The 57671-nt window shown below is 70.1% G+C and carries 46 protein-coding genes and 1 pseudogene (1 of these 47 running past the window's edge); 26 read left to right on the top strand and 21 right to left on the bottom strand.

All coding sequences use genetic code 11. The annotated features are described in order from the left end of the window. Positions 1 to 1048 carry the 3' portion of a cysteine--1-D-myo-inosityl 2-amino-2-deoxy-alpha-D-glucopyranoside ligase gene (gene mshC, locus ACFVXA_RS33955; RefSeq protein WP_383743023.1) on the top strand. The gene continues 182 nt to the left of window position 1, outside the view, so the window shows 1048 of its 1230 coding nt (coding positions 183-1230); the start codon falls outside the window, past its left edge; its stop codon occupies positions 1046 to 1048. A gap of 63 nt (positions 1049 to 1111) precedes the next feature. Here the strand turns inward: mshC and ACFVXA_RS33950 are convergent, their stop codons facing one another. The 13 genes and pseudogenes from ACFVXA_RS33950 to ACFVXA_RS33890 form a co-directional block, all read right to left on the bottom strand. After that, positions 1112 to 1627, bottom strand: coding sequence for a hypothetical protein (locus tag ACFVXA_RS33950; RefSeq protein ID WP_390028190.1), 516 nt, complete (start codon positions 1625 to 1627; stop codon positions 1112 to 1114). A gap of 94 nt (positions 1628 to 1721) precedes the next feature. Further along, positions 1722 to 3500, bottom strand: a complete 1779-nt coding sequence (locus ACFVXA_RS33945) for a S8 family peptidase (protein WP_390028188.1) — start codon at positions 3498 to 3500, stop codon at positions 1722 to 1724. Positions 3501 to 3947: 447 nt separating this feature from the next. Then, entirely contained in the window at positions 3948 to 5030 is a 1083-nt protein-coding gene (locus ACFVXA_RS33940; protein ID WP_384401634.1) for a PAC2 family protein, read from the bottom strand. Between the two features lie 229 nt (positions 5031 to 5259). Further along, positions 5260 to 5931, bottom strand: coding sequence for a FadR/GntR family transcriptional regulator (locus ACFVXA_RS33935; RefSeq protein ID WP_384401631.1), 672 nt, complete (start codon positions 5929 to 5931; stop codon positions 5260 to 5262). A 101-nt stretch (positions 5932 to 6032) separates the two neighbouring features. After that, positions 6033 to 7334: an amidohydrolase gene (locus tag ACFVXA_RS33930; RefSeq protein ID WP_390028186.1), complete on the bottom strand. Its 1302-nt coding sequence runs from the start codon at positions 7332 to 7334 to the stop codon at positions 6033 to 6035. After that, on the bottom strand, positions 7331 to 8104 hold the full coding sequence (locus ACFVXA_RS33925) for a nucleoside phosphorylase (RefSeq protein ID WP_383907852.1): 774 nt from the start codon (positions 8102 to 8104) through the stop codon (positions 7331 to 7333). Before ACFVXA_RS33925 ends, ACFVXA_RS33930 begins: the two co-directional genes overlap by 4 nt. Next, positions 8101 to 8686 (bottom strand): annotated as a pseudogene (locus ACFVXA_RS33920) (ABC transporter permease); the annotation flags it as partial. The gene ACFVXA_RS33925 and the pseudogene ACFVXA_RS33920, both read right to left, overlap by 4 nt. A 231-nt stretch (positions 8687 to 8917) precedes the next feature. Then, on the bottom strand, positions 8918 to 9976 hold the full coding sequence (locus ACFVXA_RS33915; protein WP_390028184.1) for an LLM class flavin-dependent oxidoreductase: 1059 nt from the start codon (positions 9974 to 9976) through the stop codon (positions 8918 to 8920). 135 nt (positions 9977 to 10111) lie between these two features. Continuing rightward, positions 10112 to 11230, bottom strand: a complete 1119-nt coding sequence (locus tag ACFVXA_RS33910) for an LLM class flavin-dependent oxidoreductase (RefSeq protein ID WP_390028182.1) — start codon at positions 11228 to 11230, stop codon at positions 10112 to 10114. Between the two features lie 213 nt (positions 11231 to 11443). After that, positions 11444 to 13060: a glycerol-3-phosphate dehydrogenase/oxidase gene (locus ACFVXA_RS33905; protein ID WP_362020605.1), complete on the bottom strand. Its 1617-nt coding sequence runs from the start codon at positions 13058 to 13060 to the stop codon at positions 11444 to 11446. Between the two features lie 7 nt (positions 13061 to 13067). Beyond that, positions 13068 to 14606, bottom strand: coding sequence for a glycerol kinase GlpK (gene glpK / locus ACFVXA_RS33900; RefSeq protein WP_383743045.1), 1539 nt, complete (start codon positions 14604 to 14606; stop codon positions 13068 to 13070). 81 nt (positions 14607 to 14687) lie between these two features. After that, positions 14688 to 15482 (bottom strand): MIP/aquaporin family protein, encoded by a 795-nt coding sequence (locus tag ACFVXA_RS33895; protein ID WP_362020611.1) that lies wholly within the window; start codon positions 15480 to 15482, stop codon positions 14688 to 14690. 449 nt (positions 15483 to 15931) lie between these two features. Further along, a complete protein-coding gene (locus ACFVXA_RS33890; protein WP_383907857.1) occupies positions 15932 to 16696 on the bottom strand; it encodes an IclR family transcriptional regulator in 765 nt (254 codons plus the stop codon). A 270-nt stretch (positions 16697 to 16966) separates the two neighbouring features. Here ACFVXA_RS33890 and metH point away from each other — a divergent pair, with 270 nt between their 5' ends. The 4 genes from metH (at position 16967) to ACFVXA_RS33870 (ending at position 25041) form a co-directional block, all read left to right on the top strand. Further along, positions 16967 to 20494, top strand: a complete 3528-nt coding sequence (metH, locus tag ACFVXA_RS33885; protein ID WP_362020618.1) for a methionine synthase — start codon at positions 16967 to 16969, stop codon at positions 20492 to 20494. Between the two features lie 148 nt (positions 20495 to 20642). Then, positions 20643 to 21344, top strand: coding sequence for an HAD-IA family hydrolase (locus ACFVXA_RS33880; RefSeq protein WP_362020621.1), 702 nt, complete (start codon positions 20643 to 20645; stop codon positions 21342 to 21344). A 444-nt stretch (positions 21345 to 21788) separates the two neighbouring features. After that, positions 21789 to 23393 (top strand): ABC transporter substrate-binding protein, encoded by a 1605-nt coding sequence (locus ACFVXA_RS33875; protein ID WP_362020624.1) that lies wholly within the window; start codon positions 21789 to 21791, stop codon positions 23391 to 23393. A gap of 64 nt (positions 23394 to 23457) precedes the next feature. Further along, positions 23458 to 25041, top strand: coding sequence for an ABC transporter substrate-binding protein (locus ACFVXA_RS33870; RefSeq protein WP_362020627.1), 1584 nt, complete (start codon positions 23458 to 23460; stop codon positions 25039 to 25041). A gap of 67 nt (positions 25042 to 25108) precedes the next feature. Here the strand turns inward: ACFVXA_RS33870 and ACFVXA_RS33865 are convergent, their stop codons facing one another. Continuing rightward, positions 25109 to 25780 carry a response regulator transcription factor gene (locus ACFVXA_RS33865; protein ID WP_099500063.1) on the bottom strand — a complete coding sequence of 224 codons (672 nt, stop codon included), beginning with the start codon at positions 25778 to 25780 and terminating at the stop codon, positions 25109 to 25111. Positions 25781 to 25794: 14 nt separating this feature from the next. Next, positions 25795 to 26784 carry a RecB family exonuclease gene (locus ACFVXA_RS33860; RefSeq protein ID WP_383907860.1) on the bottom strand — a complete coding sequence of 330 codons (990 nt, stop codon included), beginning with the start codon at positions 26782 to 26784 and terminating at the stop codon, positions 25795 to 25797. A gap of 174 nt (positions 26785 to 26958) precedes the next feature. On the opposite strand from ACFVXA_RS33860, the gene ACFVXA_RS33855 reads away from it, so the two are divergent. From ACFVXA_RS33855 to ACFVXA_RS33845, 3 genes are all read left to right on the top strand, one after another. Beyond that, positions 26959 to 28602 (top strand): site-2 protease family protein, encoded by a 1644-nt coding sequence (locus ACFVXA_RS33855; RefSeq protein ID WP_390028179.1) that lies wholly within the window; start codon positions 26959 to 26961, stop codon positions 28600 to 28602. Between the two features lie 38 nt (positions 28603 to 28640). Further along, positions 28641 to 29543: a tRNA (adenine-N1)-methyltransferase gene (locus ACFVXA_RS33850; protein WP_383743059.1), complete on the top strand. Its 903-nt coding sequence runs from the start codon at positions 28641 to 28643 to the stop codon at positions 29541 to 29543. A 202-nt stretch (positions 29544 to 29745) separates the two neighbouring features. Further along, entirely contained in the window at positions 29746 to 30318 is a 573-nt protein-coding gene (locus tag ACFVXA_RS33845) for a hypothetical protein (RefSeq protein WP_362020639.1), read from the top strand. A gap of 93 nt (positions 30319 to 30411) precedes the next feature. Here the strand turns inward: ACFVXA_RS33845 and ACFVXA_RS33840 are convergent, their stop codons facing one another. Further along, the gene (locus tag ACFVXA_RS33840; protein WP_362020642.1) at positions 30412 to 30717 is read right to left on the bottom strand and encodes a ferredoxin; all 306 of its coding nucleotides are present in this window, start codon (positions 30715 to 30717) and stop codon (positions 30412 to 30414) included. Positions 30718 to 30970: 253 nt separating this feature from the next. On the opposite strand from ACFVXA_RS33840, the gene arc reads away from it, so the two are divergent. The 6 genes from arc to prcA all read left to right on the top strand — a co-directional run bounded on the left by arc (position 30971) and on the right by prcA (position 37084). Further along, positions 30971 to 32737 (top strand): proteasome ATPase, encoded by a 1767-nt coding sequence (gene arc / locus ACFVXA_RS33835; RefSeq protein ID WP_362020645.1) that lies wholly within the window; start codon positions 30971 to 30973, stop codon positions 32735 to 32737. 232 nt (positions 32738 to 32969) lie between these two features. Beyond that, positions 32970 to 34481 carry a depupylase/deamidase Dop gene (dop, locus tag ACFVXA_RS33830; protein ID WP_383907866.1) on the top strand — a complete coding sequence of 504 codons (1512 nt, stop codon included), beginning with the start codon at positions 32970 to 32972 and terminating at the stop codon, positions 34479 to 34481. A gap of 155 nt (positions 34482 to 34636) precedes the next feature. After that, entirely contained in the window at positions 34637 to 34855 is a 219-nt protein-coding gene (locus ACFVXA_RS33825; RefSeq protein ID WP_028801616.1) for a ubiquitin-like protein Pup, read from the top strand. Positions 34856 to 34889: 34 nt separating this feature from the next. Continuing rightward, the gene (locus ACFVXA_RS33820; protein WP_390028194.1) at positions 34890 to 35483 is read left to right on the top strand and encodes an endonuclease VII domain-containing protein; all 594 of its coding nucleotides are present in this window, start codon (positions 34890 to 34892) and stop codon (positions 35481 to 35483) included. Next, positions 35435 to 36280, top strand: coding sequence for a proteasome subunit beta (gene prcB / locus ACFVXA_RS33815; RefSeq protein WP_362020653.1), 846 nt, complete (start codon positions 35435 to 35437; stop codon positions 36278 to 36280). The genes ACFVXA_RS33820 and prcB overlap by 49 nt, the downstream gene beginning before the upstream one ends. A gap of 57 nt (positions 36281 to 36337) precedes the next feature. After that, positions 36338 to 37084 carry a proteasome subunit alpha gene (prcA, locus tag ACFVXA_RS33810; protein ID WP_362020655.1) on the top strand — a complete coding sequence of 249 codons (747 nt, stop codon included), beginning with the start codon at positions 36338 to 36340 and terminating at the stop codon, positions 37082 to 37084. A 325-nt stretch (positions 37085 to 37409) separates the two neighbouring features. On the opposite strand, the gene ACFVXA_RS33805 is transcribed toward prcA, so the two are convergent. Further along, complete coding sequence (locus tag ACFVXA_RS33805; RefSeq protein WP_389748112.1) at positions 37410 to 38420, bottom strand: LacI family DNA-binding transcriptional regulator; 1011 nt, start codon at positions 38418 to 38420, stop codon at positions 37410 to 37412. Between the two features lie 108 nt (positions 38421 to 38528). Here ACFVXA_RS33805 and ACFVXA_RS33800 point away from each other — a divergent pair, with 108 nt between their 5' ends. The 12 genes from ACFVXA_RS33800 (at position 38529) to ACFVXA_RS33745 (ending at position 50964) form a co-directional block, all read left to right on the top strand. Next, complete coding sequence (locus tag ACFVXA_RS33800; protein ID WP_384401615.1) at positions 38529 to 39788, top strand: MFS transporter; 1260 nt, start codon at positions 38529 to 38531, stop codon at positions 39786 to 39788. A 9-nt stretch (positions 39789 to 39797) separates the two neighbouring features. Next, a complete protein-coding gene (gene pafA, locus ACFVXA_RS33795) occupies positions 39798 to 41159 on the top strand; it encodes a Pup--protein ligase (RefSeq protein WP_007499792.1) in 1362 nt (453 codons plus the stop codon). Between the two features lie 129 nt (positions 41160 to 41288). Then, complete coding sequence (locus ACFVXA_RS33790; RefSeq protein WP_362020665.1) at positions 41289 to 42296, top strand: FKBP-type peptidyl-prolyl cis-trans isomerase; 1008 nt, start codon at positions 41289 to 41291, stop codon at positions 42294 to 42296. A gap of 69 nt (positions 42297 to 42365) precedes the next feature. Next, complete coding sequence (locus ACFVXA_RS33785; protein WP_362020668.1) at positions 42366 to 42737, top strand: FKBP-type peptidyl-prolyl cis-trans isomerase; 372 nt, start codon at positions 42366 to 42368, stop codon at positions 42735 to 42737. A 199-nt stretch (positions 42738 to 42936) separates the two neighbouring features. Next, a complete protein-coding gene (locus ACFVXA_RS33780) occupies positions 42937 to 43914 on the top strand; it encodes a WYL domain-containing protein (RefSeq protein WP_362020671.1) in 978 nt (325 codons plus the stop codon). A 16-nt stretch (positions 43915 to 43930) separates the two neighbouring features. Then, on the top strand, positions 43931 to 44965 hold the full coding sequence (locus ACFVXA_RS33775) for a WYL domain-containing protein (RefSeq protein WP_362020674.1): 1035 nt from the start codon (positions 43931 to 43933) through the stop codon (positions 44963 to 44965). A gap of 185 nt (positions 44966 to 45150) precedes the next feature. Next, positions 45151 to 45411 (top strand): hypothetical protein, encoded by a 261-nt coding sequence (locus ACFVXA_RS33770; protein WP_362021102.1) that lies wholly within the window; start codon positions 45151 to 45153, stop codon positions 45409 to 45411. A gap of 16 nt (positions 45412 to 45427) precedes the next feature. Further along, positions 45428 to 45622, top strand: a complete 195-nt coding sequence (locus tag ACFVXA_RS33765) for a hypothetical protein (protein WP_362020677.1) — start codon at positions 45428 to 45430, stop codon at positions 45620 to 45622. Positions 45623 to 45860: 238 nt separating this feature from the next. Next, positions 45861 to 46145 carry a Sec-independent protein translocase subunit TatA gene (gene tatA / locus ACFVXA_RS33760; protein WP_362020680.1) on the top strand — a complete coding sequence of 95 codons (285 nt, stop codon included), beginning with the start codon at positions 45861 to 45863 and terminating at the stop codon, positions 46143 to 46145. Positions 46146 to 46192: 47 nt separating this feature from the next. Next, positions 46193 to 47140 carry a twin-arginine translocase subunit TatC gene (gene tatC / locus ACFVXA_RS33755; RefSeq protein WP_383743082.1) on the top strand — a complete coding sequence of 316 codons (948 nt, stop codon included), beginning with the start codon at positions 46193 to 46195 and terminating at the stop codon, positions 47138 to 47140. 31 nt (positions 47141 to 47171) lie between these two features. Then, entirely contained in the window at positions 47172 to 48062 is an 891-nt protein-coding gene (locus ACFVXA_RS33750) for a diacylglycerol kinase (protein WP_383743086.1), read from the top strand. Positions 48063 to 48102: 40 nt separating this feature from the next. Further along, on the top strand, positions 48103 to 50964 hold the full coding sequence (locus ACFVXA_RS33745; protein WP_362020689.1) for a DEAD/DEAH box helicase: 2862 nt from the start codon (positions 48103 to 48105) through the stop codon (positions 50962 to 50964). A gap of 210 nt (positions 50965 to 51174) precedes the next feature. On the opposite strand, the gene atzF is transcribed toward ACFVXA_RS33745, so the two are convergent. From atzF to ACFVXA_RS33725, 4 genes are all read right to left on the bottom strand, one after another. Further along, positions 51175 to 52833, bottom strand: a complete 1659-nt coding sequence (gene atzF / locus ACFVXA_RS33740) for an allophanate hydrolase (RefSeq protein WP_390028177.1) — start codon at positions 52831 to 52833, stop codon at positions 51175 to 51177. Positions 52834 to 52985: 152 nt separating this feature from the next. After that, a complete protein-coding gene (locus ACFVXA_RS33735; protein ID WP_390028175.1) occupies positions 52986 to 56513 on the bottom strand; it encodes a 5-oxoprolinase/urea amidolyase family protein in 3528 nt (1175 codons plus the stop codon). After that, positions 56510 to 57193, bottom strand: a complete 684-nt coding sequence (locus ACFVXA_RS33730) for an urea amidolyase associated protein UAAP2 (protein ID WP_389470137.1) — start codon at positions 57191 to 57193, stop codon at positions 56510 to 56512. The genes ACFVXA_RS33735 and ACFVXA_RS33730 overlap by 4 nt, the downstream gene beginning before the upstream one ends. A 23-nt stretch (positions 57194 to 57216) precedes the next feature. Beyond that, on the bottom strand, positions 57217 to 57671 hold a 455-nt coding region (locus tag ACFVXA_RS33725; RefSeq protein WP_389470134.1), incomplete at its 5' end, for a DUF1989 domain-containing protein.

Raw genomic sequence — 57671 nt, 5'->3', positions numbered from 1 at the left:
GTTCGACCTCGTTCAGCGCGTGTGGCTCGACACCAAGCGGCAGGTTCACTACGTCCAGAACGTGACCGACGTCGACGACCCGCTCCTGGAGCGGGCGAAGCGCGACGGCGTCGACTGGGTGGGACTCGCCGAGAAGGAGACCACCCTCTTCCGTGAGGACATGACCGCCCTGCGGATGCTGCCGCCGCAGCACTACATCGGCGCCGTCGAGGCGATACCCGGCATCGTCCCGCTCGTCGAGCGACTGCGGGACGCGGGAGCGGCGTACGAACTCGAAGGGGATGTGTACTTCTCCGTCGAGTCCGACCCGCACTTCGGGCAGGTGTCCAACCTGGACGCCGCCGCCATGCGACTGCTCTCCGCCGAGCGCGGCGGCGACCCGGACCGTCCGGGCAAGAAGAACGCGCTGGACCCGATGCTCTGGATGGCCGCCAGGGAGGGCGAACCCAGTTGGGACGGGGGCTCGCTCGGGCGCGGCCGGCCCGGCTGGCACATCGAGTGCGTGGCCATCGCCCTCGACCACCTGGGCATGGGCTTCGACGTCCAGGGCGGCGGCTCCGACCTCGCCTTCCCGCACCACGAGATGGGCGCCTCGCACGCCCAGGTGCTGACCGGCGAGTTCCCGATGGCCAAGGCGTACGTCCACGCCGGCATGGTCGCCCTCAACGGCGAGAAGATGTCGAAGTCCAAGGGCAATCTCGTCTTCGTGTCCGCGCTCCGGCGCGACGGCGTCGACCCGGCCGCCATACGGCTCGCGCTGCTCGCCCACCACTACCGGGCCGACTGGGAGTGGACGGACTCCGTCCTTCAGGACGCGGTCGCGCGCCTGGCGGACTGGCGGGCGGCGGTGTCGCGGCCCGACGGCCCGTCCGCCGACGCGCTCGTCGAGGAGATCCGCGACGCTCTCGCCGACGACCTGGACGCGCCGGCGGCGCTGGCCGCGGTCGACCGCTGGGCGGCGCTCCAGCACGGGACGGGCGGGACGGACGAGGGCGCCCCCGGCGTCGTCTCGCGTGCCGTGGACGCCCTCCTGGGCGTGGCCCTGTAGTACTTCCCCGCACGTGAGGGCGCCGGGCGGTCTGCCGCCCGGCGCCCCTTCGCTCTCAGAGCGTCACTTGTTCACGATGACGGCCTGCACGGCGTTGCTGTTGGCGTCGTAGACGCCGATGACCTGCTGCCCGTAGGCGAAGGCCTGCTGGACCTCGTCGTGGGTCAGCTGGTTGGGGTTCACCAGGGGCCGCCAGGCGTTGTCGATGAACAGGTAGAGGATCGACGGCTGGCCCGGGAGGGGGGTGACCACGTCCCAGAAGTGCTGGGCGATCCCGCTCGTCAGGGCCTGCGCCTGCTGCTGTTGCTGCTGCCCGCCGAGCTGCTGGAGCAGCTGCTGGAACGGCTGCTGCTGGCCCATCTGCTGGAGCTGCTGCTGCAGGTGCTGGGGAATCTGCTGCTGCGGCATCTGCATCTGCTGCTGCGGCACCTGCTGCTGGCCGAACGGCTGGGGCATCTGCTGCTGCCCGAACGGCTGCTGCATCTGCTGCCCGAACTGCTGGGGCGGTGCCGTGCTCGGACCCTGCTGATGCCCGTGCTGGTTGCCTTGCTGCTGACTCATCTGCGGGGTGGTGCTCATACGGGTGCCACCTTCCGTGAATCATCGAGTCGTTGACTCTTCGGGTACGTCCTCGGACAGGTCTCGGGCAGCTCTCGGGCAGGTCTCGGACACGTCAGCCCGTGACCACCAGGCCGACGATCTCGTCGTCCGAGAAGCAGACACGTACGTCGGGCCGTCCTCCGGCGAAGGCGGAGTGCACCGCCTGGCGGATCTCGGGGGACGGGTGGTTGAGGTTGCGCCAGGCGCCGGCCACGTACAGCCGGAGCCTGGGCGGGAGTTCGCGCGGATACGGCAGCAGCTCGTCCCAGTACCGTTCGGCCTGGCCCGAGCCGACCGCCTCCGGCAGCAGCCGGGTGACCGCCGCCTTGATGTCCGGCCGGTTGCCGATCCGCTGGGAGGCGGGCCGGCCCGGCGCGTCCTGCTGCGGGGAACCCGTGGCCCGCAGCACCGCGCGGGCACGCTCCGGGGACATCGGTTCCTGGGCCGCCGCCTTGAGCATGCCTTGCAGCGCGGCCAGGGCGCCGACCACCACCGGGGAGGCGGAGGAGGTCCCGGAGAACGTGTCCGTGTACCAGCCGATCTCCTCGGCACCGCCCTGCAGGTCGCCGGGCCGGTCCCAGAAGCCACCGGTGGTCGTCACCTCGCGTCCCCAGCCCTGCGCGTCCACGCGCGCCCCGTAGTTGGAGAACGCGAGCCGTGAACGGTCCGGACCGTGGTCGCGGCCGTGCGTGCCGGGCGGCGGTGCGCCCGCGCCGACCAGGACCGCGCCGGAGGACTGGTTGGAGGGGTTGAAGGGGTTGCGCCACCACTCGGGGAACTCGGCGGGGCGGCGCTCGTACACCGCGTCGTCGAGTGACTCGGCGCCGTTGCCCGCGGCCGCCACGACGATGATCCCCTTGGTGGTCGCGTACCGGATGGCCGCGAAGTTGTCCGGCCACCACTCGATGGCGATGTAGCCCTGCTGGTCGTCGCGCTGTTCGAAGTCGAACCGCGGCCCTGGAGCGTGCAGTTCGATCAGGAGGATGTCACCGGGGCCGAGCCGGTCGGCCGCCGCGTGGATCGCGGCCGCCGTGCCGATGCCCTGGAAGGAGGCGGCCGCGGTGACGGCGTCCGGCACGATGCCGGTGATGCCGCACTCGTCGCGGTCGCCGCCGATCACCCCGATGACGGCGGTACCGTGATTGCGCCAGGCGAGGTCCGTCAGCGGGGTGCCCACGACCACGCCCGCGAGTTTCGCGGCGAGGTCCTCGTGCCCGAGCTGCCAGGCCCCCTCCACATCGATCACCGTCACGCCCTGGCCCGCGCCGCCCGGCCGCTGCCAGGCCCAGTACGCGTCGATGCCCTCGGGCGCCGGGCGCAGATAGCCCTGGCGGCTGGTGAAGTCGGGGGTGACGGGCGCCCCTTCCTTGAGCCGCCGGTTGTCGTCCGAGCTCTCCGCGCTGTCCGAGGTGCGCCCGACCGACCCCACCGAGGCGGGGACGGCGCCGGGCTTCACGTACGCCGTGTCGATCTCGGGCAGCGCGGCGATCCGTGAGCGCAGTTCCTGGGCGCGGCTCTCGATGCCGCGCACCCGGTAGAAGAGCGCGAGGTCGGGGCCGCTCTCGGTGCCCGCGGCCGCGGACTGGTGCGCCTGCCGCGACTGCTGGAGTCGCTCCTCGCTGCCGAACAGCGGTTCCAGGGCGAGCTGTTCGTCGCTGAGGAACATGTTGAGGGCCGAGACGTCGGCGCCCACCGCCGAGCGGACGCCGTCGGCACGGGCGCGCAGCCGCGCCTCGGGGCGTGCGACGACGATCAGCTCCTGCTCGGCTCCTCGATAGGTGAATCCCGCTCCGTCGGGGCCAGGCCCGGACGTTCCCGGGCCGTGCGCCGGCTGCTGTGCCTGGTCGGTCATCGCGTGCCGCTCCCTTCGGTCCGTGCGGGGGCGCGGTGCGGTCCGTCGGTTCAGTCCGCTCGTACGGTCCGTCAGTTCGGTCCGTCAGTTCGGTCCGTCAGTTCGGTCCGTCAGTTCGGTCCGTCCGTACGGTCCGTCAGGTCCGTACCCACGGTCCGTTCGTGGGCTCCGCCGCGCCGTCGGGGCACAACCTGGCACGCGTACGCCGAGTCGTCCACCCCGTCTTCGCCAACTCGGTTTGAAAACAAGTTGAATGGGGAAACCTGTGCAATCCGACGTGAAACAGATGTCACGCACGAATCCGGCCAAAGCCTTCTGAGGCGCGTGTCATGTGCCGGTGTGGCAGCGGCGGTCGGTACGGGTGACCACGGCTGTGGGCGCACACGACCGAGGGGCGGTGCGCGTGTGCGCACCGCCCCTGCTGACGTCAGTCCTTCGCGGTCGTTCTCAGTCCTCCGACGAGTCCTGCGAAGGGTCCTCCGTCGCGTCCTGCGACGAGTCGTCGGACGAGTCCTCCGGGGTGTCCGCCGGCCCCTCGGTGTCGTCGGCGGCATCCGACTCCGGCCGCTGCGGCATCGGCGGACGGGTCCGCCCGCCCGGGCTGTCGCGGAGATACGGGGCGGAGTCACCGCTCTCCGTCGCGTGACCGCCGGCCGCCGGCCCCTGCCCGGGGCCCGTCGCCGGACCGCTGCCGTCCCGTCGCCGCAGATAGCGCTCGAACTCGCGGGCGATCGCCTCGCCCGACGCCTCCGGCAGCTCGGCGGTGTCCCGGGCCTCCTCCAGCGTCTGCACGTACTCGGCGACCTCGCTGTCCTCGGCGGCCAGCTGGTCCACGCCCAGCTGCCAGGCCCGCGCGTCCTCGGGCAGCTCGCCCAGCGGGATGCGCAGGTCGATGAGGTCCTCCAGGCGGTTGAGGAGGGCCAGCGTCGCCTTCGGGTTCGGCGGCTGCGACACGTAGTGCGGTACGGCCGCCCACAGGGACACGGCCGGTACGCCGGCGTGTGTGCACGCCTCCTGGAGGATGCCGACGATGCCCGTGGGGCCCTCGTACTTGGTCTCCTCCAGGTCCATGGTGCGGGCCAGGTCCGGGTCGGACGTGACCCCGCTGACCGGCACCGGACGGGTGTGCGGGGTGTCACCGAGCAGGGCGCCCAGGATCACCACCAGCTCGACCCCCAGCTCGTGCGCGAAGCCGAGCAGCTCGTTGCAGAACGAGCGCCAGCGCATCGACGGCTCGATGCCCCTGACCAGCACCAGGTCGCGCGGCTTCTCGCCGCCGACCCGGACCACCGACAGCCGGGTGGTCGGCCAGGTGATCTTGCGTACGCCGCCGTCCAGCCACACGGTGGGGCGGTTCACCTGGAAGTCGTAGTAGTCCTCGGCGTCCAGCGCCGCGAACACCTCGCCCTTCCATTCCCTGTCCAGATGCGCGACCGCGGTGGAGGCGGCGTCGCCGGCGTCGTTCCAGCCCTCGAACGCGGCCACCATGACTGGGTCGATCAGCTCGGGAACCCCCTCCAGCTCGATCACCCAGCGCCTCCTTCCGACGTGCCCTCGCGTACGTCCCAACCTTACGGCGTGCCGAGGGGGCCTCCGCAGCCCCCTTGCACGGGGGAGTGAACGGATCACTGCCCCGCCGAGAGGCCGGAAACACTCGTGACCGCCACCCTGACCCACCCCCCCAGCCATCCGAGCTGTCCGGCGAGGGGCACGCGGGAACGAGACCGTCACCGGAACCCGGGTCCCGCAGCGGCGAGTCCTACAGCGTCGAGCGCAGCCACTGCTCGACGCTCGCGATGTGCACGGTGGCCCAGGACCGGGCCGCCTCCGCGTCGCGGTCGCGCAGGGCGGAGAGGATCGCGCGGTGCTCGTGCAGGGTGCGGCTGACCGCGTCCTCCTGGGTCAGACCGCGCCAGATCCGGGCCCGGGTGGTGGGCCCGGAGAGACCGTCGAGCAGGGAGCAGAGCACGGAGTTCCCGGATGACCGCACGATGCCCCGGTGGAACTCCAGGTCGCCGGCGACGAGTTCCTCCACCGAGGGCGCGGCACCGAGCGCGTCCAACTGGGCGGTCAGCGCGTCCAGTTGCTGCTCGCTGATCCGCGAGGCCGCCATCGCCGTGGCGGCGGGCTCCAGGATCCGGCGCACCGCGAGGAATTCCAGCACCGTGTCGTCGCGGTGGAAGTCGACGACGAAGCTCAGTGCCTCCAGCAGGAGTTGGGGATCCAGACTGGTGACGTACGTGCCGTCGCCCTGGCGCACGTCCAGGATGCGGATGAGCGACAAGGCCCGCACGGCCTCGCGCAGGGAGTTCCGGGAGAGCCCGAGTTCGGAGGCGAGCTCGCTCTCCTTGGGCAGCCGGTCGCCGGGGCGCAGTGAGCCGGAGACGATCATTCCCTTGATCTTCTCGATCGCCTCGTCGGTGACTGCCATGGCGGGGCCTCCCTGTCGCTCGGACTGTCGCTCAGACATCCGATCTCTCAGCCCATTATGAGGGGCGGCGGGCTGAGCAGGGCACGGAATCCGATCCCGGTTCAGACGAGTGCTTCCAGGTCGGCGAGGGCGGCCGCCTCGTCGAGCGTGGTGAGTGCCCGGTCCCGCATCAGGATCCGCCCGTCGACGACCGTGTCCCGTACGTCGGCCGAGTGCGCGGCGTACGCGAGGGTGGACCACGGGTCGTGCAGGGGACGCAGATGGGGCGCGTTCAGGTCGAGCACGATCAGGTCGGCGCGCTTGCCCGGCTCCAGCGAGCCCAGGTGGTCGCCGAGCCCCAGCGCGCGGGCGCCCTCCAAGGTCGCCATGCGGACCGCCTGTTCGGCGCCGACCGCGGTGGGATCGCCGGCCGCCTTGTGGACGAGCGCCGCCTGCCGCACCGCGCCCAGCACGTCCAGGGTGTTGGAACTCACCGCGCCGTCCGTGCCCAGCCCGACCGTCACACCGGCGCTGAGCAGCCGCGGCACCGGCGCGATCCCGCAGCCGAGCTTCAGATTGGAGACCGGACAGTGCGCGACCGACGTACCGGTGCGGGCCAGGGCCGCGACCTCGGGACCGGTCAGGTCCACGGCGTGCGCGAGCAGCACATCGGGGCCGAGCAGCCCGAGCGAGTCGAGCAGCTCCACCGGGCGCCTGCCGTGACGGACCTCGACGGTGGCTACCTCGGTCGCGTTCTCCGCCGCGTGGAGGTGCAGCAGCGCGCCGAACTCCCGGGCCAGCGCGCCGATGTCGGTGAGCTGGTCGGGCGAGAGCGTGTACGTCGAGTGGGCGAACAGCACGGGACGGGTGCCGGGCCGCGTCGACACCCGATCGGCCAGGTCGCGGCGGGCCCACTCCAGCCGGTCCTCGTACGCGATGCCGTCCGCCGGGTCGGGTACGTCCATGAAGGTCGGCCCGGTGTGCAACCGCCAGCCCGCCTCACGCGCGACCCGCTCGGCCGCCTCGTGGAACCAGTACATGTCGAGTGCCGACGTCACCCCGGCCCGTACGCTCTCCGCGACCGCGACCCGCACCGCCGCGGCCACGTTCTTCGCCGACAGCAGCTCGGCCTCCCAGCGCACCACCCGCTCCAGGAAGCCCTGGAGAGTGACGTCGTCGGCGCGGCCGCGCAGCAGCGTCATCGCCAGGTGGGTATGGGTGTTGACGAGGCCGGGGAGGACGAGCGACCCCGTCGCGTCGAGGGTGTCGGCGGCCGCGTACCGCCGACGCAGCTCCTCCGTGGGGCCCACGGCGACGATCTCGCCGTCGCGGACGGCGACCGCGCCGGAGCGTACGAAGGTCCCGGCCTCGTCGACCGTCAGGACGTCCCCGCCGTGGACCAGCAGATCGGCGCGCTCGCTCATCCGGCGTACTCCTCGTGCCCCTCGGCCAGCAGGCGCAGCGCCTCCAGCGAGACCACCGCGCCGCGCTGCACGCCCGCCGCGACGACATCGCGGTGCGGGTTGTAGCCACCTGTCGAGAAAGGTGACCCCTCGTCGACCAGTTCATCGGCGTTCGCGCCGTCGATCACGAGCACGCCGCCCGCGACCAGACCGCGCAGCGACGCCGTGACCAGCAGCGCCGACAGCTCCATCTCGATCGCCGCGAGCCCCGCGTCGTCGTACGCGGTGAGCGGGATGAGGCCCGGCTGGAAGGCGGCCCGGGTCCAGACGAGGCCGCGGTGGTACGGGGCGTCGGCGGCGCGGGCCGCGCGCTGGAGGGCGAACACCGCCTCGGGGGAGGAGACCGCCGGGTATTCGGGCGGCAGCAGCTGCTGGGTCACGCCGTCGTCCCGTACCGCCGCCTCCGCGATGACGAGGTCGCCGTCACCGATGCCGGAGCGCATCGCGCCCGCCGTGCCGAACCGCAGAAGGGTCGTGACGCCCGCGTCGGCCAGCTCCTGGAAGAGCAGGATCGCGCCCGGCGCGCCGACCCCGTGCGAGGCGACGGTGACCGGCACACCCTTCCAACTCCCGCTGAATACACGGTATTCGCGGTGGTACGACACCTCCTCGGCCCCGTCCAGCAGCGCGGCGACGGCCGCGGCGCGCGCCGGGTCGCCGACGACCAGCGCGTACGGTGCGAGGCCGGCGCGGGGTATGCGGGTGACCGGAAGCAGGCGGTCCTGGGTCATGAGGCGGCTCCAGCGGGGCGGTTACGGCGACGGCGGCGGGCCGTCGTGAGGAAGAGGGCGCCGAGCGTGACGACGTACGGCGGCTGCGTCGGTCGCCTGCTGCGGCAGACCGAGTCCTTGCATACGGAAGCCCGCGGCCTCGGCGAGGCCGAAGAGCAGCGCGGCGAGCAGCACGCCGAGCGGCAGGGCGCGGCCGAGCATGACGGCGACGACGGCGATCCAGCCGCGGCCCGCCGTCATGTTCTCGGAGAACAACGTGACGTTCCCGAGGGCGAGTTGCGCTCCCGCGAGACCGCACAGCACGCCCGAGACGAGCACGGCCGCGTACTGGTACCTGGCCGGGCGGACCCCGAGGGTCGCCGCCGCCCGCGGTGCCTCGCCGACTCCGCGCAGGCGCAGTCCCCACACGTGCCGGGAGAGCATCAGCGCGGCCACTCCGACCGCCGCCCACGCCACATAGGCGAGCGGCGAGAAGCCACCGAGCAACGGCAGACCTGCCAGTGACGGATCGTCGAAAGTGCCCTGCACACCGAAGACCGTACGCAACAGGAAGCTGGTCAGGCCGACGGCGAGGAGGTTTGGCGGGAGAACGGCGACGGCCCGTGATGCGCGGGCGGCGGAAGAACCGGTGGTCAGCCGCGACACGCCGCGCCGGTACAGCGTCGCATCGCTGTCGCGCCTGGTGTCGTCATCGGAAGCCTCGCTGTGCCGGGTCGTGCGGCGATGGTGACTCCCGGCCCGCGGTCGGCCGAGTGTGACGACGTGGTTGTCTCAACGAGCGAGAAGCACGGTCCAGAATTCTGACGAGGTCCCTCACTCCCACAGGGTGGAGGGCGCCTCCCGGCGTACCACCGGCGCGATCTCCTCCGAGAACCGCCGCAACGTCTCGATCTGCTCGCCCGTCGACTGGCCGAAGGCGTCCACGGTGATCGACTGGAGGTCGTGCCGGTACACCTCGTGGTACCCGAGGATCTTGTCGATGATCTGCTGCGGGGACCCGATGAGCTGCGGGCCGTCCGCGATCGCGTCCTCGATCGTCCGGAACGGCGTGTTGTAGCCCGCCTTGCCCTCCAGATGCGGCCGGAACGACTGCCGCACCCTCGCCTCGTACAGATCCTTGTACCGGCTTACGGCCTGCGCGTGGGAGTCCGCGATGAGCAGCCCGCCCGAGCCCGCCGCGACATGGGCGTGCGCCGGATCGTGTCCGTACGCCTCGAACCGTTCCCGGTAGTGGTCGATCAGCTTGGCGTAGGCGGCGCGCGGCTGGATGGCGTTGGCAGTGAACAGCGGATCGCCGTGCTTCGCCGCCAGCTCGGGCGAGTTGAGGGAGGTCGCCGAGCCGTGCCACACGCGCGGCGGCCCGTCGTACGGCCGTGGGACGGTGGTCACGTTCTTCAGGGGAGCCCGGAACTCCCCCTCCCAGTCCACGTTCTCCTCCCTCCACAGCCGGCGCAGCAGCTCGTACTTCTCCTTCTGCAGGTCCCACTGCCGCTCCTCCTCCAGCCCGAAGAGGTCGAAGTGCCCCGCCTCCGCGCCCTTGCCGACGACCAACTCGATCCGGCCACGCGAGAGTTGATCGAGCGTCGCATAGTCCTCCGCGACCCGCACCGGGTCGAGAATCGCGACGACGGTGACGCCGGTGAGCAGCTTGATACGGCTGGTCCGGGCGGCCAGCGCTCCCAGCACCACGGTCGGCGAGGACGACAGAAACGCCCCCGCATGCCGCTCGCCCACCGCGTAGGCGTCATAACCGAGCAGCTCCGCCGCCACCCCGACGTCGACCACCTCGGCCAACCGGTCGGCGGCGGAGGGAAGTTCACCGGTCAGCGGATGCGGAGTGTGGCCGATGATGGAGAGCACCTGAAACTTCATAACGTCCCTTCGGGAGATCTCAGCCCGTCCGGCGTCCGAGGACGAGGCGGTCCAGGCCGATAAGCGGGGGTTCTGGGAGCGGCAGCTCCCAGGTACGGGACGGGCAGGGGCGGAGGGGGGCGAGGAACGCTTCCCTCATCCCCACTTGTGCCAGGCCCGAGCCAGCAACTCATAGGAGCGGACCCGGTCGGCGTGATCGTGCGTGATCGTGGTGATGACCAGCTCGTCGGCGCCCGTCGCCCGCCGCAGCGCGCGCAACCGCTCGACCACCGTCTCCGCCGCTCCCACGAACTGCGTGTCGACCCGGTCGCCCACCAACGCCCGCTCCTCCTCCGTCCACGGATACGCGGACGCCTCCTCGGGCGTGGGGAACGGAATGGCTCCCTCGCCGCTGCGGATGGACCGCACCCAGGGCGCGTACCCGGCGGCCAGCCGCCGCGCCGTCTCGTCGTCCGGCCCCACCACGACATCGGCGGACACGGCGACATAGGGCTCGGCGAGCGCCCACGACGGCCGGAACGCCTGCCGGTAGGCCGTCACCGCTTCCACGACCGAAGACGGCGAGACGTGGTAGTTCGCCGCGAACGGCAGCCCGCGCGCTCCGGCCACCTCGGCGCTCTCACCGGCGCTGCTGCCCAGCACCCACACGTCGACGTCCGCTCCCGCGCCGGGCACCGGACGCGCCTCGGTCCCGTCCTCGTCGGCGTACGTCCCGGCCAGCAGTGCCAGAATGTCGGCGACCTGCTCCTCGTACGCCGGAGCCTCGGCACCCGGCTGCTGCAACAGGCTCAACTGGAGCCGGAAGCGCGGGGACTGGAGGAGCTGCGCGAAGCCGGTGAAGCGGGGCGGCAGATACAGACCCTCGTCCGTGAAGGTGCCCTGCCCCGGACCGGCCGCCGCGGGAGCCTTCCTGGGCCGCCCCGACCGCCCGAGCCCCAGATCGATCCGCCCCGGAAACAACGCGTCCAGGATCCCGAACTGCTCCACGACCGACAGCGGCGTCTGATGGCCGAGCAGCACCGCACCCGATCCGACCCGGATCTCCCGGGTCGCCTGGGCCACGGCCTGGATCACCAGCGCGGGCACCGAACTGACCACACCGGGATTGAGATGATGCTCGGCCACCCAATAGCGGCGATAGCCGAACTCCTCGGCGGCACGCGCCAGGTCGACAGTGTTGCGCAGCGCGGCCGGAGCGTCGGAGCCGGAGGAGACGGGCACCAGATCGAGCACGGAGAGGGGAACCGGAGGCATCCCCCCACTCTCGCTCCGGGACATTGCGGGCGTATGTACGCGGTATGGCAGCGTGCGGGAAGCGCGTGGGGAAGTACCTTCCCCACGCGCCCGAACAGGCGGAAGGGGCGGCTCCCCCCCCGTGGGAGCCGCCCCTTGAGCAATCGCCGGGCCTACTTCTTCGATCTCCGTCGATCTGCGTGGATCTCCGTCGATCTTCTTCGATCGCCCTGCCTACTTCTTGTCGAGCAGATCCTGCACCGTGCCCCGCACCTCGTCCGTGGCGAGACCGCGGATCGTCAGCGTCGTACGCCGGCGCAGCACGTCGTCCGCCGTCTCGGCCCACTCGTTGTCCCGGGCGTAGACGACCTGGGCCAGGATCTCCGGAGCGTCCGGGTGGACGCGCTCGGCGAGCTCAGGGTTCTCGTTGGCGAGGCGCGCGATGTCGAAGGCCAGCGAACCGTAGTGCGTCGCCAGGTGCTTGGCGGTGTCGGCCGCCATGCGCGGGCCGGGCGCCGGGCCGTCGACCAGCAGCCGGTGGGCGACCGCGCGCGGGTTGGCGACACCCGGCAGCGGGAGCTTCTTGGGCAGTTCGTCGATCGGCTCGAAGTCCTCGCCGAGCGGACGGCCCGGCAGCGACTCCAGCTTCTTCATGACCGTACGGCCGATGTGCCGGAAGGTGGTCCACTTGCCGCCCGCGACGGACAGCATGCCGCCACGGCCTTCCGTGACGACCGTCTCGCGCTTGGCCTTCGACGTGTCGCCGGGGCCGCCCGGCAGCACCCGCAGACCGGCGAAGGAGTACGTGATGAGGTCACGGGAGAGCTGCTGGTCCCGGATCGAGTACGCGGCCTCGTCCAGGATCTGGGCTATGTCCTTCTCGTTGACCGCGACGTCCGCCGGATCGCCCTCGTACTCCTCGTCGGTCGTGCCGAGCAGCAGCATGTCCTCCCAGGGGAGGGCGAAGGTGATCCGGTACTTGTCGATCGGGGTCGCGAGCGCGGCCTTCCAGGGGGCGGTGCGCTTGAGTACCAGGTGCGCGCCCTTGGAGAGGCGGATGGACGGAGCCGCGTTCGGGTCCTCCATCTTCCGCAGGTGGTCGACCCACGGGCCGGTGGCGTTGAGCACGAGACGCGCGTCGGCTCCGAACTCGTCGCCGGACAGCCGGTCGCGGAGATCGGCACCGGTGACCCGGCCCCGGGTGAAGCGCAGGCCGGTGACCTCGGCGTGGTTGAGGACGACGGCGCCCGCCTCGACGGCCGCGCGGACCGTCATCAGGGCCATCCGGGAATCGTTCATCTGGTCGTCGCCGTACACGGCCACGGCCTTCAGGTTGTCGGTGCGCAGCTCGGGCACGTCCTGCGCGGCCTTCGAGGGGCTCAGCAGATGACCCACGCCGTCGCCGAACGCCGACAGCGCGGAGTAGGCGAAGACGCCCGCCCCGAGCTTCGCCGCGCCGTGCGGCCCGCCCTTGTACACGGGGAGGTAGAACGTGAGCGGGTTCGCCAGGTGGGGGGCCACCTGACGGGAGACCGCACGGCGCTCGAAGTGGTTCTCCGCCACCAGCTTCACCGCGCCGGTCTGCAGGTAGCGCAGACCGCCGTGGAGAAGCTTGGAGGAGGCGGAAGAGGTGGCGCCGGCGAAGTCACCGGCGTCGACCAGGGCCACCCGCAGACCGGACTGCGCGGCGTGCCAGGCGGTGGAGATGCCCAGGATGCCGCCGCCGATCACGAGAAGGTCGTACGTCGCCCTGGAAAGCTGCTCCCGGGTCTCGGCGCGGCTCGGGTTGGAGCCGGAGGCCGGGTGCGTACCGAGGGCAGGCACGGTCTGCAGGGTGGACTGACTGGTCATGCTGGTCTTACTCCTCGTCCTCGATCCAGCCCATGGTCCGCTCGACGGCCTTGAGCCAGCTCTTGTACTCACGGTCGCGGGTCTCCGCGGCCATGTTCGGGGTCCACTCGGCGGCGCGGCGCCAGTTGGCGCGCAGGTCGTCGGTGTTGGTCCAGAAGCCGACGGCGAGACCGGCGGCGTAGGCGGCGCCGAGGCAGGTGGTCTCGGCGACCATCGGACGCACCACGGGAGCGTCCAGGACGTCGGCCAGGGTCTGCATCAGCAGGTTGTTGGAGGTCATGCCGCCGTCGACCTTGAGCGCCGTGAGCTCGACGCCGGAGTCCTTGGTCATGGCGTCGCTGACATCACGGGTCTGCCAGGCGGTGGCCTCGAGCACGGCGCGCGCGATGTGCGCCTTGGTGACGTACCGGGTGAGACCGGTGATCACACCGCGGGCGTCCGGGCGCCAGTACGGGGCGAACAGGCCGGAGAAGGCCGGCACGAAGTAGGCGCCGCCGTTGTCCTCGACCGAGGACGCGAGCGTCTCGATCTCGGCGGCGGACTTGATCAGGCCCATCTGGTCGCGCATCCACTGCACCAGCGAACCGGTGACGGCGATCGAGCCCTCCAGGGCGTACACCGGAGCCTGGTCACCGATGCGGTAGCCCACGGTGGTGAGCAGTCCGCTGTACGAGTTGATGATCTTGTCGCCGGTGTTCATCAGCATGAACGTGCCGGTTCCGTACGTGGACTTGGCCTCGCCCTCGGAGAAACAGGTCTGGCCGAACAGGGCCGCCTGCTGGTCGCCGAGCGCGGAGGCGACCGGGATGCCGCCGAGCAGCTCGCCGAGCGGGCCGCCGGTGACCTCGCCGTACACCTCCGCGGAGGAGCGGATCTCGGGCAGCATCGCCAGCGGGACGCCGATGGACTCGGCGATCTTCTCGTCCCATGCCAGGGTGTGCAGGTTCATCAGCATGGTGCGGGAGGCGTTGGTGACGTCGGTGACGTGCTTGCCGCCGTCGACACCGCCGGTCAGGTTCCAGATGACCCAGGTGTCCATGGTGCCGAAGAGGATGTCCCCGGCCTCGGCGCGCTCGCGCAGGCCCTCGACGTTGTCGAGCAGCCAGCGGGCCTTCGGGCCGGCGAAGTACGAGGCGAGCGGCAGGCCGGTCTCGCGGCGGAAGCGGTCCTGGCCGACGTTGCGGCCGAGCTCCTTGCAGAGCGCGTCGGTGCGGGTGTCCTGCCACACGAGGGCGTTGTGGACCGGCTCGCCGGTGTTCTTGTCCCAGAGCAGCGTGGTCTCACGCTGGTTGGTGATGCCGATGGCCTTGATGTCGTCGCGGGTGATGCCGGCCTTCTCGATGGCCCCGGCGACGACCTCCTGGACGTTGGTCCAGATCTCGGCGGCGTCGTGCTCGACCCAGCCCGGCTTCGGGAAGATCTGCTCGTGCTCCTTCTGGTCGACGGAGACGATGCGTCCGTCGCGGTCGAAGACGATGCAGCGGGACGAGGTCGTGCCCTGGTCGATCGCGGCGATGAAGGGACCTGCGGTGTGTGCGTCGGTCACGGTGTGCTCCTGAAAGTTCCGTATGAAGGGGCTGTATCCACGGCGCGGTGCTCTTGCTGTGAGCGAGGTGCTGACACGTGCTTAAGCGAAGGCGACGTTGTATATGCCTGCTGCGATCGCGCCGCCGATCAGCGGACCGACGACCGGGATCCAGGCGTAGCTCCAGTCGGAACCGCCCTTGTTGGGCAGGGGGAGCAGGGCGTGCACGATGCGCGGACCGAGGTCACGGGCCGGGTTGATCGCGTAGCCGGTGGGGCCACCGAGGGAGAGGCCGATGCTGACCACCACGAGCGCGGTGATCAGGGCGCCCAGGGTGCCCAGGCCGTTGCCGTTGTCGTTCAGGCCCTGGGTGAGGACCGCGAGGACGAGCACGACGGTGCCGATGATCTCGGTGGCGAGGTTCTGCACGGCGTTCCGGATCTCGGGGCCGGTGGAGAAGATGCCGAGCACGGGGCCGGCTCCGGTCTCCTGGGCCTCGACGGCCTTGGTCTTCGTGGCCTGCGCGCCCGGACCGCCGACGATCTCGCGGTCGGTGAGGTGCGCGTGGAACTGTCCGTAGTACGCCAGCCAGACCAGGGTGGCGCCGATCAGGGCGCCGAGCAGCTGACCGGCCCAGTAGGTGGCGACGTTGCTGAAGTCGTTGTCCTTGATCGCGAGCGCGAGCGTCACGGCCGGGTTGAGGTGCGCACCGGAAAGGGGTGCCGAGATGTAGACCGCGGTCAGTACCGCGAAGCCCCACCCGAAGGTGATGGCGAGCCATCCGGCGTTGCGCGCCTTGGAGGCCTTCAGCGTGACGGCGGCGCACACGCCACCGCCCAGCAGGATGAGTACGGCGGTACCGATGGTCTCGCCGATGAAGATGTCGGAGCTGGACACCCGCGACTCCTTTGTCCTTCGTCCAGGGGAAGCCGAACCCCGGGTCCCTCCGGTGGTTCGTGCTCTCAGGGAGAGAGAGCGATACGGCCCTTGGCGTTGCCACACTCTAGCGCGTATTGCCGGTAGGTGTTCGACAATGCCGACCGATGGACGGGAGTCTTGCCCTGGGGTTACCAGCTCGTCAAGGGTTCTGTTATCGAAAACACGATCGTTATTGATCGCTGTGTGCTATCGGCGAACCGTCGATCTTGAGACCCCCGTCGACGCCCCTCCCGAGGCCGTACGACAAGCCCGCACCGCAGGCGTACGACAAGCCTGTGCAGCGGGCGTGGAGCGAGCCTGTCCTGTGCCGCAGGCGTGGAGCAGCCTGTGCCGCGGGCGTACGACGAAGGCCGGGCGCCCTGAGCGTCCCGGCCTTCCCTCCCTCCTGCGAACGTGGAATCCGCGCCTCAGAACCGCCCGGCGCCCAGATCCCGCGACACCGCGCGGGCGCAGTCCCGTACCGCCGCGATCAGCTCCGGGCGCAGCTCCCCGTCCTTGCAGACCCGCTCCACGGCCCCGGTGATGCCGACCGCTCCGACCGGCATCCGCCGCCGGTTGTGGATGGGGGCGGCCACCGAGGCGACACCCGTCCAGGTCTCCTCGACGTCGTCCGCGTACCCGCGCGCGCGGGTCAGGTCGAGTACGCCCTCGAAGTCGTCCAGCACGCTGATCGTGCGCGGCGTGAATGCCTTCCGGTCGGCTTCCAGGACCTCGCTGTGCGCCACCGGGTCGTAGGCCGACAGCACCTTGCCCAGGGCCGTGGAGTGCAGTGGCTGCATGGCGCCGACCTCCAGGACCTGTCGGCTGTCGTCGGGCCGGAACACGTGGTGCACGATCAGTACGCCCTGCTGGTGCAGCACGCCCAGATACACGCTCTCGCCGCTGGAGCGGGCCAGGTCGTCGGTCCACACCAGGGCGCGCGCCCTCAGTTCGTGCACGTCGAGGTAGGTGGTGCCGAGCCGCAGCAGTTCGGCGCCCAGCTGATAGCGCCCGGAGGCCACGTCCTGCTCGACGAACCCCTCCTGCTGGAGTGTGCGCAGAATGCCGTGAGCCGTTCCCTTGGCCAGTCCCAGCGAGGAGGCGATGTCCGAGAGGCCGAGCTGTCGCTCGCCACCCGCGAGGAGCCGCAGCATCGCCGCCGCCCGTTCGAGCGACTGGATGTTCCGTGCCATCGCCGTGCTGCCTCCGTCCCCTTCGACCGTCGGCGTGCGACCTCACCGCCACCGTTCGGCAATGTCGAACACTACCGGTCGTTACCGACCTCTCGCCAATGGGTGGTCGCCACGTGTTTCGTTCGTCGCCACACGGCCGTCGCATGCGCCGCGCCCGTCCGTCCCGTGGACGCCCCTGACCCTTCGCGGGTGCTCCGGGCTACCCTGACGGCGTGCGCCTTCCATGGGAAGCGCAAAGCCGACAGCCGTCGCACTCCAGGGAGCACCTTCATGGCCTCGTTGCCGAACCCGTCCCTTTCGTCCGGTCTTTCCGAAGGCCGGGCGCGAACCGACGCACTCCGCCAAGCCCTCGCCACCCGAGTCGTGGTGGCCGACGGCGCGATGGGCACGATGCTCCAGGCGCAGGACCCGACGCTGGAGGACTTCGAGAACCTCGAAGGCTGCAACGAGATCCTGAACGTCACCCGCCCCGACATCGTCCGCTCCGTCCACGAGGCGTACTTCGAGGTCGGCGTCGACTGCGTCGAGACGAACACCTTCGGGGCGAACCACTCGGCGATGGCCGAGTACGACATCCCGGACCGCGTCCACGAACTCTCCGAGGCGGGCGCCCGCCTCGCCCGCGAGGTCGCCGACGAGTTCGGCGCCCGCGACGGCCGCCAGCGCTGGGTCCTCGGCTCCATCGGCCCCGGCACGAAGCTGCCGACGCTCGGCCATGTCTCCTACACCACGCTGCGCGACGGCTTCCAGGCGAACGCGGAAGGCCTGATCGCCGGCGGCGCGGACGCCCTGATCGTCGAGACCACCCAGGACCTGCTCCAGACGAAGTCCTCGGTCCTGGGCGCCCGGCGCGCCATGGAGGCGACCGGCGTCGAGATCCCCCTGCTGGTCTCGATGGCCTTCGAGACCACTGGCACCATGCTGCTCGGTTCCGAGATCGGAGCCGCGCTGACCGCGCTCGAGCCCCTCGGCATCGACATGATCGGCCTGAACTGCTCGACCGGCCCCGCGGAGATGAGCGAGCACCTGCGCTACCTCACCCGCCACTCCCGCATCCCGCTGCTGTGCATGCCGAACGCCGGTCTGCCGGTCCTGACCAAGGACGGCGCCCACTTCCCGCTCGGCCCCGAGGGACTGGCCGACGCGCAGGAGAACTTCGTACGCGACTACGGCCTCTCCCTCATCGGCGGCTGCTGCGGTACGACGCCCGAGCACCTGCGCCAGGTCGTCGAGCGCGTCAACGGGGTCACGCCCCCCGAGCGGCACCCGCAGCCCGAGCCCGGCGCGGCCTCCCTCTACCAGACCGTCCCGTTCCGTCAGGACACCGCCTATATGGCGATCGGCGAGCGCACCAACGCCAACGGGTCGAAGAAGTTCCGCGAGGCCATGCTGGACGGCCGCTGGGACGACTGCGTGGAGATGGCCCGCGACCAGATCCGCGAGGGCGCGCACATGCTCGACCTGTGCGTCGACTACGTGGGCCGCGACGGCGTCGCCGACATGGAGGAGCTGGCGGGACGTTTCGCCACCGCCTCCACCCTGCCGATCGTGCTCGACTCCACCGAGGTCGACGTCATCCGGGCCGGCCTGGAGAAGCTCGGCGGACGGGCGGTCATCAACTCGGTCAACTACGAGGACGGCGACGGCCCCGAGTCCCGGTTCGCCAAGGTCACCCGCCTGGCGCAGGAGCACGGCGCGGCGCTGATCGCGCTGACCATCGACGAGGAGGGCCAGGCCCGTACCGTCGAGACCAAGGTCGCCATTGCCGAACGGCTCATCGAGGACCTGACGACGAACTGGGGCATCCACGAGTCGGACATCCTCATCGACGCCCTGACCTTCACCATCTGCACCGGTCAGGAGGAGTCCCGCAAGGACGGCATCGCGACGATCGAGGCGATCCGCGAGCTCAAGCGCCGCCGTCCGGACGTGCAGACCACGCTGGGCCTGTCGAACATCTCCTTCGGCCTCAATCCGGCCGCCCGAATCCTGCTCAACTCGGTCTTCCTCGACGAGTGCGTCAAGGCGGGCCTGGACTCGGCGATCGTGCACGCCTCCAAGATCCTGCCGATCGCCCGCTTCGACGAGGAGCAGGTGCAGACGGCCCTGGACCTCATCTACGACCGTCGTGCCGAGGGCTACGACCCCCTCCAGAAGCTGATGGCCCTGTTCGAGGGCGCCACCACCAAGTCGCTGAAGGCGGGCAAGGCCGAGGAGCTGGCGGCGCTGCCGCTGGACGAGCGGCTCAAGCGGCGGATCATCGACGGCGAGAAGAACGGTCTGGAGGCCGACCTCGGTGCGGCGCTCCAGGACCGCCCCGCGCTCGACATCGTCAACGAGACCCTGCTGGACGGCATGAAGGTCGTCGGTGAGCTCTTCGGCTCCGGCCAGATGCAGTTGCCCTTCGTGCTCCAGTCCGCCGAGGTCATGAAGACGGCCGTCGCCTACCTCGAACCGCACATGGAGAAGTCCGACGCCGAGGGCAAGGGCACCATCGTGCTCGCCACCGTGCGCGGCGACGTCCACGACATCGGCAAGAACCTCGTCGACATCATCCTGTCCAACAACGGCTACAACGTCGTCAACCTCGGCATCAAGCAGCCGGTCTCCGCGATCCTGGACGCCGCCGAGGAGCACCGGGCCGACGTCATCGGCATGTCCGGACTCCTGGTCAAGTCAACGGTGATCATGAAGGAGAACCTGGAGGAGCTGAACCAGCGCGGACTGTCCGCCGACTACCCCGTCATCCTCGGCGGGGCGGCGCTGACCCGGGCGTACGTCGAGCAGGACCTGTACGAGATCTACCAGGGCGAGGTCCGCTACGCCCGGGACGCCTTCGAGGGCCTGCGCCTGATGGACGCGCTGATCGGCGTCAAGCGCGGCGTGCCGGGGGCCGTGCTCCCCGAGCTGAAGCAGCGCCGGGTGCGGGCCTCGGCCGACACGGTCGTCGAGGAGCGGCCCGAGGAGGGTCACGTCCGCTCCGACGTCGCCGTCGACAACCCGGTGCCGAAGCCGCCGTTCTGGGGCACCCGCGTCATCAAGGGCATCCAGCTCAAGGAGTACGCCTCCTGGCTGGACGAGGGCGCCCTGTTCAAGGGCCAGTGGGGTCTCAAGCAGGCGCGCACGGGGGACGGACCGACGTACGAGGAGCTGGTCGAGACCGAGGGCCGTCCGCGGCTGCGCGGGCTGCTGGACAAGCTCCAGACCGAGAACCTGCTGGAGGCGGCCGTGGTCTACGGCTACTTCCCGTGCGTGTCCAAGGACGACGACCTGATCCTGCTGGACGAGCAGGGCAACGAGCGCACCCGCTTCACCTTCCCGCGCCAGCGCCGCGGCCGCCGGCTGTGCCTGGCCGACTTCTTCCGTCCGGAGGAGTCCGGCGAGACCGACGTCGTCGGCCTCCAGGTCGTCACGGTCGGCTCCCGGATCGGCGAGGAGACCGCCAAGCTCTTCGAGTCGAACTCGTACCGCGACTACCTCGAACTGCACGGCCTGTCCGTGCAGTTGGCGGAGGCGCTGGCCGAGTACTGGCACGCGCGCGTCCGGTCCGAGCTGGGCTTCGCCGGTGAGGACCCGGCCGCGATCGAGGACATGTTCGACCTCAAGTACCGCGGCGCCCGCTTCTCGCTCGGCTACGGCGCCTGCCCCAACCTGGAGGACCGCGCCAAGATCGCCCGGCTCCTGGAGCCGGAGCGCATCGGGGTCCACCTCTCCGAGGAGTTCCAGCTCCACCCGGAGCAGTCCACGGACGCGATCGTGATCCATCACCCGGAGGCGAAGTACTTCAACGCACGGTGACGAGCGCTCACGGCGCACGGCGCGGTGACGCGCGCCTCAAGGCGCACTGATCGGATAAGTCGTACACTGGTCGGTCCACTGCAGGCCGGTTGTCCCTTTGTGAAAAAAGGGCAACCGGCCTGATCGTCCCTCAAGGAGGTGCGCCCGGATGACCAGTACGGTCCCCGCGCTCGGTACCCGTACGGCCGAAGGCTCCGCCCTGGAGGCCGTGCTCCTGGACATGGACGGCACTCTGGTGGACACCGAGGGCTTCTGGTGGGACGTCGAGGTGGAGGTCTTCAAGGCCCTCGGCCACACGCTCGACGAGTCCTGGCGCCATGTGGTGGTGGGCGGCCCCATGACCCGCAGCGCCGGATTCCTCATCGAGGCCACCGGCGCCGACATCACCCTGGCCGAGCTGACCGTGCTGCTGAACGACGGGTTCGAACACCGTATCGACCTCTCGCTGCCCCTGATGCCGGGTGCGGCCAGACTCCTCGCCGAGCTGGCGGCGCACGAGATCCCCACCGCCCTGGTCTCCGCCTCGCACCGGCGGATCATCGACCGCATCCTGGGCTCGATCGGCGCGCACTTCTTCGCGCTGACCGTCGCGGGCGACGAGGTGGAGCGGACCAAGCCGTTCCCGGACCCGTATCTGCTGGCGGCCGCGGGGCTCGGCGCGGATCCGGCCAGATGCGCCGTCATCGAGGACACCGCCACGGGTGTCGCGGCCGCCGAGGCCGCGGGCTGTCAGGTGGTCGTGGTCCCCTCGGTCGCGCCCATCGCCCCCGGCGCCCGGCGCACGGTGGTGACGTCCCTCGAAGAGGTCGACCTGACTTTTCTGCGCGGTCTGATGACGGAAATGCGCTAGGCGTTCACCGAGCGTACGGAGCTAATACGGGGATAATCGGAGGCGTTCCCTGGGGTAACTGCCGGTGAGCGTGGCGTGAGAATTCATTCCGCGCCCGGATGGCCGAATTCCGGTACCCGCCAGCCGAGTTGGGAGTGTGACGTTCGCCACTCGATCGGGGGTCGACATGGGCCCGCGGTTGTGCAGTCACCCCCCTTGCGAGGGTGGCCGACGTGCCCTTGTGTCCTGATTGGTGGAATGCTGTACGAATCCTTCCACTGTCGGGTTATCGGTGCGTCCACGCCCGGTTTCACAGCGTGATGGAAACTCAACTCCGGTCCCTGTGAACCGTCCTGCTGGTGCGGACTAATCTCATCGCGAGAACATCGCCACTACCCCCGTGATCCGCAGCGACACCCCTGCATGCCGGGTACACGGACTCGACAGCTCTGGAGAAACTCGAGCATGAACCGCAAGACTTTGGTGCTGCCGGCCGTGATCGGCCTGCTCGCCCCCGTGCTCGCCGCCTGTGGTGGGTCGAACAGCGGGAGCAACAGCGGCGATGCGATCGTCATCGGCACCACGGACCGGTTCACCGCAGCGAAGGACGCCCCTGCGCCCCTCGACCCGGCGTACGCGTACGACGTCGGCACCTGGAACATTCTCCGCCAGACCGTGCAGACCCTGATGGTCCAGCCCCGCGGCGACGGCGAGCCGGAGCCCGAGGCGGCCGAGAAGTGCGGCTTCAGCGACGCCGGGAACGAGCGCTACGCCTGCACGCTGCGCAAGGACCTGAAGTTCGCCAACGGTGACCCCGTCACGGCGAAGGACGTCAAGTTCTCCATCGACCGCGCGCTCTCGCTCAAGGCCGACAGCGGTGTGTTCGCGCTGCTGTCCACCATCGACACCGTCGAGACGCAGGGCGACCGTGAGGTGATCTTCCACCTCAAGACCGCGGACGCCACCTTCCCCTTCAAGCTGTCGACCCCGGTCGCCGGCATCGTGAACCCCAAGGACTACGAGAAGGGCAAGCTGCGCGACGGCTTCCAGGTGGACGGCTCCGGCCCGTACACCCTTGAGTCCGACGTCAAGGACGACCGGCTCGTCAACGCCGTCTTCACCAAGAACCCCAATTACAAGGGGCAGTTGAAGGTGAAGAACTCCAAGGTCGAGATGCGCTCCTTCGAGAGCGCCGAGGCCATGGGCACCGCGCTGGAAAAGGGCGACATCGACCTGATGACGCGCTCGATGACGCCCACCCAGATCACCAAGCTCGGCAGCACCACGGGCGGCAACATCAACCTGAACGAGATGCCCGGCCTGGAGATCCGTTACCTGGCCTTCAACACCAACGCCCCGACGGTGAAGACCAAGGCCGTCCGCCAGGCCATGGCCCAGGTCATCAACCGCGGCGAGCTCGTCTCCAAGGTGTACGGCTCCCAGGCCGAGCCGCTCTACTCGCTGGTCCCGGCCACCATCACCGGCCACTCCAACTCGTTCTTCAACAAGTACGGCGACCCGAGCGTCGCCAGGGCCAGGACGCTGCTGTCCAAGGCCGCCATCACCACCCCGGTCAAGCTCACCCTGCACTACACGACCGACCACTACGGCACGGCCACCCAGCAGGAGTTCGAGGTGCTGAAGAAGCAGCTCAACGCCAGCGGGCTGTTCGATGTCAGCATCGCGGGCTCGTCCTGGGACAAGTTCCGTCCGGCCGAGAAGGCGGGCGACTACGACGTCTACGGCATGGGTTGGTTCCCGGACTTCCCGGACGCCGACAACTACCTGGCGCCGTTCCTCGACAAGGACAACTTCCTCGGCTCGCCGTACACGAACAGCCAGATCAGCAACGCCCTGATCCCGGAGTCCCGGCGCGAGGCCGACCGTCTCACCGCGTCGAAGAGTCTCACCGAGATCCAGGACATCGTGGCCAATGACGTCCCCGTGCTGCCGCTGTGGCAGGGCAAGCAGTACATTGCCGCTCGGGACGACATCACCGGATCGGAGTGGGCGCTCAACTCCTCCTCGACCCTCCAGCTGTGGGAGCTCAGCCGTGGTGTGAGCGGCTGATCGTCTCCCCGACCCGGGGCCCCTGCGGCCCCGGGTTCTCGAGAACGACGACAAGGCACTTGCAGTGAACATGCGCAACCAGTGGCCAGTCCTGCCGATCGTCGCGGGGCTGGCCTCCGGCCTGCTCACCGGCTGCGGCTCGGACACGGGCAGCTCCGGGGGCACCGGCTCCTCCGTGGTCATGGGAATGTCCGACGACGTCCTCGCGACCGATCCGGCTTCCGGCTACGACCCAGGCTCCTGGCTGTTGTTCAACAACGTCTTCCAGTCGCTGTTGAGCTTCCCCAACGGCGGCACGGAGCCGGTGCCCGAGGCCGCCAAGGAATGCGCGTTCACCGACACCGGGACCAAGGTGTACAAGTGCACGCTCCAGGACGGGCTGAAGTTCAGCAACGGTGACGAACTCACCTCGAAGGACGTGAAGTTCTCCTTCGACCGCATGCTGAAGATCAACGACGACTCCGGCCCCGCGATCATGTTCCCCATGCTCGGCACGGTGGACACACCGGACCGCAAGACCGTCGTCTTCCATCTCAAGTACGCCGACGCCACCTTCCCGAGCAAGATCGCCTCCGGCGCCGGCTCGATCGTGGACCACCGCCAGTACTCCGCGGACGGCCTGCGCACGGACAACGCGGCGGTCGGCTCCGGCCCGTACAAGCTGGACTCGTTCGGCAAGGACAAGGCCGTCTTCTCCGTCAACGGGAACTACCGGGGCACCGCCAAGGTGAAGAACTCCGGCGTGACGCTGAAGTTCTTCCACGGCGACCAGTCCGCCCTGAAGAACGCCCTGCTCAGCAATCGGATCGACCTGGCCTACCGAGGCCTCGCCGCCAACGACATCGCGGACATCGAGAACGACACGGCCACCGGCCAGGGCATCAACGTCGTCGAGGGCACCAGCGCTGAGGTGCAGCACCTGGTCTTCAACATGGACGACCCGGTCGCCGGCAAGCTCGGCGTGCGCAAGGCCATCGCCTACCTGCTGGACCGCGAGGCCCTGGTCAACGAGGTCTACCAGGACACGGCGACGCCGCTCTACTCGATCATCCCGGCCGGCATCACCGGCCACAACACGTCCTTCTTCGACACCTACGGCGCCCGCCCCTCGCAGTCCAAGGCCCAGGCCGCGCTGCGCGCCGAGGGCATCACCGGCAAGGTGAAGCTGACGCTCTGGTCGACGCCGTCGCGCTACGGCCCCTCCACCGACCAGGAGTTCAAGGCGATCGCCAAGCAGCTCAACGCCAGCGGGCTGTTCGACGCGACCGTGAAGTCCGTCGCCTTCGACCAGTACGAGACGGACATCGCCAAGGGCAAGTACGGCGTGTACGTGAAGGGCTGGGTGCCCGACTACCCGGACCCCGACAACTTCACGGCCCCCTTCTTCGGCAAGGGCAACGTGCTGAGCAACCACTTCACCGACAGCACGATCACCGGCCAGCTCCTCCCGAAGACGGCCGCCGAGAGCGACCGCTCCTCGACCGACTCCGACTTCGGCAGGCTCCAGGACCGCGTGGCCGAGGAACTGCCGATCATCCCGATCTGGCAGGCCAAGCAGTACGCCGTCGTCCGCGACAACGTCTACGGCCTGGAGTACTGCCTCGACGCCTCGACCGTGTTCCGCTTCTGGGAGATCAGCAAGAGCTGACCACCGCTGTACGGACGACGAGGGCGCCCCTACCCGTAGGGGCGCCCTCAGTGTGTGCGGTGACGGGTCACTGCGCGCCGGGGCGCACCAACCCGCTCTCGTACGCGTACACCGCGGCCTGCACCCGGTCGCGCAGCCCCAGCTTGGTCAGCACATGACCGACATGCGTCTTGACGGTGGTCTCGCTGACGAACAGGTCGGCCGCGATCTCGGCGTTGGACAGACCGCGCGCCACCAGCTTCAGCACCTCGACCTCACGCTCGGTCAGCGTGTGCAGTGTGTCCGGAACCGGCTCGTCGCCGGAGGGCAGATGGCCCGCGTACTTGTCGAGCAGCCGGCGCGTGATGCTCGGCGCGAGCATCGCCTCGCCCGCCGCGACCACCCGGATCGCCTGCACCAGCTCATGGGCGGGCGCGTCCTTCAGGAGAAAGCCGCTGGCGCCCGCGCGCAGCGCCTCCACCACGTACTCGTCGAGGTCGAAGGTCGTCAGGACGAGCACCTTCGCCGGACCGTCCCGGCCGGGCCCGGTGATCTGCCGGGTCGCCTCGACACCGTCCATCCGTGGCATACGGATGTCCATCAGAACCACATCGGGCTGCAGGGCACGTACTTGGTCGAGTGCCTGGAGACCGTCACCGGCCTCGCCGACGACCGCAAGATCCTGCTCCGCTTCCAGGATCATCCGGAAGCCGGTACGCAGCAGCGGCTGGTCGTCGACCAGTAGGACACGGATGGCCACGTAAGTCTCCTTCGCTAGTCCGGCCCCATTCTGCCCTGCTCGCCGCCCCCGGACTCCGGCGCCCTGACGGGGAGCGGATACGGCGGGGGAGTACCGCCGAATTCCGGACATACCGCCTGGTGGTCGCACCAGCCGCAGAGCTTGGTGGGCCGGGGCCGCCAGTCGCCCGTCTCGGTCGCCTGCCGGATCGCCTCCCACAGCGCGAGCAGCTTGCGCTCGACGCGCTCCAGGTCCGCGATCACCGGGTCGTACGTCAGCACGTCACCGCTGCCGAGATAGACGAGCTGGAGCCGGCGCGGGACCACTCGCTTCAGCCGCCACACCACCAGGGCGTAGAACTTCATCTGGAACAGGGCGCCTTCGGCGTACTCCGGCCGGGGTGCCTTGCCCGTCTTGTAGTCGACGATCCGGACCTCGCCCGTCGGCGCCACGTCGACGCGGTCGATGATGCCGCGCAGCGTGAGCCCGGAGTCGAGCCGCGCCTCGACGAACAGCTCCCGCTCCGCCGGTTCGAGCCGGGTCGGGTCCTCCAGCGTGAACCAGCGCTCCACCAGATGCTCGGCCTCGCCGAGCCAGCGCGCCAGCCGCTCACCCTCCGGGTCGTCCGCGAACAGCTCCACGACCTCGGGCCTGGTCTCCCGCAGCCGGTCCCACTGCCCGGGGATCAACGACTTGGCGCGGGGCGCCGTCCGCTCCGTCGCGGGCGCGTCGAAGAGCCGCTCGAGCACCGCGTGCACCAGCGTGCCGCGCGTCGCCGCCTCGCTGGGCTTCTCGGGCAGCTTGTCGATGACCCGGAACCTATACAGCAAAGGACACTGCATGAAGTCGCCGGCCCGCGAGGGCGAGAGGGACGCGGGCGGCACCGCCGATATGGCCGGCGCGGCCGCGACGACGCCGGCCGCCTCCGTCGCTCCGGCCGGGACGGCTTCGGTGGGCTCGTCCGCCGCGGCGACCCCGGCGCTCTCCGCGCCGGGCTCCTCGACGCCCTCGCTACTGGTCTCCATGACGACAGACCATACGGCCCGCCACTGACAGTGACCCACCCGCGGTGCGGGCGACGGTGTGGAAAACGGAGGGGGTGCCGGGGCGGAACGCGCCGCGACGGCCGCATACCATCGAGCAGAGACCCTCCTGCTCCGCATGATCGGGGCGGGAGACGCTTCGAACGAGGGGACATCGTGGACGAGAGCGGCGGGAGCGGGCAGCCGCGGTCCGGAACCGACGAAGCGGCCGAGCGCCACGAGGGGACCCAGGCTTCGCCGGGCCCGGTCGCGGACGCCGCGCATCCCGGACCGGCCCGGCACCAACGCCCCACCGGGCCGACGCCCACGGCCCCGAGTGACCCCGAGCCCCGGCCCGGCACCTACGCCTCCGACGGGGCAGAGCCGCACACCGGCGGCCCGTCCGACGACGACACCCCGGACAGCGGCGACGCCGGCGCCACCCGGCCCGAGACCGGCTCCGCGAGCGAGGCCCCGTCCCACCCCGGCGCAGCGGACCCGTCCGCCGGCGCCTCGGAAGGCGCGCACGCCGAGACCCGCCCCTCCGGCGAGCCCCAAGGTCCCGCCGCCCCCGACCCCGACCCTGATCCCGACACCAGCCCCGACCCCGCCGCCCGCACCCGGGCCCGGTCCGGCCCCGGCAGAGGACGGCCGCCGCGCCGGGGCAAGGAGCCCGGTGGGGGCCTGCTCATGGGGCGGCCCTTCGGCGTGCCGGTGTATGTCGCGCCCAGCTGGTTCCTGGTGGCCGCGCTGATCACCTGGGTGTTCGGCGGCCAGCTCGACCGCGTGCTGCCCGAGCTCGGCGCAGCGCGCTACCTGGTGTCCCTCTTCTTCGCGGTGGCCTTCTACGCCTCCGTACTCGTCCACGAGCTGGCCCACACGGTCGCCGCCCTGCGCTTCAAGCTGCCGGTGCGCCGGATCCAGCTGCAGTTCTTCGGCGGGGTCTCGGAGATCGAGAAGGAGGCCGAGACCCCGGGCCGGGAGTTCGTCCTCGCCTTCGTCGGACCGTTGCTCTCGCTCATCCTGTCCGGCCTCTTCTACCTGGCCATGCTGCCCGTCGAACCGGGCACCGTCCCCGGCGTCCTGCTGGCCGGCCTGATGATCTCCAACCTCATCGTGGCCGCCTTCAACCTGCTGCCCGGACTGCCCCTCGACGGCGGCCGCATGCTGCGCGCCGTCGTCTGGAAGATCACCGGCAGGCCGATGAGCGGCACGATCGCCGCCGCCTGGGTGGGCCGCGCCCTCGCCGTCTCCGTACTGATCGGGCTGCCCCTGCTCACCCAGTCCGGAGCACTGGGTGCCGCCCCGGACAACATCGGCGGCATGGACACCGTCACGGACGCCCTGCTCGCCGCGATCCTCGCCGCGATCATCTGGACCGGCGCCGGCAACAGCCTCCGCATGGCCCGGCTGCGCGAACACCTGCCGGAGCTGCGCGCCCGTTCACTCACCCGCCGAGCGGTCCCGGTCGAGACGAACACCCCGCTGTCGGAGGCCCTGCGCCGCGCCAACGAGGCCGGCGCCCGCGCCCTGGTGGTGGTCGACGCCGACGGCGAGCCGCTCTCGCTCGTCCGCGAGGCCGCCATCGTCGGCGTACCGGAGCACCGCCGCCCGTGGGTCGCCGTCAGCGGCCTCGCCCAGGACCTCACCGACGGCATGCGTGTCTCGGCCGAGCTCGCCGGCGAGGCCCTCCTGGACGCCCTCCGCGCGGCCCCCGCCACCGAGTACCTGGTGGTGGAGGACTCCGGCGAGATCTATGGAGTCCTGTCGGCGGCGGACGTGGAGCGCGCCTTCGTGAAGGCCATGGCCAGGCCCTCCTAGTGGTCCGAGGGCCCTCCCGGGACCGGTAGGCTGGTCACATGTCCGAACCGACCGGTGCCGCCCGCAGGCGCGGGCCCTTCAAGGTCGGGGACCAGGTTCAGCTGACCGACCCCAAGGGCCGCCACTACACGTTCACGCTCGAAGCGGGGAAGAACTTCCACACCCACAAGGGTTCCTTCCCGCACGACGAGCTGATCGGCGCTCCCGAGGGCAGCGTTGTCCGCACCACGGGGAACGTCGCCTATCTCGCGCTGCGCCCCCTGCTCCCCGACTACGTCCTGTCCATGCCCCGCGGCGCCGCCGTGGTCTACCCCAAGGACGCGGGGCAGATCCTGGCCTTCGCGGACATTTTCCCCGGCGCACGCGTCGTGGAAGCGGGCGTGGGCTCCGGCTCGCTCAGCAGCTTCCTGCTGCGCGCCATCGGCGACCAGGGCATGCTGCACTCCTACGAGCGCCGCGAGGACTTCGCCGAGATCGCCCAGCAGAACGTGGAGCGCTACTTCGGGGGACCGCACCCCGCCTGGCAGCTCACCGTCGGCGACCTCCAGGACAACCTGAGCGACGCCGACGTCGACCGCGTCATCCTCGACATGCTCGCCCCCTGGGAGTGCCTGGAGGCCGTCTCCAAGGCGCTCGTCCCCGGCGGCATCCTGTGCTGCTACGTGGCGACCACCACCCAGCTCGCGCGCACCGTCGAGTCCATCCGCGAGATCGGCTGCTTCAACGAGCCGACCGCCTGGGAGTCGATGATCCGCAACTGGCACATCGAGGGCCTGGCCGTCCGCCCGGACCACCGGATGATCGGCCACACCGGCTTCCTGCTCACCGCCCGTCGCCTCGCGGACGGCGTCGAGCCGCCCATGCGCCGCCGCCGCCCCGCCAAGGGCGCGTACGGCGAGGACTACGCCGGCCCGAACGCCGACGGCGGCACCGCCCGCTGACACGGCCGGAGCACATCCCGCGCTGATCCACCCAACGCACCACGAATGTGGCCGAGTTCCCGCAAACGCCCGGGAACTCGGCCACAGCACTTTTCCGTTGACGCGCCGCCAGAAGTCCGGACCCCGCCGTTCCCGTGCACTGTGACGTGTGGCACCATGCGGGACACCCCCACCGGCACAGCCCTCACGGGAGACACTCCTAGTGCAGCAATCCGCCGTCCCGGAACTGGCACACACGCACACCAGCCCCATCCAGTGGGTCGCCACGGCCACCGCCATCGCCGGGGTCGTCGCACTGTCCTCGGTCCTGCAGCCCGACCCGGCGCGGGCCGCCCAGCCCGGCCCCGGCGCGAAGCCCGCGGCGGCCGCGGTCGCTCCCGACCCCACCGCTGTCGACTTCCCGATCACCTGCGGGCCCGCCAAGGTCCTCGTACAGAAGAAGGCCGCCGGAGACCTCGACGGCGACGGCCACCCGGAGACCGTGGCCGTCGTCCGCTGTGACGCGGGCTCCGGCACCCCGCCCAATGGCGTCTACGTCCTCACCCAGGCCGAGGGCGCCACGAAACCCCGGGTCGTGGCCACCCTCGTCGACCCCAAGGACCGCCTGAGCGTCACGGACTTCGCGCTGCGCGACGGAGCCGTCACCGCCACCCTGCTCGGCTACTCCTCGTCCGACGTACCGAGTTGCTGCCCGGACGTGAAGGACCGTGCCAAGTGGCAGTGGAAGGACGGCGCGTTCGTCCGCTCGACCCCGTCCGAAGCACGCAGCGTCTGAGCACATTCTCGACGCCCGGCCCCTACGGAGACACCCTCCGCGCCGCGGAGGGTGTGAGGAACCAGACATCGGTGACGCGGGGTGCCAATCGAGTCACTCCGCGTCAGGGCCGTAGACCTCGACCTTGTCCGAAACCCGGCGTACGTGGATGCAGTCGCCCGGGCACTCCTTCGCCGAGTCCGTCACATCGCGCAGAAGCGGCAGCGGTACGGGCGTTGTGGCGCCCGGGGCCTGCAGGAGGTCGTCGTCGGGGCTCTTCACGTAGGCCAGGCCGTCGATGTCCAGCTCAAAGACCTCGGGCGCGTACTGGACGCAGATCCCGTCGCCGGTACAGAGATCCTGGTCGATCCAGACCTCGAGCGCCTCGCCGTCGACTCCGGCCTCCTGCTGCACGGTCATTTCTCCTGCCGTTTCCTGCGCCGAGCGATCCGAAGACTGGGGAATCGGGCCAGCTCTGGCGGGTGTTGAACACTTCGACACTACCTCGGCCTGCTTCCCAATCATGTTCGGTGGGTATTCCCCTGGCGTGAGGGAGAGCGCAAGGGTGAAGATCGGACACACCCCGACAGTCTTTGTGATCTAGGGGTTTCAATCGGCACCCGCCCAGGTAGGGTCTGGAAGCGTCCAGCTCCCCTTGGAGGAGGTGAGGACCGTGGCAGCCCACGACGACGACATGAACCGCGGCATCCGCCCGGGACGAGGGTCCGATGACCCCGCCGGGCAGATTGCCTACCTTGAGCAGGAGATCGCCGTCCTGCGACGCAAGCTCGCCGACTCTCCGCGGCACACGAGGATTCTCGAAGAGCGGATCGTCGAGCTGCAGACCAACCTGGCCGGCGTGTCCGCACAGAACGAGCGGCTCGCCAACACGCTCCGTGAGGCCCGCGACCAGATCGTGGCCCTCAAGGAAGAGGTCGACCGGCTCGCGCAGCCGCCGGCCGGCTTCGGTGTCTTCCTCTTGGCGAACGAGGACGGCACGGCGGACATCTTCACCGGGGGCCGCAAGCTCCGGGTGAACGTCAGCCCGAGCGTGGAGCTCGAGGAGCTCAGGCGCGGCCAGGAAGTGATGCTCAACGAAGCGCTCAACGTGGTCGAGGCCATGGAGTACGAGCGGGTCGGGGACATCGTCACCCTCAAGGAGATCCTCGAGGACGGCGAGCGGGCCCTGGTCGTCGGGCACACCGACGAGGAACGGGTGGTACGGCTCGCCGAGCCGCTGCTGGACGTCACCATCCGCCCCGGCGATGCCCTCCTGCTCGAACCCCGTTCCGGCTATGTCTACGAAGTCGTTCCGAAGAGCGAGGTCGAGGAACTCGTCCTCGAAGAGGTCCCGGACATCGGCTACGAGCAGATCGGCGGCCTGGGAAACCAGATCGAACTGATCCGCGACGCGGTCGAGCTCCCCTACCTCTACCCCGACCTCTTCAAGGAGCACGAACTGCGGCCGCCCAAGGGCGTGCTGCTGTACGGGCCTCCCGGATGCGGAAAGACGCTCATCGCCAAGGCTGTGGCCAACTCGCTGGCCAAGAAGGTCGCCGAGGTGACCGGACAGGCCACCGGCAAGAGCTTCTTCCTCAACATCAAGGGCCCCGAGCTCCTGAACAAGTACGTCGGCGAGACTGAGCGGCAGATCCGCCTGGTCTTCCAGCGTGCGCGTGAGAAGGCCAGCGAGGGCACGCCCGTCATCGTCTTCTTCGACGAGATGGAGTCCCTCTTCCGTACCCGTGGGTCAGGCGTCAGCTCGGACGTGGAGAACACCATCGTCCCCCAGCTGCTCGCCGAGATCGACGGCGTGGAGGGCCTGGAGAACGTGGTCGTGATCGGCGCCTCGAACCGCGAGGACATGATCGACCCCGCGATCCTGCGCCCCGGCCGCCTCGATGTGAAGATCAAGATCGAGCGCCCGGACGCCGAGGCCGCGAAGGACATCTTCGCGAAGTACCTCACCCAGCGCCTCCCGCTGCACTCCGACGACCTCGGTGAGCACGGCGGGGACCGGGCGGCCACCGTCCACGGCATGATCCAGACCGCCGTGGAGCAGATGTACGCCGAGTCCGAGGAGAACCGCTTCCTCGAGGTCACCTACGCCAACGGCGACAAGGAAGTCCTGTACTTCAAGGACTTCAACTCCGGTGCCATGATCGAGAACATCGTGGGCCGCGCCAAGAAGGCAGCGATCAAGGCCTTCCTCGAGCAGAACCAGAAGGGCCTCAGGGTCTCCCACCTCCTCCAGGCTTGCGTGGACGAGTTCAAGGAGAACGAGGACCTGCCGAACACCACGAACCCGGACGACTGGGCCCGGATCTCCGGAAAGAAGGGCGAACGGATCGTCTACATCCGTACGCTCGTCACCGGAAAGCAGGGCGCGGACACCGGACGCTCCATCGACACGGTGGCGAACACCGGTCAGTACCTGTAAAAGCCAGGGCGGCTGCGGGTGCCCTAGACGGGTACCCGCAGCCGACTGTTTTTCCGGGCACGCTGGAGCAGGCAATGACGCAAATGATCTCCCCACCAGCGCAAAGGCGTTCTAGGCTCTTTCGTACCGCCGAGTCGCGCGTTGCGGGGACGGGCACCGCACACGCACCGGAGCACCAGCGGTACTTGAGCAGCGTCCCCGACCGAGGGCGCCGCCGGGCAAGGAGGGCCGCATGACCGTACGGCGAGTAATGGGCATCGAGACGGAGTACGGGATCTCCGTCCCCGGCCACCCCAACGCCAATGCCATGCTCACCTCGTCCCAGATCGTCAACGCGTACGCGGCGGCGATGCACCGGGCGCGCCGCGCCCGCTGGGACTTCGAGGAGGAGAATCCGCTGCGGGACGCGCGAGGCTTCGACCTCGCCCGCGAGGCCGCCGACGCCAGCCAGCTCACCGACGAGGACATCGGCCTGGCCAATGTCATCCTCACCAACGGTGCGCGGCTCTACGTGGACCACGCACACCCGGAGTACAGCGCTCCCGAGGTCACCAACCCGCGGGACGCCGTCCTGTGGGACAAGGCCGGCGAGCGGATCATGGCGGAGGCCGCGGAGCGCGCGGCCCAGCTCCCCGGCGCCCAGCCGATCCACCTGTACAAGAACAACACCGACAACAAGGGCGCCTCGTACGGCACGCACGAGAACTACCTGATGAAGCGGGAGACCCCCTTCTCGGACATCGTGCGCCACCTGACGCCGTTCTTCGTCTCACGCCAGGTCGTCACCGGAGCGGGCCGCGTCGGTATCGGTCAGGACGGGCACGAGCACGGCTTCCAGCTCAGTCAGCGCGCCGACTACTTCGAGGTCGAGGTGGGCCTGGAGACCACCCTCAAGCGCCCGATCATCAACACGCGCGACGAGCCGCACGCGGACGCCGAGAAGTACCGCAGGCTGCATGTGATCATCGGTGACGCGAACCTGTCGGAGATCTCGACCTATCTGAAGCTGGGCACGACCGCCCTGGTCCTGTCCATGATCGAGGACGGGTTCATCGCCGTCGACCTGGCGGTCGACCAGCCCGTCCGCACCCTCCACCAGGTCTCGCACGACCCCACCCTGAAGCGACTCGTCACGCTCCGTAGCGGCCGGACGCTCACCGCGGTCCAGTTGCAGATGGAGTACTTCGAGCTCTCCCGCAAGTACGTGGAGGAACGGTTCGGGGCCGACGCCGACGAGCAGACCAAGGACGTCCTGCTGCGCTGGGAGGACACCCTGAACCGCCTGGAGAACGACCCGATGAGCCTCTCCGGAGAGCTCGACTGGGTCGCCAAACGGGAGCTCATGGAGGGCTACCGGCGCCGTGACAGCCTCGACTGGGACGCCGCCCGGCTGCACCTGGTCGACCTCCAGTACGCCGACGTACGGGCCGAGAAGGGCCTCTACAACCGTCTCGCGGCGCGCGGCAAGATGAAGCGCCTCCTGGACGAGACAGAGGTCGAGCGGGCCCGTACGAAGCCGCCGGAGGACACGCGCGCGTACTTCCGCGGGCGCTGCCTGGAGCAGTACGCGGACGACGTGGCGGCGGCCTCCTGGGACTCGGTGATCTTCGATCTGCCCGGCCGGGACTCGCTCCAGCGCGTCCCAACCCTGGAGCCGCTTCGCGGAACGCGTAATCACGTCAAGGAGCTCCTCGACCGCTGTCGTACGGCCGAGGACCTGGTCAGGGTCCTGTCGGGCGGCTGAGCGGGCATCCGGCCGGCACCGGCCGGACAGGGTGGAAAACCCGGCGTAAGGGAATCATCGAGATGGCCCCCGTACGTTGTAGGAACTGCGGGGCCGATGTCGGACCCTGCTTGTAGGGTCTGATCAAGAACGTCGAACCGAGCGGGGTGAGGGTTATGGCGACCAAGGACACCGGCGGCGGACAGCAGAAGGCGACGCGTTCCACCGAGGAGGTCGAGGAGCAGGCGCAGGACGCGCAGGCTTCCGACGACCTGAAGGAGCGCCAGGAGAAGCTGAGCGACGATGTCGACTCAGTCCTGGACGAGATCGACGACGTCTTGGAGGAGAACGCCGAGGACTTCGTTCGAAGCTTCGTTCAGAAGGGTGGGGAATGATTCCACCTTTGAATCGAAGGTCCGGGGGCTGCGAGTGCCGGACGGTCTGACCGGGAAGCGCTGTTCGCGGTGCAAGGAGCGCAAACCGCGGACAGCCTTCGCGAGTCACAAGCCGCTGCGCGACGGGCTGCAGGCCTACTGTCGTACGTGTGCTGCGGCGCACCACCAGGAGCGGCAGCTTGCCAAGGGGCGGAACGTTCGGCCTCGAGTGGATGTGCCCGAGGGGCACAAGTTCTGTAGGGGCTGTGGCGAGATCAAGCCCCATAGCGAGTGGCATCACAATGCCTCCGCATCGGATGGCCTTGCGACCTGCTGTAAAGCATGCAAGGTCATCCGGGGGCGAGAAGGTCACCTCAAGCGCCAGTACGGCATGACCGAAGCCGAACGGGACGAGATGATCGCTTCTCACATGGGGCTCTGTGTGATCTGTTTGAAAGCTCCTGCAGTTCATGTGGATCACTGCCACGAGACGGGTAGGGTCCGTGGCGTACTGTGCTTCAACTGCAATTCGGCCATCGGCAAGTTGGGAGATGATCCCGACGCTGTTCGTCGGGCTGCCGCCTACTTGGAAGGATCCTCGTGGAAGCCAACACTCGTAGCACCGGGCGTCTACCAGCTGCCTTCCTGACGCCTGGGTCGTCGTCCTTCATGGACTTCCTCGCCGAGCACCAGCCGGAAATGCTCCCGGGCAAGCGGCAGCTGCCGCCGGTCCAGGGTGTGATCGAGGCCCCGCACGGCACGACCATCGTCGCCACCACGTTCCCCGGCGGCGTGGTGCTCGCCGGTGACCGGCGAGCCACCATGGGCAATGTCATCGCCCAGCGCGACATCGAGAAGGTCTTCCCCGCCGACGAGTACTCGGCGGTGGGCATCGCCGGTACGGCGGGTCTGGCCGTGGAGATGGTGAAGCTGTTCCAGCTGGAGCTGGAGCACTTCGAGAAGGTGGAGGGCGCCCAACTCTCCCTGGAGGGCAAGGCGAACCGCCTCTCCACGATGATCCGTTCCAACCTCGGCATGGCCATGCAGGGCCTGGCCGTGGTCCCGCTCTTCGCCGGGTTCGACGTGGACCGCGGCAAGGGCCGCATCTTCTCCTACGACGTCACGGGCGGCCGCTCCGAGGAGCACGGCTACGCGGCCACGGGCTCCGGCTCGCTCTTCGCGCGCGGCGCCATGAAGAAGCTCTACCGCCAGGATCTGAACGAGGAGCAGGCCACCACCTTGGTCGTCCAGGCCCTGTACGACGCGGCCGACGACGACTCGGCGACCGGTGGTCCCGATGTCGCCCGCCGGATCTACCCGATCGTCACCGTGATCACCGAGGACGGCTTCCGCCGGCTCACCGACGAGGAGTCCTCCGAGATCGCCCGCGCGATTCTGGAGCGACGCCTCGAGCAGCCCGACGGCCCGCGGGCCGCGCTGCTCTGAGCCCGGGCTCTTTTAGAAGGTGATCCAGTGACTTCGACAGAAAGGGACGGATAACCGGTGTCGACGCCGTTCTATGTCTCACCCCAGCAGGCCATGGCCGACCGGGCGGAGTACGCCCGCAAGGGCATCGCCCGTGGCCGCAGCCTCGTCGTGCTGCAGTACGCCGACGGCATCGTGTTCGTCGGCGAGAACCCGTCCCGTGCGCTGCACAAGTTCAGCGAGATCTACGACCGGATCGGCTTCGCGGCCGCCGGCAAGTACAACGAATACGAGAACCTTCGGATCGGCGGCGTCCGCTACGCCGATCTGCGGGGTTACACCTATGACCGTGATGACGTGACCGCCCGTGGTCTCGCCAATGTCTACGCCCAGACGCTGGGCACGATCTTCTCGAGCGCGGCCGAGAAGCCGTACGAGGTGGAGCTGGTGGTCGCCGAGGTGGGGGAGACCCCCGAGGGCGACCAGATCTATCGGCTGCCGCACGACGGGTCGATCGTGGATGAGCACGGCTCGGTCGCGGTCGGTGGCAATGCCGAGCAGATCAGCAGCTATCTCGACCAGCGGCACCAGGACGGCATGTCGCTGGCGGAGGCGCTGAAGCTGGCGGTGCAGTCGCTGTCGCGCGAGCCGAACGGTGGTGAGCGGGAGATTCCCGCGGAGCGCCTCGAGGTCGCGGTGCTGGACCGTACGCGGCCGCAGCAGCGCAAGTTCAAGCGGATCGTGGGGCGTCAGCTGGACCGGCTGCTGGAGGCGGGTGGCGCGGAGACCGCCACTGAGGCCGAGGACGCCGACGACGAGGAGTGATCTCGGCTCTGCCCTTGCCCCCTTGCGCGCCCCGGCCTCTTCCGGCCGGGGCGCTCGGCGTTTCCGTGGGTCTCCGTGCGTGATGGTCCGTCTTGGTGCGTTTCCGTGCGCCTTCGTGCGTCTTGGTGTGTCTGCCGGGCGGGGCGGTCTGCTATCCGTCGGTGGGTGGGTCGGGGCCGTGCCGGTACATCAAGCCCGTCGCCGCCGGATCAGACGTCGGTCCGTGGGGAGCCGCTGCTCGATCCGAACGTACGCGACGGGCATGTGATGTACCGGCACGGCCCCTTCCGTGCGTCGGCGGGTGCGGGCGAGTGCTGGCCGCTGGCTAGCGTGGGGGTGCCGTGGAACCCCGTACGACCAGTTCGACGGGGATGTCGCCCTCGCGGGGGGTTCGGCCCTCCAGGACGGCCAGGAGGGCCTCCATGCCGCGTTGGCCGAACAGCTCGGCGTCGAGGCGGACGGTGGTCAGCTCGGGGTCCATGGCTCGGGCCAGCGCCAGGTCGTCCAGGCCGGTGATGGAGATGTCGTCGGGGATGCGCAGGCCCAGGCGGCGGGCCGCCTTGTAGGCGCCCGCTGCGAGCTTGTCGTCGTCGCAGACCAGAGCGGTGGGGCGGGGGGAAGCGGCGGTGAGAGCGGTTCCGGCGGCTGTGAGGGCGTCCTCGAAGGAGATGGGGGCGCGGGCCGTGCGGAGCTCCGTGCCGGGGACCTCGGCGAGGCGGGTGGCCAGTTCCCGGGCGCGGATCTCGAAGGTCCAGGAGGGGATGTCGGCCGCGAGGTGCAGGAAGCGGCGGTGGCCCAGGGCGAGGAGATGCTCGGCGACCTGGCGTACACCGTCGCGGATGTCGAGATTGACCGTGGCGGCGCCCAGGCTGCCCTCCGGGTCGCTGTCGAGCATCACCAGGGGGAGCTGGTCCCCGCGGATCGCCGTGAGGGCGTCGGCGGCCATGGAGGAGGCGATCACACCGTCGAGGGCGGCGGCCGCCGAACCGAACGGGTCGCGGGCGGGACCGATACCCTCGGGAGAGGGGTACAGGACCACGCCGAAGCCGTGCTCGGCCGCGACGCGGGCCGCCCCCGTGTAGACGCCCGCGAAGAACTCGGTGGTGAGCGCGGGGACCACCAGGAGGACCGTGCGGGTGCGGCCGAGGCGCAGGTTGCGGGCGGCCAGGTTCGGGCGGTAGCCGAGCTCCTGGGCGGCTTCCCGGACGCGCTCCGCCGTGGCCGCGGAGACCCGGCCGCGCCACTTGTCGCCGAGCACCAGCGAGACGGCCGCCTGGGACACCCCGGCGGCCTGGGCGACGTCCCGGCTCGTGGGGCGCGTGCTAGCTCGTGCCACCGTGGACCTGCTCCCTCGTCTGGACTCGCGGACAGCGCACATGGTACGTATGGGAGGCGACGTTATACGTAAAACCTGACACGTCACGCGCTACGAGAAGGGCATGACATGGCCGCGGGATACCTGGAGATCCTCAAGGCGAGGCATGCCGCTCGGCTGCTCGTCGGCACGCTCACAGGGCGGCTGCCGAACGCCACCGCCGCCATCGCCGTGGTGCTCTTCATCCGGGCCGAGGGCGGCACGTACAGCCTGGCGGGCGCGCTGGCCGCCGTGTACGGCGTGTCCAACGCCGTGGGGCAGCCGCTGCTCGGCCGGCTCGTGGACGTCTACGGGCAGCCGCGGGTGCAATTGCCCGCCGCGCTCGTCTCGGCCCTCGGGATGAGCGTGTTCGCGTTCGCGGGCACCGATCCGCTGCCGCTCGCGTATGTCTCCATGGCTGTCGCCGGGCTCTTCACGCCGCCCCTGGAAGGCGGTCTGCGTGCGCTGTGGCCCTCCGTCCTCCGCGGGGAGGAGCAGGTGCACACCGCGTACGCGATGGACGCGGTGGCGCAGGAAGTGATGTTCACGGTCGGACCGCTGCTCGTGACGCTGTGCGTGGCGCTCTGGTCCGCTCAGGCCGCGCTGCTCGTCCTGAACGTCATCGGCGTCCTGGGCGCCCTCTCCGTGGTCCTCTCGGCGCCCTCGCGGGCGTGGCGCTCGGCCCCGCGCGAGGCGCACTGGCTCGGCGCGCTGCGTTCGCCCGGCCTGCTGGCCCTGCTCGGCGCGTTCCTGTTCGTAGGGATCGCCCTGGGCTCGATCACGGTGGCCGCGGTGTCGTACGCCGACGGCCACGGCGGGGACGCGGTGTACGGCTGGCTGATGGCCGGCATCGGCCTCGGCGCCCTCATCGGCGGCGTAGTGTACGGCATGCGGCAGTGGGGTGGTACGCCCGAGCGGCGACTGCGGGTGCTCGTCGCCCTTCTGGCGGTGTGTTATCTGCCACTGACGCTGGTGCCGGGCCCGGTCGCCATGACGGCGCTCACCACGCTCGCCGGAGTCTTCCTGGCGCCCTGCATCGCCTGCGCGTTCGTCCTGGTCGACCGGCACGCGCCGCGCGGCACCGTCACCGAGGCCTTCTCCTGGCTCGTGACGACGTTCACCGTGGGCGCGTCCGTCGGAACGGGTCTCGCCGGCCCGGTAGTCGAGCGGGGCGGAGCGGTGTGGGGCTTCGCCGTACCGGGTGCCGCGGGGGCCGCCGCGCTGGTGGTTCTGCTGGCCACGGGGCGGGTCCTCGCAGCTACCGGGAAGGGGGCGGTGGTTGCGGTCTCATCGGAAAATGATCCAAACCGTGCCGTCGAACCCCGTTTCAGCTCGGGGGATCGGGCGTAATGTTCAGTCATGGACCGCCGCATTTTCGGGCTGGAGAACGAGTACGGCGTCACGTGTACGTTCAGGGGACAGCGCCGCCTGTCTCCCGACGAGGTGGCGCGGTACCTCTTCCGCCGTGTCGTGTCATGGGGCCGCAGCAGCAATGTCTTTCTGCGGAACGGTGCCCGCCTCTATCTCGACGTGGGATCACATCCGGAATACGCGACACCCGAATGTGACAACGTGACGGAGCTCGTCACCCACGACAAGGCCGGCGAGCGCATTCTCGAAGGACTCCTGGTGGACGCCGAACGACGCCTGCACGAGGAAGGAATCGCGGGCGACGTCTACCTGTTCAAGAACAACACCGACTCGGCGGGCAACTCCTACGGGTGCCACGAGAACTATCTGGTGGCCCGGCACGGGGAGTTCTCCCGACTCGCGGACATCCTCATTCCGTTCCTCGTCACCAGGCAGCTGCTGTGCGGTGCCGGCAAGGTGCTGCAGACCCCGCGCGGGGCCGTGTACTGCGTCAGCCAGCGTGCCGAGCACATCTGGGAGGGCGTCAGCTCCGCGACGACCCGCTCCCGGCCCATCATCAACACCCGCGACGAACCGCACGCGGACGCCGAGCGCTACCGCAGGCTGCACGTCATCGTCGGCGACTCGAACATGTCCGAGACGACCATGCTCCTCAAGGTCGGAGCCACCGACCTCGTGCTGCGCATGATCGAGGCCGGCACGGTCATGCGCGACCTCACCCTGGAGAACCCGATCCGGGCGATCCGCGAGGTCAGCCACGACATCACGGGCCGCCGCAAGGTGCGTCTGGCCAGCGGCCGTGAGGCCTCCGCGCTCGAAGTGCAGCGCGAGTACTACGAGAAGGCCGTGGACTTCTGCGAGCGCCGCGGCATCCGCACCGGAACCGTCGAGCAGGTCCTCGAGCTGTGGGGCCGCACCCTCGACGCGATCGAGGCCGAGGACCTCGACCGGATCGGCACCGAGATCGACTGGGTGATGAAGTACCAGCTCATCGAGCGGTACCGAGCCAAGCACAATATGACGATGTCGCACCCGCGGGTCGCGCAGATAGACCTCGCCTACCACGACATCCACCGTCGCCGCGGCCTGTACTACCTGCTGGAGCGCAAGGGGCAAGCCGCGCGGATCTGCAACGACTTGAAGATCTTCGAGGGCAAGTCCGTGCCCCCGCAGACCACTCGGGCGCGACTGCGCGGCGACTTCATCCGGCGTGCTCAGGAACAGCGCCGCGATTTCACCGTCGACTGGGTCCATCTCAAGCTGAACGACCAGGCGCAGCGCACGGTGTTGTGCAAGGACCCGTTCCGTTCCGTCGACGACAGGGTGGAGAAGCTCATCGCGGGAATGTGAGCTGCGTGTTCCGCAAATGATCGAGGAACGCAACGCGGGGCGCCGTACGTTTTCCGTACGGCGCCCTTCTCACGTCGTAGAGTTGCGCGCACGCCATCAACCAAGATCGACCGATACGAGGCCCCCACCGTGCGCCGACGCTCACTCCTTCTCGCCGTCCCCGCTGGACTGGTCACACTCGCCGGATGCGGTGACAACGGCAAGTCAGATACGGCCAAGTCCAGCAGCAGCCCGTCGCCTTCGGCCTCCGCCTCGGCCTCCGCCCCGCCGCCGCCGAAGATCGTCGACGGCCCGCTGCCGGCCATCACCGCCGGTACGAAGTTCGACGAGAAGCCGACCGTCGCCAAGGGCACCGGGGACCCGTCGAAGGACCTGGCGGTCAAGACGGTCATCGCGGGCGGCGGCACGACGGTCGCGGAGAACGACTACATCCAGGCGAACTACCTGGGCCAGGTCTGGGACACAGCGAAGGTCTTCGACAACTCCTACGACCGCAAGACCCCGCTGGTCATCCAGCTCGCGCAGGGCGGCATCATCGACGGCTGGCGCTACGGCCTGGTGGGCAAGAAGGTGGGCAGCCGCGTCGAGATGGCCGTGCCGCCGACCTGGGGTTACGGCACGCAGGGCAACACGCAGGCGGGCATCAAGGGCACCGACACACTGGTGTTCGTCGTGGACATCCAGAACACCTTCAATGCCAAGAGCTCCGCCAAGGGCAAGACCGTCGCACAGAACGACGCCGCCCTCCCGAAGGTCGGCACCAACACCGACGGCAAGGCCCCCTCCATCGACGTACCGAAGGCGGCCGCCCCGACGAATCTCGTGGCGAACTACGTCATCGAGGGCGACGGTGACGTGGTCAAGGCGGACAGCAGCGTCCTGGTGCAGTACAAGGGGGTGCTCTGGGCCGACGGCAAGGAGTTCGACTCCACGTACAGCCGGGGCTCGCTGACCTCGTTCTCGCTCCAGCAGGTGGTCAAGGGCTGGTCCCAGGGCCTGACCGGCAAGAAGGTGGGCAGCCGCGTCCTCATCGTCGTCCCGCCCAGCCTGGGCTACGGCGACAACCCGCCCAGCGGCAGCGGCATCAAGAAGGACTCCACCCTCGTCTTCAGCGTCGACATCCTGGCGAAGATGTAACGCCTTCGGGGATGTGAGAGTGTCGTTGTTGCCTCAAGGCCTTTACGCGAACAAGCAGGAGCTAGAGACGTGAGCATCGACAAGCCCGAGATCGACTTCCCGGGCGGCGAGCCCCCGGCGGACCTCGAGATCAAGGACATCTGGGAGGGCGACGGCCCGGTCGCCAAGGCCGGGGACTTCGTCAAGGTCCACTACGTCGGCGTGGCCTTCTCCACCGGCGAGGAGTTCGACGCCTCCTGGAACCGCGGCACCCCGCTCGAGTTCCAGCTCGGTGTCGGCCAGGTCATCAGCGGCTGGGACCAGGGCGTGCAGGGCATGAAGGTCGGCGGCCGCCGCCAGCTGATCATCCCGGCCCACCTCGCCTACGGCGACCGCGGCGCCGGCGGCCGGATCGCCCCGGGCGAGACGCTGATCTTCGTCTGCGACCTCGTTTCGGTCTGATCCACCCGCGAGATCGGGCTCCGGTCCGATCATCACGTAGGTCGGGATGTGGCCCGATCTTCGTACGCCGTGTGATCAGGGTCTGACCGGACCCGATCACCTGGGGCCCATGCCTGTCCGGGCATGGGCCCTCGGCTTTTGCCACGCCACTCCGGAGCGGTACGGTCATCGGTCGGAAGCACCATAGGGAAGGGCGTCGATGGCCATTGCCAAGGCCGAGCGGCTGATGAACCTGGCGCTGTGTCTGCTCGGGACACGGCGGCCGCTCAGCAAGCGCGAGCTGCGCGAGTCCATCGAGGCGTACGTCGAGGCCTTCGGGCCGGGCAAAGGCGCGGGTGGCTCGGACGACTCCTTCAACAGGATGTTCGAGCGCGACAAGGACGATCTGCGCGAGCTCGGCCTGGTCATCGAGACCGTGGAGAACCTCGACGGCGAGGTCGGCTACCTCGCCCGCCGCGACAGCAACCGGCTGCCCCCCATCACACTGGACGCCGAGGAGGCCGCCGCTCTCGGCCTCGCCGCCAAGGTCTGGCAGCAGGCCAGGCTGGCCGGTGCCGCGAGCGGCGCCCTGCAGAAGCTGCGCGCCGCGGGCCTGCCCGAGGACGTCGACCCGTACGAGGCGCATGGCGCCCTGGAGCCGTACATCCCCGTGCACGAGGCGGCCTTCGAACCGCTGATGCTCGCCTGTCGCGACCGCCGCCCCGTCATCTTCGATTACCGCAAGGCCACCGCCGCGCGCCCCGAGACCCGGCACGTCGAGCCGTGGGCCCTGGAGTGCTGGCGCGGCCACTGGTACCTGGCGGGCTGGGACCGGGACCGCGGCGCCGAGCGCGTCTTCCGGCTCTCCCGGATCACCGGAAAGGTCCGCACCCGCGCCGGGCGGTACACGGCCGAGGTGCCCGACGTCGTCACCGTGCGTGAGACCGTCGCGGGCTGGGCGGGGGAGATCGCCGACCGCTCCGCGCGGATCCGGCTGCGGAGCGGCTCGGGCTACCCGCTGCGCGCCAAGGCCGTCTCGGTACGGGAACGGGGCGACGGCTGGGACGAGTTGGAGATTCCGTACGGGCACGGCCTGGACGCCTGGCTCGTCGAGTTCGGGCCCGACGTGGTGGTCCTGGAGCCGGCCGAACTGCGGGCCGATGTGGTGGACCGGCTGCGCGCCGTGGCCAAGGGCTGAGGGGGAACGTAGGAAAGTGGCAGGAAAACCGGCCAGGCCCACGAACGCGATCGACCAGACCCGGCGCATGCTCTCCCTGGTGACGTATCTGCGCGAGCGCCCCGGCGCACGCGTCGGCGACGTCGCCCGGGCCTTCGGGATCACCGAGGACGAGCTGATCTCCGACCTCGACGTGCTGCCGCTGTGCGGGACCAGCTTCCGCGGCGGCGATCTGCTCGACATCGACACCGACGGCGACCGGATCTGGTGGCACAACCCGGACGACCTCGCCGAGCCCCTGCGTATCGCCGCCGACGAGGCGACCGCGCTGCTGGTCGCCGCCCGGGCCGTGTCCACGCTGCCCGGTCTGCGCGAGGGCGACCGGCAGGCGCTGCTGCGCGCCACCGCCAAGGTGGAGACCGCCTCGGGCGAGGCGGCGGGCGCCAGCTCCCGGCTGTCGGTGACCTTCGAGTCCGAGGGCGGTGTCTTCGCCGACGTCGACCGGGCGATCTCCGAGCGGCGCCGGCTGTGGATCCGCTACTACTCGCCCTCGCGCGACGAGCTCACCGAGCGCGAGATCGACCCGATCCGCCTGGTCAGTGTCGGTCACACCTATGTGGAGGCCTGGTGCCGCCGCTCCGAGGCGCGCCGCACCTTCCGGCTCGACCGGGTCGCCGAGATCCGCATCCTGGACGAGCCGTCCGCGCCTCCCGAGGTCGAACTGCGGGACCTCTCCGAGGGCCTGGTGCAGCCCGCGGCCGAGGACCCCGAGGTGGTCGTGGAGGTCGGCCCCGGTGGGCGCTGGGTCGCCGAGTACTACCCGCACGACAGCGCGGATGAGCTGCCGGACGGCGGCCTGCGTATCACCCTGCGGACGCCCGACCCCACGTCGTTGCGGCGGCTGGCCCTGCGCCTGGGCCGCGACGGCCGGATCGTGTCGCCGCAGGACCTCGCGGACAGCGCCCGCCGGGCCGCCCGCGAGGCGCTCGCGGCCTACGACGGGCCGGACGGGGTGGACGCGCCGCACGGAGATCAGGACGGACCGTACGACAGGCGGGAGCAGGAGCTTTGAGCACGTCGTCGATGTCGGGTGCGCCGGAGAAGGCCGGGGCTCCGGGGAAAGCGGGTACGCCGGAGAAGGCCGGGGCTCCGGGGAAAGCGGGTACGCCGGAGAAGGCCGGGGCGCTCGGGAAAGCGGGTACGCCGGAGAAGGCCGGGGGTCCCGGGAACGCGGGTGCGCCGACGGGTGCCCCGGAGATGTCGGTGGTGACGGCGTTCGCCGGGATGAGAAGGGTGTTCGACGTGATGTTCAAGGCGGCCTGCCCCGACTGCCGGTCCGGCTTCGAGCTCAAGGCGAGCGCCCTGCGCCTGGCCATCGGCGCCAGCAGCCGCACCACCTTCTACTCCTTCACCTGCCCCGAGTGCGGCGCCGCCGTGCGCAAGCCCGCGGGTGAGCGGATCGTCGAGCTGCTCACCGGTGGCGGGGTGCGGACCCTGCGCCTGCACTCCACCCTCTAGGTCTAGGGTCGACGTCATGTTCTGGCCGATGTGTGCGATCGCTGTGGGGTTCCTGGGAGTTGCCGTTCTCGGGGTGCTCGCCGTCCGTGTCTTTCTCGAAGCGGAGCGGCTGGGCCGACAGGTCTCCGACTCCGCGCGCCGTATCAGCGGGGCGGCGGAGGATCTGGAGCGCGCGGCCGTGAGCACGGCGAGCTCTGTGGATGCCCTGTGAGTCGTGAGCGCGTCGGGCTCGGAGCGGCTTTCGCCCTGTCACCTTTCCGGCAACGGCAGGTACGCTGCTGGTCGCGGCCCGGAGAATGAGGCGCGGGTTGCGAACTGGGAGTACGCACAGGGATTGCCCCGCGTTTACCCCTGAGCGTTACGATCGCTGTCATCACGACGATCGGACACATGTCCGGCCGATCGCACAGCACCCCGACCATGCAGCCTCGGTGAGAAGGTAAAGACTTATGTTCGGAAGGCTCGGAGCTCCCGAGATCATTCTCATCCTCGTCGTCATCATCCTGCTGTTCGGCGCGAAGAAGCTTCCGGACATGGCTCGCTCCCTCGGCAAGTCCGCGCGCATCCTCAAGAGCGAGGCCAAGGCGATGAAGGACGAGGGCAGCGCCCCCGCCCCGGCCGGCCCGCCGAACACCGACGAGCAGCCCCCGGCGCAGCGCACCATCCAGGCCGCCCCCGGCGACGTGACCAGCTCCCGCCCGGTCACCGAGCCGACGGACACGACCAAGCGCTGACGCAGGGCCGGTGACCTCCGGCCCGCCGCACGAGATGGGAACGTGGGTTGCTCAAGTCTGCCCGCAACAAGGAGAAGGATCCCGAGGGGCGGATGCCCCTCGCGGAGCACCTTCGTGAGCTGCGCAACCGGCTCGCGAAGGCGATGCTGGCCATCGTCATCGTCACGATCGTCGCCGCCTTCTACTACAACGACATCATCAACTTCTTCACCAAGCCGGTGCTGGACTCGGTCGGGTGTCCGAAGACGTTCGCCGAGCTGGCGAAGATGCCCAAGGGCAAGCAGTGCGCGCAGATCACCATCAACGGTCTGCTCGCGCCCTTCACCCTGGCGCTGAAGGTGTCGTTGATGGCCGGTGTCGCCCTCGCCTCGCCGGTCTGGCTGTACCAGCTCTGGGCGTTCGTCGCGCCGGGCCTGCACAAGAGCGAGAAGAAGTACGCGTACGCGTTCGTCGGGACCGGCGTTCCGCTCTTCCTCGGCGGCGCCTACTTCGCCTACGCGGTGCTGCCCACCACCGCGAAGGTCCTGATCGACTTCACGCCGAACGGCGTGAACAACCTGCTGCCGCTGGACGATCTGCTCGACCTCGTCACGCGCATGGTGATCGTCTTCGGTCTCTCCTTCGAGCTGCCGCTGCTGCTGGTCATGCTCAACCTCACGGGCATCCTCAGCGGCAAACGCATGCTCGGCTGGTGGCGCGGCATGATCATGGGCATCACGGTCTTCGCCGCCCTCGCCACGCCCAGCACCGACCCGCTGACGATGCTGGCGCTCGCCGGACCCATCTGGATCCTGTACTTCGGCGCGGTCGCGTTCTCGCTCGCCAACGACCGGCGCAAGCGCCGGCGCGACGCCGAGGGACCGGCCGACGACGAGGCCTCCGACCTCGACCTCACGCCCGAGGACATCGGCGAGGTCGAGACCGTGTCGGCCCACCGCGCGCTGCCCGAGCAGACGAGCTCGGACCGGGTCAACGGTTATGACGACGTGACCTGACGGAGCGCGCGGACCTCGTAGGGTCGAGGCTGTGACCAGCGAGATCTCTCTCTTCGTCAATCCCACCGCGGGACGCGGCCGGGGCGCTCATGCGGCGCAGCCGGCCGCTTCGGCTCTGCGGGCGGCCGGATTCTCCGTCCGTACGATCCTCGGGGAGAACGCTGAGGACGCCCTCACGCGCGCGCGGGCCGCCGTCGAGGCCGGCACCGGCGCCCTCATCGCCGTCGGCGGCGACGGCATGGCGAACCTGGCCCTGCAGGCCGTCGCAGGCACCCGTACCCCACTCGGCCTGATCGCCGTCGGCACCGGGAACGACTTCGCGCGGGCCCTGGGACTCCCGGTGCGCGACCCGGCGGCCGCGGGACGGCTGATCGCCGAGGCCCTCAAGGGGGCGCGGCTTCGCGACGTCGACCTCGGGCGCGTCGGCGACACCTGGTTCGGCACCGTCCTCGCCTCCGGCTTCGACTCCCGGGTCAACGACCGCGGCAACCGCATGCGATGGCCCACCGGCCGCTTCAGGTACGACCTCGCCATGCTCGCCGAACTCGCCGCCTTCCGGCCCTTCCCGTACCGGATCACGCTGGACGACGGCGAGGTCCGGGAGATCGAGGCGACCCTGGTGGCCGTCGGCAACGGATCGTCGTACGGCGGCGGCATGAAGATCTGCGCGGGCGCGGACCTGGGCGACGGGCTCTTCGACATCACGATCGTCGGGGACTGCAGCCGTACGACGCTGCTCAAGGTGTTCCCGAAGGTCTACCGGGGCACCCACCTCGACCACCCCAAGGTCAGCGTGCACCGGGCGGCCAAGGTCGAACTCGTCGCGGAGGGCATCACGGGGTACGCGGACGGTGAACCGCTCGGGCCGCTGCCGCTGACCGCGCGGTGCATACCGGCAGCGGTGCGGGTGGCGGTTCCCTGAGCTGCGGGGATCCGGGGTTTCCCCGCTGTGGATCCGGATATTGATCGTCCTGTTGTCAGTGCCTCCCGGTAGTCTCGAAAGCACGATGACAGAGGAACTCTCACCGGCCGAGCGGTATGCGGCAGCACGACAGCGCGCTGTCGAGCAGGCCACCGCGCTCGCCTCCTTCCGCGAGATGTACGACTTCGGCCTCGACCCCTTCCAGATCGAGGCCTGCCAGGCGCTCGAAGCCGGAAAGGGAGTGCTGGTGGCCGCGCCCACCGGCTCGGGCAAGACGATCGTCGGCGAGTTCGCCGTCCATCTCGCCCTCCAGCAGGGCAAGAAGTGCTTCTACACGACGCCGATCAAGGCGCTCTCGAACCAGAAGTACGCCGACCTGTGCCGCCGTTACGGCGCGGACAAGGTCGGCCTGCTCACCGGCGACAACAGCGTCAACTCCGAAGCCCCGGTGGTCGTGATGACCACCGAGGTGCTGCGCAACATGCTGTACGCGGGCTCGCAGACCCTCCTCGGCCTCGGCCATGTGGTCATGGACGAGGTGCACTACCTCTCCGACCGCTTCCGCGGCGCCGTCTGGGAGGAAGTGATCATCCACCTCCCCGAGTCGGTGACCCTGGTGTCACTCTCGGCGACGGTGTCGAACGCGGAGGAGTTCGGCGACTGGCTGGACACCGTGCGCGGCGACACCCAGGTGATCGTCTCCGAGCACCGGCCCGTGCCGCTGTTCCAGCACGTGCTCGCCGGGCGCCGGATGTACGACCTCTTCGAGGAGGGCGAGGGCAGCAAGAAGGCCGTCAACCCCGACCTCACGCGCATGGCGCGCATGGAGGCCAGCCGCCCGTCGTACCAGGACCGCAGGCGAGGCCGCGCCATGCGCGAGGCCGACCGCGAGCGGGAGCGCAGACAGCGCTCGCGCATGTGGACACCCGGCCGCCCCGAGGTCATCGAGCGGCTCGACGCCGAAGGGCTGCTGCCCGCCATCACGTTCATCTTCAGCCGGGCGGCCTGCGAGGCCGCCGTCCAGCAGTGCCTGTACGCGGGGCTGCGGCTGAACGACGACGAGGCGCGGGCCAGGGTGCGCGAGCTCGTCGAGGAGCGCACCGCCTCCATCCCCAGCGAGGACCTGCACGTCCTGGGCTACTACGAGTGGCTGGAGGGCCTGGAGCGCGGCATCGCGGCCCACCACGCGGGCATGCTGCCGACGTTCAAGGAGGTCGTCGAGGAACTCTTCGTCCGCGGCCTGGTCAAGGCCGTCTTCGCGACGGAAACCCTCGCACTCGGCATCAACATGCCCGCCCGCTCGGTGGTGTTGGAGAAGCTCGTCAAGTGGAACGGCGAGCAGCATGCCGACATCACCCCTGGTGAGTACACCCAGCTGACCGGTCGCGCCGGCCGCCGCGGCATCGATGTCGAGGGCCACGCGGTGGTGCTGTGGCAGCGCGGCTTCAGCCCCGAGCACCTGGCGGGACTCGCGGGCACCCGCACCTATCCGCTGCGCTCCAGCTTCAAGCCGTCGTACAACATGGCGGTGAACCTGGTCGAGCAGTTCGGGCGGCACCGCTCGCGGGAGCTCCTGGAGACGTCCTTCGCGCAGTTCCAGGCCGACAAGTCGGTCGTCGGGATCTCCCGGCAGGTACAGCGCAACGAGGAGGGTCTGGAGGGCTACCGGGAGTCCATGACCTGCCACCTCGGGGACTTCGACGAGTACATGCGGCTGCGCCGCGAGCTCAAGGACCGCGAGACCGAGCTGGCCAAGCAGGGCGCGGCCCAGCGGCGCGCCGAAGCGGCCGTCGCCCTGGAGAAGCTCAAGCCCGGTGACGTGATCCACGTCCCGACCGGGAAGTACGCCGGTCTGGCGCTGGTGCTGGACCCCGGCCTGCCCGCGGGCCGTTCGAACGGCTACCGCGGCTTCGAGCAGCACGACGGCCCGCGCCCCCTGGTGCTCACCGCCGAGCGCCAGGTGAAGCGGCTCGCCTCGATGGACTTCCCGGTGCCGGTCGAGGCGCTGGAGCGGATGCGGATCCCCAAGTCCTTCAACCCGCGTTCCCCGCAGTCCCGGCGCGATCTGGCGTCCGCGCTGCGCACCAAGGCCGGGCACATCGTCCCCGACCGGCACGGCAAGAAGCGGTCGCAGGCCGCCGACGACCGGGAGATCGCCCGGCTGCGCACGGCGATCCGCGCCCATCCGTGCCATGGGTGCAACGACCGTGAGGACCACGCCCGTTGGGCCGAGCGCTACCACCGGCTGCAGCGCGACACCTCGCAGCTGGAGCGCCGTATCGAGGGCCGCACGAACACCATCGCCCGCACCTTCGACCGGATCGTCGCCCTCCTCACCGAGCTGGACTATCTGCGCGCCGACGAGGTCACCGAGCACGGCAAGCGACTGGCGCGGCTGTACGGCGAGCTGGACCTGCTGGCGAGTGAGTGCCTGCGCGCCGGGGTCTGGGAAGGGCTCGACCCCGCCGAACTCGCCGCCTGCGTCTCGGCGTTGGTGTACGAGTCCCGGGTCGCCGACGACGCCATGGCACCGAAGGTGCCGTCCGGCAAGGCGAAGGCCGCGCTGGGCGAGATGGTGCGTATCTGGGGCCGCCTCGACGCGCTGGAGGAGGACTTCCGGATCACCCAGACCGAGGGTGTCGGCCAGCGCGAGCCGGATCTCGGCTTCGCCTGGGCGGCGTACGAGTGGGCCTCGGGCAAGGGGCTCGACGAGGTGCTGCGCGAGGCGGAGATGCCTGCCGGTGACTTCGTGCGGTGGTGCAAGCAGGTGATCGACGTGCTGGGGCAGATCGCGGCCGCCGCGCCCGTCTCGGGCGGGGAGAGGTCGACCGTGGCGAAGAACGCGCGCCGGGCGGTTGACGGGCTGCTGCGGGGGGTTGTGGCTTACTCGTCGGTGGGGTGACGGAGTCGTGAGGCGCGGGGTGTGACGCGTGAGGCGGTGCCGGTTCGCATATTAGCGAGTTTCGCCTCCCTTGCAGGGGCGGTTCGGGTTCGTGTTGTAGCGGGTTTCGCCTCCGTTGCAGGGGCGGTGCCGGTTCGTCGTACCGGGGTTCGCCCCTGCCGCGGGGGCGGTGCCGGTTCGTGTCTCACCGGGTTTCGCCCCCCCGCCGCATCAGTGGTTCAGGTACGCCCGCCAGCCGCCGTACGCCGTGATGTCGGTGGTGCCCGGGAGCGCGTCGGGCTCGCACAGGAATCCGGGTGCGTGGGTGCCGTCGGCCAGCTCGACCTGCCCGAGGACCATGGGCCGGGGGAGCGCGGCGAGCAACTGCCCGAGGCCTTCCGCGGACAGCCGCCACACCTCGGTTTCGACGGCGGCGCCACCCTCGCCCACGTGGACCAGGCCCGGCTTGGGCGGGGCGGTGGACAGCGCGTGCAGGCGATACACCGGTGCGGTGGCCGTCGTACGCTCCCACTCCGCTCCCAGTGAGAGAAGTTGGGGATTGAGGGGCTGGCCGGACAGGTGGGCGCCCACCACCGCGAGCCGTAGCCGCGGCTGGAGCAGTCGGGCCAGCCGGGCGAGACGTTCGTCGGTGAAGGCGGGGCCGATCAGCATCACGCCGAAGGGCAGGCCGGCGGGTGTGAGGCCGGCCGGGACGGCGACGGCCGCGAGGTCGAAGAGGTTGGTGGAGTTCGTGAAGCGGCCCAGGCGGGCATTGGCGCCCAACGGGTCGGCGGCGACCTCGGCGAGCGTGGGATGGCCGGGCGCGGTCGGCAGCAGCAGCGCGTCCGCGTCGCCGAGCTGGGTGAGTGCCCGGGTCCGGAGGGCGGCCAGACGGTCCTGGTCGGCGTACAGCTGGTGGGCCGGGATGTCCCGGGCGCGGGTGATGATCCCGGCGACGGTCGGGTCCAGTCCCGTGTCGCCCTCGGCGATCAGTTTGTCGATAAAACTCCCCACGGCGGTGTATCGCTCGGCGACGAACGCGCCTTCGTAGAGCATCGCGGCGGCATCGGTGAACGGGGTGAGGTCGAGGTGCCGGATCTCCGCCCCCGCCGCTGCGAGTCGCTCGACGGCTGCCTCGTACGCCTCCGCCCAGCCCTCGTCCAGTTCGCCGAGCTGTGCCCTCGGCGGGACGGCGATGCGCCAGGGGCCGGGGGCCCGCTGGGGGAGCGCGGGCAGTTCCCGGCCCGAAGGGGACGCCATGAACGCGAGGGCCTGCTCTGCCTCCGGGAGGGTGCGGGCGAAGACGGTCACGCAGTCCAGCGAGGCGCAGGCCGGGACGACGCCCGTCGTGGGCACCAGGCCGCGGGTCGGCTTCAGGCCGACGATGCCGTTGAAAGCGGCGGGGACGCGCCCCGAGCCGGCGGTGTCCGTGCCGAGGGCGAAGTCGACGATGCCGAGGGCTACGGCTACGGCCGATCCCGAGCTGGAGCCACCGCTGATCCTGGTCGGGTCCAGTGCGTTGCGTACGGCGCCGTGGGGGGAACGGGTGCCTACCAGGCCGGTGGCGAACTGGTCGAGGTTCGTGGTGCCGAGAGCCAGGGCACCGGCTGTGCGGAGGCGGGCGACGACGGGGGCGTCTTCCCACGGGGTGTAGGCGTAGGCCGGGCAGGCGGCGGTGGTGGGGAGGCCTGCCACGTCGATGTTGCCCTTCGCCGCGAAGAGCTTGCCCGCGAGGGGGAGGTGTTCGCCGGCGGCTACGCGCGCGTCGATGGCGCGTGCCTCCTGCTCGGCCTCCGCCTGGGGGCGGAGGCCGATCCAGACCTCGGGGCGGTCGACGGCTTCGATGCGGGCGTACGCCTGTCGGACCCGGGTGAGAGTGGGGGACGGCATCGGTGCTCCTTGCCTGGGGTGGATTGTCGACTGCGGCCCGGTGGGTCGTCTGCGTTCCACCGTTCCGCCTTGCGCAACGACTGCCCACAGACGACCGGGCGGGTTGGCAAGGAGCTCTGCGGAACGCCTGCCCACACACCCACAGGCTGGTTTCAAGGCACTGTTGGACCCGTCGGCGCGAGAACCACCAGTGCCGTGCCCGCCTCCACCTGGTCGCCCGGCTTGGCCAGGATCTCCTGAACCACGCCGTTGATCGGGGCGGCCACCCTGGACTCCATCTTCATCGCCTCCAGGGCGAGGAGGGGTTGGCCGGCCGTGACCTCGTCGCCAGGGCGGACGTTCAGCTGCCATACCGACGCGGCGAATTCGGCCTCCACCAAACGACCGCCCTCGGGCACGGAGACCTCCGCGGCGCTCGCTGCCGGTGCGCTCGCCGCTTCCGCGCGGGTGAACTCGCCCGCCGCCTCCCACGCGTCCCGTTCCGCCGAGAAGGCGGCGCCCTGGCGGGATCGGAACTCCGCGATGGAGTCGGCGTTCTCGGCGAGGAAGGCCTGGTGGCCGGCCAGGGAGAACGTGCCCTCCTCGATGCGGGGGACGAAGCGGCCGGAGGTGATGTCGGCCCGCAGCCGCAACAGCTCCTCGGGCTCCACCGGGTACCACTTGATGCGGTCGAAGAAGCGCAGCAGCCAGGGCGAGCCCGGCTCGAACGCGCCGCGCTGCTGCCAGCCCGACCACACCTGGGTCGTACGGCCGACGAACTGGTAGCCGCCCGGGCCCTCCATGCCGTAGACGCAGAGGTACGCGCCGCCTATGCCGACCGAGTTCTCGGCGGTCCAGGTGCGGGCCGGGTTGTACTTCGTCGTGACCAGGCGGTGGCGCGGGTCCAGCGGGGTCGCCACCGGGGCGCCCAGGTAGACGTCGCCCAGGCCGAGGACGAGGTACTCCGCGTCGAACACCGTGCGGTACACGTCGTCCACCGAGTCCAGGCCGTTCACACGGCGGATGAACTCGATGTTCCACGGGCACCAGGGGGCGTCGTCGCGGACGCCCGCCATATAGCGGGCGATCGCCTCGCGGGTGGCCGGGTCGTCCCAGGAGAGCGGGAGGTGGACCGTGCGGGAGGGGACCACCAGTTGGTCGCTCGGCGGCAGCGTCGCCACTATCTGCCGTACGACCGGGAGCAGTTGGCGCTGCGGCAGTCTGCGCGGGTCCGTCTGGATCTGCAGGGAGCGGATTCCGGGGGTCAGGTCCGTGACGCCGTCGAGGGCCGCCTCCGCCACCGCCTCCATCAGCGCGTGGACGCGCATCCGGAGGGCCAGGTCGAGCTGCATGGGGCCGAATTCGACCAGCAGGTTGTCGTCGCCGCTGCGGCGGTACGTCACGTCACCGTCCCGCGCGAGCACCCCGCCGTCGACGATCGCGGGCCGCTGCGAGCCGTCGTCGGCGAGCGGCGCGAAGCGCACGGTGTCACCGGGGCGGAACTGGCCGAGCTTCCAGCGTTCCGTGCTGACGACCGTCGCCGGGCAGACGAAGCCGCCGAGCGAGGGGCCGTCCGGGCCGAGCAGTACCGGCATGTCGCCGGTGTAGTCGACCGCGCCCACCGAGTACGGCGTGTCGTGGATGTTGGACGGGTGCAGGCCCGCCTCGCCGCCGTCCGTGCGTGCCCAGCGGGGCTTCGGACCGACCAGCCGGACGCCCGTGCGCGCCGAGTTGAAGTGGACCTTCCAGTCGGCGGCGTAGAAGTCGTGGATGTCCTCCTCGGTGAAGAACTCGGGCGCGGCGTGCGGGCCTTCGAGGGCGCCGACCCGCCATACGGACCCGAAGACGGGCCTGTCGCTCACGGGCACGGGCGCCCCGTGGCCGGTGAGTGCCCCTCCGTGCAGCACATCCCCGGTCCGCAGCGTCCGGCCGCCGTGGCCGCCGAACCGGCCCAGCGTGAAGGTGGAAGCACTGCCGAGGAACGCCGGCACGTCCAGGCCCCCGCCCGCGAACAGGACGTAGGTGCGCAGGCCGTGTTCCGCGGGAGCCCCGACCTCCAGTACGGCCCCCGCGGGCACCGTCACCGGCTCCCACTGGGCGACTTCCGCACCGTCCACCGTGACCGGCGCGGGGGCGCCCGTGACGCAGACCGTCGTGGCGTGCGTGAAGCGCAGGGTCGGCCCACGCAGTGTGCATTCGAGTCCCGGCGCGCCCTCGTGGTTGCCGAGCGCCCGGTTGCCGAGCCGGAACGACAGGTCGTCCATCGGGCCGCAGGGCGGCACGCCCACCTGCCAGTAGCCGGTGCGGCCCGGCCAGTCCTGCACGGTGGTGAGCGTCCCGCCGGAGACGACCTCGACACGTGGCGTCGGGTCGGCGACCCCGGCCAGTGTCGCGGTCGAGTGCGTCGCCGCCCGGAACGACCGCTCGGCGAGCGCCGCCCGTATCAGCCCCAGGTTCGTCTCGATGCCGTCGACCCGGGTCCTGGCCAGCGCCGCGTCCAGGCGCTCCAGGGCGTGCGTCCGGTCCGAGCCGTACGCGATGACCTTCGCGAGCATCGGATCGTACGACGTGGTCACCTCGGTGCCCGTCTCGACCCAGCCGTCCACGCGGACCCCGCCGGGGAACTCGACCCGTGTCAACAGGCCCGCGCTCGGCCGGTGTTCGCGCGAGGGGTCCTCGGCGTACACGCGGGCCTCGACGGCGTGACCGCGCGGCGCCCCCGGGTCCCGTACGACATCGCACTCCCCGCGCGCGAGCCGCAGCATCCAGGCGACCAGGTCGACGCCGTAGATCTCCTCGGTGACCGGATGCTCCACCTGGAGGCGGGTGTTGACCTCCAGGAAGTACGCCTCCTCGCGGGCGGCGTCGTAGACGAACTCGACGGTTCCGGCGGACCGGTAGCCGACCGAGGCGCACAAGCCGCGGGCAGACGCGGCGAGTTGTTCACGTACGAGGGCGGGGAGTCCTGGCGCGGGTGCCTCCTCCAGGACCTTCTGGTTGCGGCGTTGGAGGGAGCAGTCGCGGTCGCCGAAGGTGACGACGCGGCCCGCGCCGTCGCCGAAGACCTGCACCTCGACATGGCGGGCGTGCTCGACGAGCCGCTCCAGGAAGACCCCGGCCGAGGAGAAGGAGGCCGCGGCGACGCGCTGCACCCGCTCCCAGGCCTCGGCCAGTTCGTCGGCGGAGCGACATGCCGACATACCGATGCCGCCACCTCCACCGGTGGCCTTCAGCATCACGGGGTAGCCGATGCCGCCGGCCTGGACGAGGGCCTCGTCCAGATCCGCGAGCAGCCCCGTGCCCGGCGCCAGCGGCACTCCGGCCGCCTCGGCAGCCGCCCGAGCCGTGTGTTTGGCGCCGAACAGCTCCAGTTGCTCCGGAGTCGGCCCCACGAACACGATCCCGGCGTCCTCGCAGCGCCGCGCGAACGCCGCGTCCTCGGAGAGGAAGCCGTACCCGGGATGGACCGCCCCGGCCCCCGTGTCCTTGGCCGCCTTCAGGACCAGGTCGGCGTCGAGGTACGACTCCTTCGCGGGCGCGGGGCCAAGGCGTACGGCCTCGTCGGCGAGCCGCACATGGGGCGCCGAGCGGTCGGCGTCGGAGTACACGGCGACCGTGCGCAGGCCGAGTTCGCGGGCGGTGCGGATGATCCGGACCGCGATCTCGCCCCGGTTGGCGATCAGCAGCGTGTCGAAGGTCATGCGCCCGCCTCGCTGATCGTCATCTCGACCGCCGTCGGCTCGAAGCCGTTGCACGGGTTGTTGATCTGCGGGCAGTTGGAGACCAGCACGAGCACATCGCGCTCGGCGCGCAGCGTCAGCCTGAGGCCGGGGGCGGAGATGCCGTCGACGATGCCGAGGGTGCCGTCCTTCTCGACCGGCACGTTCATGTACCAGTTGATGTTCGAGACGAGGTCTCGTTTCCCGAGTCCGTACCTGGCGCCCTCCGCGAGGAAGTTGTCCACGCAGGCGTGCTGGGACCAGGTGTGATGGCCGTAGCGCAGGGTGTTCGACTCCTTGGAGCAGGCCCCGCCGACCGTGTCGTGCCGGCCGACCTCGTCCTCGACGACGGTCATCAGCGGGGTGTGCTCGTTGGACATCAGCACACTGCCGGTGGTGAGGAAGAGATTGCCCTGCGCGTGGATCGTGTCGGGCGCGCTGTAGCGGACGGCCGTGTCATGGGCGTCGTACACCAGGAAGTCGACGGCCTGGTTGCCGTGCAGATCGGTGACGGTGAGCGTCTCGCCGGTGCGGACGACGGCCGACCAGGCGGCCCGGGCTGGAACGACGCTCGTGCGCCGGACGGCATCGGCGCTCTCGCTCACGCGGGCTCCGGGGCGGCGGTTCTCGCTCACGCGTGCTCCCTCGCGGTTCTCGGTCATGCGAGCCCCCTCGCGGTTCCCGGTCATGCGAGCCCCCTCGCGGCGAGGAATTCGGCGGTGTTGAGGAAGGCGCGGCGGTTCTCGGGCGTGGCCTCCCAGAGCGGGTCGCCGGGTTCGGTTGCCGCGGCACGCCAGGCGAGCACCTCCAGGGGGGTGCTCACGTAGTCGGGGCGTGGATCGGCGGGGTGCGGCACGTTCGCGATCAGTACGGTGACGTCCTGCTCGGCGCGCAGGGTCACGCTGCCGCCGGGTCCGGCCGAGCCGGTGAAGTCCAGCGAGCCGTCGTCGCGTACCTGCACGCCCTGGAAGAAGGAGAGCGACGGCGGCAGATCGCGTGGCTCCAGGCCGTTCTTGGCGGCGGCCAGCTTGAACAGCTCCCGCCCGGCGGGGGAGCCGGACTGCGGAGTGCCGTCCCCGTACCGCTCCGTGTTGCGTACGAGCGTGGAGGTGCCGCACAGCGCGTCGTGCCGCCCGGAGG

Source organism: Streptomyces sp. NPDC058246 (genome assembly GCF_042881985.1).
Taxonomy (GTDB): Bacteria; Actinomycetota; Actinomycetes; order Streptomycetales; family Streptomycetaceae; genus Streptomyces.
Note: the sequence above shows the minus strand (reverse complement) of the source record. Positions and strands in the feature narration are given on the sequence as shown.

What these genes read in the sequence shown, in the direction of transcription:
- ACFVXA_RS33765 (WP_362020677.1), top strand. Translation starts at nt 45,428, where the DNA reads ATGTTCTGGCCGATGTGTGCGATCGCTGTGGGGTTCCTGGGAGTTGCC.
- ACFVXA_RS33735 (WP_390028175.1), bottom strand. Translation starts at nt 56,513, where the DNA reads ATGACCTTCGACACGCTGCTGATCGCCAACCGGGGCGAGATCGCGGTC.
- ACFVXA_RS33915 (WP_390028184.1), bottom strand. Translation starts at nt 9,976, where the DNA reads ATGAAGTTTCAGGTGCTCTCCATCATCGGCCACACTCCGCATCCGCTG.
- ACFVXA_RS33925 (WP_383907852.1), bottom strand. Translation starts at nt 8,104, where the DNA reads ATGACCCAGGACCGCCTGCTTCCGGTCACCCGCATACCCCGCGCCGGC.
- ACFVXA_RS33890 (WP_383907857.1), bottom strand. Translation starts at nt 16,696, where the DNA reads ATGGCACGGAACATCCAGTCGCTCGAACGGGCGGCGGCGATGCTGCGG.
- ACFVXA_RS33935 (WP_384401631.1), bottom strand. Translation starts at nt 5,931, where the DNA reads ATGGCAGTCACCGACGAGGCGATCGAGAAGATCAAGGGAATGATCGTC.
- ACFVXA_RS33950 (WP_390028190.1), bottom strand. Translation starts at nt 1,627, where the DNA reads ATGAGCACCACCCCGCAGATGAGTCAGCAGCAAGGCAACCAGCACGGG.
- atzF (WP_390028177.1), bottom strand. Translation starts at nt 52,833, where the DNA reads ATGCCGTCCCCCACTCTCACCCGGGTCCGACAGGCGTACGCCCGCATC.
- ACFVXA_RS33730 (WP_389470137.1), bottom strand. Translation starts at nt 57,193, where the DNA reads ATGACCGAGAACCGCGAGGGAGCACGCGTGAGCGAGAACCGCCGCCCC.
- dop (WP_383907866.1), top strand. Translation starts at nt 32,970, where the DNA reads ATGACCGTACGGCGAGTAATGGGCATCGAGACGGAGTACGGGATCTCC.
- ACFVXA_RS33860 (WP_383907860.1), bottom strand. Translation starts at nt 26,784, where the DNA reads ATGGAGACCAGTAGCGAGGGCGTCGAGGAGCCCGGCGCGGAGAGCGCC.
- ACFVXA_RS33800 (WP_384401615.1), top strand. Translation starts at nt 38,529, where the DNA reads ATGGCCGCGGGATACCTGGAGATCCTCAAGGCGAGGCATGCCGCTCGG.
- ACFVXA_RS33780 (WP_362020671.1), top strand. Translation starts at nt 42,937, where the DNA reads ATGGCCATTGCCAAGGCCGAGCGGCTGATGAACCTGGCGCTGTGTCTG.
- ACFVXA_RS33770 (WP_362021102.1), top strand. Translation starts at nt 45,151, where the DNA reads ATGTCGGTGGTGACGGCGTTCGCCGGGATGAGAAGGGTGTTCGACGTG.
- ACFVXA_RS33825 (WP_028801616.1), top strand. Translation starts at nt 34,637, where the DNA reads ATGGCGACCAAGGACACCGGCGGCGGACAGCAGAAGGCGACGCGTTCC.
- ACFVXA_RS33880 (WP_362020621.1), top strand. Translation starts at nt 20,643, where the DNA reads ATGACCAGTACGGTCCCCGCGCTCGGTACCCGTACGGCCGAAGGCTCC.
- ACFVXA_RS33930 (WP_390028186.1), bottom strand. Translation starts at nt 7,334, where the DNA reads ATGAGCGAGCGCGCCGATCTGCTGGTCCACGGCGGGGACGTCCTGACG.
- tatA (WP_362020680.1), top strand. Translation starts at nt 45,861, where the DNA reads ATGTTCGGAAGGCTCGGAGCTCCCGAGATCATTCTCATCCTCGTCGTC.
- pafA (WP_007499792.1), top strand. Translation starts at nt 39,798, where the DNA reads ATGGACCGCCGCATTTTCGGGCTGGAGAACGAGTACGGCGTCACGTGT.
- ACFVXA_RS33840 (WP_362020642.1), bottom strand. Translation starts at nt 30,717, where the DNA reads ATGACCGTGCAGCAGGAGGCCGGAGTCGACGGCGAGGCGCTCGAGGTC.
- ACFVXA_RS33945 (WP_390028188.1), bottom strand. Translation starts at nt 3,500, where the DNA reads ATGACCGACCAGGCACAGCAGCCGGCGCACGGCCCGGGAACGTCCGGG.
- ACFVXA_RS33875 (WP_362020624.1), top strand. Translation starts at nt 21,789, where the DNA reads ATGAACCGCAAGACTTTGGTGCTGCCGGCCGTGATCGGCCTGCTCGCC.
- ACFVXA_RS33905 (WP_362020605.1), bottom strand. Translation starts at nt 13,060, where the DNA reads ATGACCAGTCAGTCCACCCTGCAGACCGTGCCTGCCCTCGGTACGCAC.
- ACFVXA_RS33910 (WP_390028182.1), bottom strand. Translation starts at nt 11,230, where the DNA reads ATGCCTCCGGTTCCCCTCTCCGTGCTCGATCTGGTGCCCGTCTCCTCC.
- metH (WP_362020618.1), top strand. Translation starts at nt 16,967, where the DNA reads ATGGCCTCGTTGCCGAACCCGTCCCTTTCGTCCGGTCTTTCCGAAGGC.
- ACFVXA_RS33850 (WP_383743059.1), top strand. Translation starts at nt 28,641, where the DNA reads ATGTCCGAACCGACCGGTGCCGCCCGCAGGCGCGGGCCCTTCAAGGTC.